The 57,671-nt window shown below is 72.1% G+C and carries 45 protein-coding genes and 3 pseudogenes (1 of these 48 running past the window's edge); 27 read left to right on the forward strand and 21 right to left on the reverse strand.

What is annotated here, in order from left to right; genetic code table 11:
* Together ACWGJY_RS24530 and ACWGJY_RS24535 are read left to right on the forward strand one after the other, a co-directional pair.
* Nucleotides 1-587: alpha/beta hydrolase (locus ACWGJY_RS24530; protein WP_453262986.1), on the forward strand; the 587-nt coding region annotated here is incomplete at its 5' end.
* Nucleotides 588-930: 343 nt separating this feature from the next.
* Nucleotides 931-1,877 (forward strand): annotated as a pseudogene (locus ACWGJY_RS24535) (IS481 family transposase); the annotation flags it as partial.
* A gap of 21 nt (nt 1,878-1,898) precedes the next feature.
* On the opposite strand, the gene ACWGJY_RS24540 reads toward ACWGJY_RS24535, so the two are convergent.
* Nucleotides 1,899-2,507: a TetR/AcrR family transcriptional regulator gene (locus tag ACWGJY_RS24540; RefSeq protein ID WP_453262987.1), complete on the reverse strand. Its 609-nt coding sequence runs from the start codon at nt 2,505-2,507 to the stop codon at nt 1,899-1,901.
* Between the two features lie 159 nt (nt 2,508-2,666).
* Between ACWGJY_RS24540 and ACWGJY_RS24545 the strand changes: the two genes are divergently transcribed.
* Nucleotides 2,667-3,380, forward strand: a complete 714-nt coding sequence (locus ACWGJY_RS24545) for an SDR family NAD(P)-dependent oxidoreductase (protein ID WP_453262988.1) — start codon at nt 2,667-2,669, stop codon at nt 3,378-3,380.
* Between the two features lie 127 nt (nt 3,381-3,507).
* Here ACWGJY_RS24545 and ACWGJY_RS24550 read toward each other — a convergent pair whose 3' ends face one another.
* The 3 genes from ACWGJY_RS24550 to ACWGJY_RS24560 form a co-directional block, all read right to left on the reverse strand.
* Complete coding sequence (locus tag ACWGJY_RS24550) at nt 3,508-4,839, reverse strand: DUF5685 family protein (protein ID WP_453262989.1); 1,332 nt, start codon at nt 4,837-4,839, stop codon at nt 3,508-3,510.
* Between the two features lie 463 nt (nt 4,840-5,302).
* On the reverse strand, nt 5,303-6,586 hold the full coding sequence (locus ACWGJY_RS24555; protein WP_453262990.1) for a PP2C family protein-serine/threonine phosphatase: 1,284 nt from the start codon (nt 6,584-6,586) through the stop codon (nt 5,303-5,305).
* 180 nt (nt 6,587-6,766) lie between these two features.
* Nucleotides 6,767-7,600: an undecaprenyl-diphosphate phosphatase gene (locus ACWGJY_RS24560; protein ID WP_453262991.1), complete on the reverse strand. Its 834-nt coding sequence runs from the start codon at nt 7,598-7,600 to the stop codon at nt 6,767-6,769.
* A gap of 740 nt (nt 7,601-8,340) precedes the next feature.
* Here ACWGJY_RS24560 and ACWGJY_RS24565 point away from each other — a divergent pair.
* The gene (locus ACWGJY_RS24565) at nt 8,341-9,507 is read left to right on the forward strand and encodes an acyltransferase family protein (protein ID WP_453262992.1); all 1,167 of its coding nucleotides are present in this window, start codon (nt 8,341-8,343) and stop codon (nt 9,505-9,507) included.
* 175 nt (nt 9,508-9,682) lie between these two features.
* Here the strand turns inward: ACWGJY_RS24565 and ACWGJY_RS24570 are convergent, their stop codons facing one another.
* Nucleotides 9,683-10,510 carry a COG4705 family protein gene (locus ACWGJY_RS24570; protein ID WP_453262993.1) on the reverse strand — a complete coding sequence of 276 codons (828 nt, stop codon included), beginning with the start codon at nt 10,508-10,510 and terminating at the stop codon, nt 9,683-9,685.
* Nucleotides 10,511-10,531: 21 nt separating this feature from the next.
* A complete protein-coding gene (locus ACWGJY_RS24575; RefSeq protein WP_453262994.1) occupies nt 10,532-11,641 on the reverse strand; it encodes a bile acid:sodium symporter in 1,110 nt (369 codons plus the stop codon).
* Between the two features lie 495 nt (nt 11,642-12,136).
* Here ACWGJY_RS24575 and ACWGJY_RS24580 point away from each other — a divergent pair, with 495 nt between their 5' ends.
* Nucleotides 12,137-13,768 (forward strand): helix-turn-helix domain-containing protein, encoded by a 1,632-nt coding sequence (locus ACWGJY_RS24580; protein ID WP_453262995.1) that lies wholly within the window; start codon nt 12,137-12,139, stop codon nt 13,766-13,768.
* 220 nt (nt 13,769-13,988) lie between these two features.
* A complete protein-coding gene (locus tag ACWGJY_RS24585; RefSeq protein ID WP_453262996.1) occupies nt 13,989-16,466 on the forward strand; it encodes a SpoIIE family protein phosphatase in 2,478 nt (825 codons plus the stop codon).
* A 137-nt stretch (nt 16,467-16,603) separates the two neighbouring features.
* On the opposite strand, the gene ACWGJY_RS24590 is transcribed toward ACWGJY_RS24585, so the two are convergent.
* Nucleotides 16,604-18,007: an NAD-binding protein gene (locus tag ACWGJY_RS24590; RefSeq protein ID WP_453262997.1), complete on the reverse strand. Its 1,404-nt coding sequence runs from the start codon at nt 18,005-18,007 to the stop codon at nt 16,604-16,606.
* Nucleotides 18,008-18,747: 740 nt separating this feature from the next.
* Between ACWGJY_RS24590 and ACWGJY_RS24595 the strand changes: the two genes are divergently transcribed.
* The 5 genes and pseudogenes from ACWGJY_RS24595 to ACWGJY_RS24615 form a co-directional block, all read left to right on the forward strand.
* Nucleotides 18,748-20,211, forward strand: a complete 1,464-nt coding sequence (locus ACWGJY_RS24595) for an amino acid permease (RefSeq protein ID WP_453262998.1) — start codon at nt 18,748-18,750, stop codon at nt 20,209-20,211.
* 154 nt (nt 20,212-20,365) lie between these two features.
* Entirely contained in the window at nt 20,366-21,361 is a 996-nt protein-coding gene (locus ACWGJY_RS24600; protein WP_453262999.1) for a hypothetical protein, read from the forward strand.
* A gap of 177 nt (nt 21,362-21,538) precedes the next feature.
* Nucleotides 21,539-21,979: a hypothetical protein gene (locus tag ACWGJY_RS24605; RefSeq protein WP_453263000.1), complete on the forward strand. Its 441-nt coding sequence runs from the start codon at nt 21,539-21,541 to the stop codon at nt 21,977-21,979.
* Nucleotides 21,980-22,082: 103 nt separating this feature from the next.
* On the forward strand, nt 22,083-22,319 hold the full coding sequence (locus tag ACWGJY_RS24610) for a hypothetical protein (RefSeq protein WP_453263001.1): 237 nt from the start codon (nt 22,083-22,085) through the stop codon (nt 22,317-22,319).
* Between the two features lie 77 nt (nt 22,320-22,396).
* A pseudogene (locus ACWGJY_RS24615) lies at nt 22,397-22,762 on the forward strand (transposase); the annotation flags it as partial.
* 257 nt (nt 22,763-23,019) lie between these two features.
* Here the strand turns inward: ACWGJY_RS24615 and ACWGJY_RS24620 are convergent.
* From ACWGJY_RS24620 to ACWGJY_RS24635, 4 genes and pseudogenes are all read right to left on the reverse strand, one after another.
* Entirely contained in the window at nt 23,020-23,754 is a 735-nt protein-coding gene (locus ACWGJY_RS24620) for an SDR family NAD(P)-dependent oxidoreductase (RefSeq protein WP_453263002.1), read from the reverse strand.
* Nucleotides 23,755-24,004: 250 nt separating this feature from the next.
* A complete protein-coding gene (locus ACWGJY_RS24625; protein ID WP_453263003.1) occupies nt 24,005-24,604 on the reverse strand; it encodes a TetR/AcrR family transcriptional regulator in 600 nt (199 codons plus the stop codon).
* A gap of 53 nt (nt 24,605-24,657) precedes the next feature.
* A pseudogene (locus ACWGJY_RS24630) lies at nt 24,658-24,789 on the reverse strand (IS5 family transposase); the annotation flags it as partial.
* A 366-nt stretch (nt 24,790-25,155) separates the two neighbouring features.
* Nucleotides 25,156-26,196, reverse strand: coding sequence for a hypothetical protein (locus ACWGJY_RS24635; protein ID WP_453263004.1), 1,041 nt, complete (start codon nt 26,194-26,196; stop codon nt 25,156-25,158).
* Nucleotides 26,197-26,495: 299 nt separating this feature from the next.
* Between ACWGJY_RS24635 and ACWGJY_RS24640 the strand changes: the two genes are divergently transcribed.
* The 10 genes from ACWGJY_RS24640 to ppk2 all read left to right on the forward strand — a co-directional run bounded on the left by ACWGJY_RS24640 (nt 26,496) and on the right by ppk2 (nt 38,563).
* The gene (locus ACWGJY_RS24640) at nt 26,496-27,524 is read left to right on the forward strand and encodes a zinc-dependent alcohol dehydrogenase family protein (protein ID WP_453263005.1); all 1,029 of its coding nucleotides are present in this window, start codon (nt 26,496-26,498) and stop codon (nt 27,522-27,524) included.
* A gap of 402 nt (nt 27,525-27,926) precedes the next feature.
* Nucleotides 27,927-30,332: a SpoIIE family protein phosphatase gene (locus ACWGJY_RS24645; protein WP_453263042.1), complete on the forward strand. Its 2,406-nt coding sequence runs from the start codon at nt 27,927-27,929 to the stop codon at nt 30,330-30,332.
* 1 nt (nt 30,333) lies between these two features.
* The gene (locus tag ACWGJY_RS24650; protein ID WP_453263006.1) at nt 30,334-31,434 is read left to right on the forward strand and encodes a substrate-binding domain-containing protein; all 1,101 of its coding nucleotides are present in this window, start codon (nt 30,334-30,336) and stop codon (nt 31,432-31,434) included.
* An 11-nt stretch (nt 31,435-31,445) separates the two neighbouring features.
* Complete coding sequence (locus ACWGJY_RS24655) at nt 31,446-32,255, forward strand: ATP-binding cassette domain-containing protein (protein WP_453263007.1); 810 nt, start codon at nt 31,446-31,448, stop codon at nt 32,253-32,255.
* Nucleotides 32,256-32,377: 122 nt separating this feature from the next.
* A complete protein-coding gene (locus ACWGJY_RS24660; protein ID WP_453263043.1) occupies nt 32,378-33,538 on the forward strand; it encodes a sugar ABC transporter permease in 1,161 nt (386 codons plus the stop codon).
* A gap of 108 nt (nt 33,539-33,646) precedes the next feature.
* On the forward strand, nt 33,647-34,831 hold the full coding sequence (locus ACWGJY_RS24665; RefSeq protein ID WP_453263008.1) for a permease: 1,185 nt from the start codon (nt 33,647-33,649) through the stop codon (nt 34,829-34,831).
* A gap of 110 nt (nt 34,832-34,941) precedes the next feature.
* On the forward strand, nt 34,942-35,811 hold the full coding sequence (locus tag ACWGJY_RS24670; RefSeq protein WP_453263009.1) for a universal stress protein: 870 nt from the start codon (nt 34,942-34,944) through the stop codon (nt 35,809-35,811).
* A 188-nt stretch (nt 35,812-35,999) separates the two neighbouring features.
* On the forward strand, nt 36,000-36,299 hold the full coding sequence (locus ACWGJY_RS24675) for a dsRBD fold-containing protein (protein WP_453263010.1): 300 nt from the start codon (nt 36,000-36,002) through the stop codon (nt 36,297-36,299).
* A 62-nt stretch (nt 36,300-36,361) separates the two neighbouring features.
* Nucleotides 36,362-37,708, forward strand: coding sequence for a nicotinate phosphoribosyltransferase (locus ACWGJY_RS24680; protein WP_453263011.1), 1,347 nt, complete (start codon nt 36,362-36,364; stop codon nt 37,706-37,708).
* Between the two features lie 33 nt (nt 37,709-37,741).
* Entirely contained in the window at nt 37,742-38,563 is an 822-nt protein-coding gene (gene ppk2 / locus ACWGJY_RS24685; RefSeq protein ID WP_453263012.1) for a polyphosphate kinase 2, read from the forward strand.
* Here the strand turns inward: ppk2 and ACWGJY_RS24690 are convergent.
* Nucleotides 38,539-39,456, reverse strand: a complete 918-nt coding sequence (locus ACWGJY_RS24690; protein WP_453263013.1) for a universal stress protein — start codon at nt 39,454-39,456, stop codon at nt 38,539-38,541. The two genes, ppk2 and ACWGJY_RS24690, sit on opposite strands and share 25 nt — an antisense overlap.
* Before the next feature lie 201 nt (nt 39,457-39,657).
* Between ACWGJY_RS24690 and ACWGJY_RS24695 the strand changes: the two genes are divergently transcribed.
* Nucleotides 39,658-41,382 carry a sensor histidine kinase gene (locus ACWGJY_RS24695; protein ID WP_453263014.1) on the forward strand — a complete coding sequence of 575 codons (1,725 nt, stop codon included), beginning with the start codon at nt 39,658-39,660 and terminating at the stop codon, nt 41,380-41,382.
* A gap of 24 nt (nt 41,383-41,406) precedes the next feature.
* Here ACWGJY_RS24695 and ACWGJY_RS24700 read toward each other — a convergent pair whose 3' ends face one another.
* On the reverse strand, nt 41,407-42,132 hold the full coding sequence (locus ACWGJY_RS24700; RefSeq protein ID WP_453263015.1) for a response regulator: 726 nt from the start codon (nt 42,130-42,132) through the stop codon (nt 41,407-41,409).
* A gap of 201 nt (nt 42,133-42,333) precedes the next feature.
* Here ACWGJY_RS24700 and ACWGJY_RS24705 point away from each other — a divergent pair, with 201 nt between their 5' ends.
* From ACWGJY_RS24705 to ACWGJY_RS24715, 3 genes are all read left to right on the forward strand, one after another.
* On the forward strand, nt 42,334-42,918 hold the full coding sequence (locus ACWGJY_RS24705; RefSeq protein ID WP_453263016.1) for an Rv1733c family protein: 585 nt from the start codon (nt 42,334-42,336) through the stop codon (nt 42,916-42,918).
* A gap of 117 nt (nt 42,919-43,035) precedes the next feature.
* Nucleotides 43,036-43,800: an HAD family hydrolase gene (locus tag ACWGJY_RS24710; protein ID WP_453263017.1), complete on the forward strand. Its 765-nt coding sequence runs from the start codon at nt 43,036-43,038 to the stop codon at nt 43,798-43,800.
* The gene (locus ACWGJY_RS24715) at nt 43,797-46,199 is read left to right on the forward strand and encodes a glycoside hydrolase family 65 protein (protein WP_453263018.1); all 2,403 of its coding nucleotides are present in this window, start codon (nt 43,797-43,799) and stop codon (nt 46,197-46,199) included. Before ACWGJY_RS24710 ends, ACWGJY_RS24715 begins: the two co-directional genes overlap by 4 nt.
* Nucleotides 46,200-46,343: 144 nt before the next feature.
* Here the strand turns inward: ACWGJY_RS24715 and ACWGJY_RS24720 are convergent, their stop codons facing one another.
* Entirely contained in the window at nt 46,344-48,689 is a 2,346-nt protein-coding gene (locus tag ACWGJY_RS24720) for a collagenase (RefSeq protein ID WP_453263019.1), read from the reverse strand.
* A gap of 138 nt (nt 48,690-48,827) precedes the next feature.
* Here ACWGJY_RS24720 and ACWGJY_RS24725 point away from each other — a divergent pair, with 138 nt between their 5' ends.
* Entirely contained in the window at nt 48,828-50,213 is a 1,386-nt protein-coding gene (locus tag ACWGJY_RS24725; protein WP_453263020.1) for an aminopeptidase P family protein, read from the forward strand.
* Between the two features lie 117 nt (nt 50,214-50,330).
* Here the strand turns inward: ACWGJY_RS24725 and ACWGJY_RS24730 are convergent, their stop codons facing one another.
* From ACWGJY_RS24730 to ACWGJY_RS24755, 6 genes are all read right to left on the reverse strand, one after another.
* Complete coding sequence (locus tag ACWGJY_RS24730; RefSeq protein ID WP_453263021.1) at nt 50,331-51,047, reverse strand: GntR family transcriptional regulator; 717 nt, start codon at nt 51,045-51,047, stop codon at nt 50,331-50,333.
* A 178-nt stretch (nt 51,048-51,225) separates the two neighbouring features.
* Complete coding sequence (locus tag ACWGJY_RS24735; RefSeq protein ID WP_453263044.1) at nt 51,226-52,227, reverse strand: proline racemase family protein; 1,002 nt, start codon at nt 52,225-52,227, stop codon at nt 51,226-51,228.
* A gap of 10 nt (nt 52,228-52,237) precedes the next feature.
* Nucleotides 52,238-53,134 (reverse strand): dihydrodipicolinate synthase family protein, encoded by an 897-nt coding sequence (locus tag ACWGJY_RS24740; protein WP_453263022.1) that lies wholly within the window; start codon nt 53,132-53,134, stop codon nt 52,238-52,240.
* A gap of 74 nt (nt 53,135-53,208) precedes the next feature.
* Nucleotides 53,209-54,603 (reverse strand): FAD/NAD(P)-dependent oxidoreductase, encoded by a 1,395-nt coding sequence (locus tag ACWGJY_RS24745; RefSeq protein ID WP_453263023.1) that lies wholly within the window; start codon nt 54,601-54,603, stop codon nt 53,209-53,211.
* On the reverse strand, nt 54,584-54,925 hold the full coding sequence (locus ACWGJY_RS24750; protein ID WP_453263024.1) for a (2Fe-2S)-binding protein: 342 nt from the start codon (nt 54,923-54,925) through the stop codon (nt 54,584-54,586). Before ACWGJY_RS24750 ends, ACWGJY_RS24745 begins: the two co-directional genes overlap by 20 nt.
* A gap of 188 nt (nt 54,926-55,113) precedes the next feature.
* Complete coding sequence (locus ACWGJY_RS24755) at nt 55,114-56,304, reverse strand: NAD(P)/FAD-dependent oxidoreductase (RefSeq protein WP_453263025.1); 1,191 nt, start codon at nt 56,302-56,304, stop codon at nt 55,114-55,116.
* Nucleotides 56,305-56,551: 247 nt separating this feature from the next.
* Here ACWGJY_RS24755 and ACWGJY_RS24760 point away from each other — a divergent pair, with 247 nt between their 5' ends.
* Nucleotides 56,552-57,343, forward strand: a complete 792-nt coding sequence (locus tag ACWGJY_RS24760) for a uracil-DNA glycosylase (RefSeq protein ID WP_453263026.1) — start codon at nt 56,552-56,554, stop codon at nt 57,341-57,343.
* Nucleotides 57,344-57,437: 94 nt separating this feature from the next.
* Here ACWGJY_RS24760 and ACWGJY_RS24765 read toward each other — a convergent pair whose 3' ends face one another.
* On the reverse strand, nt 57,438-57,671 hold the 3' portion of the coding sequence (locus ACWGJY_RS24765) for an SDR family oxidoreductase (RefSeq protein ID WP_453263027.1). Its footprint extends 684 nt past the window's final position; only the last 234 of its 918 coding nucleotides appear in the window; the start codon falls outside the window, past its right edge; it ends in the stop codon at nt 57,438-57,440.

Raw genomic sequence — 57,671 nt, forward strand, 5'->3', positions numbered from 1 at the left:
CCGTGGCCGTCGCCGAGTTGCACCGAGGCTCACTGGCGGGGGACGTTGCCGCCGCCGAAGCCGCACTGGACGACATCGCCGAGTCCGGTCCCGTCGTCGCCTGCGGCCACTCCTACGGCGGCGCCGTCATCAGCGGTCTCCCACCGCGGAAGGTGGCGCATCTCGTGTACCTGGCCGCGATGATGCCCGACGTCGGCGAGACCAGCTTCGGGCTGCTCGCCCAGGCACCGCCGAGCGACCTGGGCGCATGCATGATCGGTGACATCACCGGCACCACCACGATCGACCCGACCCGGGCCGGCGAGCTGTTCCACGGCCGGCTCGATACGGACCGGCAATTGCGTCACGTCACCGAGTTGGTCCCCCAGGTCATGGCAGCCGGCCACCAGGCGGCCGTGACCGCGGCCTGGCGCTCACGGCCCAGCACCTACGTCCGCTGCACCGACGACCGGGTCATCCACCCGGAACTGCAACGCCGCTTCACGCAGCGCGCCACCCACACAGTCACCTGGCACAGCGACCACGGCGCCTTCGCTTCCCACGAGTCGGACACCGTCGCCCTGCTGACCCTGCTCGCCCGGCTCTGAACCACAGCGCTCACCACCACACCGCTCGCTACGGGCACCGCACACACGACAAGAGGGAACCTTCGGCCCCGGCTCAGCGCTCCCCCATGGAGGGGAGCGAAGAACCACGGGCGGAATGGGCGACGTGCCGCTCCTCGGCAGCCGCCACCGGCTCGGCTCGATGCCATACATCAAAGACCTCGCCCCGGCCGCCTATTGATCACAACTCGATACGCGCCCTAGCTGTTCTGTCCTGGGAGGTTGTGGACGGGTGAGCGAGATCTCGGCTGAGGGATCTTGAACGGGTGAGGGCCTTCCGGGTTCGGTGTGGATTGCGACGTCTCCACCGACCAGAAAGGCCCTCGTGGTTCACCGTAATGCACCCCTGACCCAGACCGGCCGCCTGCGAGTTGCCCGTTGCGTTGTTGAGGACGGCTGGCACCTGCGCCGGGCCGCGGAGCGTTTCCAGGTCTCCCCGACGACGGCCCAGCGGTGGGCAGGCCGATACCGGGCCCTGGGCGAGGCCGGCATGAGCGACCGCTCCAGCCGCCCCCACCCCAGTCCTGGGCGGACACCGACCCGCACCGAACGCCGGATCATCAAGGTCCGCGTCCTTCGCCGGTGGGGACCGACCCGTATCGCCTACCTGCTCGGGCTGGTGCCCTCGACCGTCCACCGCGTACTCACCCGCTACGGTCTGGCCCGCCTGACCCACCTGGACCGCGCCACCGGCCGGAACATCCGCCGCTACGAACGTGACCGCCCGGGCGAACTGATGCACGTCGACATCAAGAAGCTCGGCAACACCCCCACGGCGGCGGCCACAAGACACTCGGCCGCCCAGCGGGCCGCAAGACCCGCTCAGGTGTCGGCTACAGCTATATCCACACCGCCGTCGACGACCACTCCCGCCTGGCCTACAGCGAGATCCTCACCAACGAGAAGAAGGAGACCGCCACCGGGTTCTGGACCCGGGCCCAGGAATTCTTCCTCTCCTGCGGGATCACCGTGGAACGCATCCTGACCGACAACGGCGCCTGCTACAAGTCCTACCTCTGGCGCGATGCCCTGACAGCGGCCGGGATCACCCACAAGCGAACCCGGCCCTACCGGCCCCAGACCAACGGCGAAGTCGAACGCCTCAACCGCACCCTGCTCGACGAATGGGCCTACGCAAAGCCCTACCACTCAGAACAGGAACGACGCGACGCCTACCCCGCCTGGCTCCACACCTACAATCACCACCGCGGACACACCGCCCTCAAAGGCCAACCACCCGCCAGCCGCGTCCCCAACCTCACAGGGCAATACAGGCTGGTTGGCCGCTGCGGGTCAGCCGCGCACCGCAGCCAGGCACTCGTCGTACAGGTCCATGATTTCGCCCTTGCCGTCGTTGGCGACCCACGTCGTCAATGCCGCGTCCAGGCACGCGAGCGCCGTCGCGATCACCGCGCGGGCCTTCGCGCCCTCGTTGCCGGTGGCTGCGTCCATTCGGGGCTCGATGAGCGGCAGCAGGTTCTCCTGGAACCGCAGTTGCTTTTCGAGCCAACCGGCGCGCAGCGAGGCGGTGTTGTGCAGGAGGCGGAACCGCTCCAGGGCCTGTTCTCGGCTGTCGTGCAGGGCCAGTACGGCAGCAAGTCCTGCGCGCAGGGCCTCCCAGGCACCGGCATTGGCGGGCTGTTCGCTGATCGTGTCCGCCAGGATCTGCCCGAACCGGTCCCGACTGCCGCCGAGCAGGTCCTCCTTGGTGCCGAAGTAGCGGAAGAGGGTGCGCTGGGAGACGCCGGCCTCCCGGGCGACCTGGGCGATGGTCGTCTCGTCGTAGCCCTGCTCGGTGAACAGGCGCAGCGCCGTCGCGAGGATCTCCTGGGAAGCCAGATGCCGCGTCCGGTCCCACAGTGTGGTTGGTGCGCCCGTCGCTGAGCCGGCTTGCTGCTTCATGCCGCCAGGCTAGCCCAGCGCTGTCAGGACGACAGTCATATGAAGCTTGGCAGTCACTGCCAAATTGTCGTACGCTGCCAGAATAGGGACGCGGTGCCACCCGCCAGTCACGGGCGGCGCTACTCAGCCTCCGCTCAGAAGCACGCGAAGGAGCGCATCATGCCTGCACACACAGCTTTGATCACCGGCGGAACCAGCGGCATCGGCAAGGCCACCGCCGAACTACTGCACTCCCGCGGCTATCGCGTCATGGTCACCGGCCTCGGCAGTGTCGCTGACGCCGGACTTCCCGAAGACGTCACGGTCGTCCGGGCCGACGCACGCTCCCTGCCGGACATCGACCACGCCATGGAGCAGGCGCGCCGGCAATTCGGCTCCCTCGACCTGCTCTTCCTCAACGCGGGCATCTTCCGGCCCGGCCCGATCGAGTCAACTGACGAAGCCGACTTCGACGCCCTGTTCGACGTCACCGTCAAAGGCAACTTCTTCACCCTGCAAAAGGCGCTCCCGCTCCTCAACGAGGGCGCCTCGGTCGTGTTCACCGTGGGCGCCGGCGAAGGGATCGGCCCCGCCATGACAGCCGCCAAGGGTGCTCTGCTGCCCCTCATGCGGTCCCTCGCGGTCGAACTCGCCCCCCGCCGCATCCGCGTCAACGCCGTCAGCCCAGGGCTGATCAACACCCCTGCCTACAGCAAGATGGGCGTCTCCCAGGAAATGATCGACACCTGGGCTCGGGACACCCCGCTCGGCCGCGCCGGTGCTCCTGCAGACATCGCCGAAGCCGTGGCCTTCCTCGCCTCGGACGCAGCTGGCTACATCACCGGTGACAACCTCGTCGTCTCCGGGGGCATCGGTGTTCACGCCCGCGCCTGACGAGTGAGCTGGCCCTGTCCTGGAAGGTCCACCGGGTCCGATGCTCAGGCTGCGGCCCTGGCGAGCCGACGGGCGGTGCGGCAAGCCGGCCGGCCGCCAGGCACCGGACGGAGTCCGGATCGCGCGATCAGCAGTCGCAGCAGCTGCAACAGTCACAGCAGTTGCAGCAATCACAACTGTCGCAGCAGTCGCAGTCCTGGCAGCATCCTTCGCGCTTCTTGCGCGACCACGGCCCCTCGTACTCCTCCGCACAGCAGAGCTTGCAAGTGCAGCACAGCCCGATGGCCACCGCACAGCCGGCGAGAAAGCCACGGGGCTTCTTCGGCTGGTGCGGGAACCGCGGCAGCCCGCCGTCGCCACCACCCGAGCCGCCCCCGTGGCCGCCACCCGGGCCTCCGGGGCCCATCGGACCGCCGTTGTAGGGGTTCTGTGGCCCGTTCAGGTGCTGCTGCCCGTGGGCGTACGGGCCGCCGGCCGGTGTTTGCCCGTACGGGGAGGGCTGACCGTATCCGTTCTGGTATGGGTTCCCGCCCTGGCCGTCGTACGGGTTCCCGCCCTGACCGTCGTACGGCCCCGGCGCTCCGTGTCCCTGGTGGGAGCAGGCGGCCGTACCGAAGGCGCGGTCCACCGACCGGCGCAGTTCGTGCACCAGGAGCACATGCACCAGGGCGGTGTCGGTGAACTCCGCCTCGCGCAGCGCGAGGCGGATGCCGTGCAGCGCGTCGTCGCACAGCCGGCGGGCCTGCGCGGTGGTGGCACCCGTGGCGGTGAGCGGGTTCCAGGCGCCCTCGGCGGCGTCCGCCGTACGGTCCTCCACTGCGTCGAGGAGATGGGCCAGCCGTCCGAAGAGACGGCCGGCCTCGGCCAGCGGCGCGGCGTTGCCCGGCCGGCCCGCCAGCACCGCGGTGTGGGCGAAGGCCGCGGCGGTCGCCGTCTCGGTCGGTTCGGTGATGAACGTCAGCGGTGTGCCGGGACCGGCCAACTCCTCGATGCCCAGCTGCCGGTCGACCGCGTCGACGAGTACGGCGGTGTCGAAGCCGAGGGTGGCGCCGGTGCGCGCCCCGGCCCGGTCCCATCCCGCGGCGACCTTGCGCGCCGCGGCGGCCACCGGGCGGCGGCGCAGCGCTCCGTTCCCGTCGGCGACATGGTCGCGTATCTTCGCCGAGGCGAGCACGAGGGACACCGATGCCGCGAGGCGCGCACCCTCCCCTTCTGCCACCGAAGCGGTGCGCATACCCCGCAGCGGGCAGGGGCCCGCGGTGCGGCGGCGGGCATCCACGGGGCCGCTCTGAGCGTCCGTCAGCACGGAAATGATCAGCCCGTCGTAATTCGTGACGACGCGGGCGAACTGCCCGTGATCGCCGCGCAGCGCGAGACAGAGACCGCACAGATGGGCCATCCACTCCGCCTTGAGCCCTTGCGACAGGCGATGAGTGCAGGGCCTGACAATTCCGAACATGAAACCCCCGTAAGACGTCGGCGCGGACCGGCCGGATCCGGCATGGGCCGGCAGCGGCAGGAATCGTACCGAGTGCGCTCTTGACCTGCACACATGCCCCTCGCGCGGGCCCAGGAGCGGCTGATGCGCCATCACATCGGCGGTGGCAGTCCGGGGCTTCACGGTGGACGGCATCGAGGCGGTGCCCGCCGGTGCCGCACGGGCCGGGTGGCAGCCCTCCGGGGAACTGATCCAGCCCGGCACCGCACGGCGGTGAAGGCGGCCGCTCCGCCGTGCCAGGGGAAGCTCCGGCGGAGCGGCCGCGGGGCCCGGGTCCACAGGTAGGCCGGGCCAGGCCGGGAATCGGGGAAATCCCGCGGCACACCCTTATGTACGGACCGCGCCCCGGGATGGTTCAGCCTGCTTCAGGAATTGTCGGGGCCCGGGGCTCGGACACGGGCACCGGGCGCGGGGCGCCGGTGCGTCAGATCGCCGCGGGCCCGGCCGGCCCCGCCCCTGGATGGTGGCGCAGGCGTGCGGCGAGGACGGCCACATCGTCCTCGGCGTGCAGGCCGTCGAGGTGGCGCAGGACCTCGTCGAGCACCTCCGTCACCCCCGCCCCGGCGGGCAGTTGCATCCCGGCGAGCCGGTTCAGGGAGACGTCGATGTCTTCGCCACGCCGCTCGACGAGGCCATCGGTGAACATCAGCAGGGTTTCCGCGGAAGTGAGGGTGCGGGTGACGAGTTCATAGCCCCCGGCCCCGGTGCCCAGGGGCGGGCCGACGGGGACATCGACAAGTCCGGCGACGCCCTCGCGGCTGAAGACCGCAGGAGGGAGATGACCGGCGCTGGCGAAGGCCGCGATCCCGCGAGCCGGATCAACCCGGGCCAGCAGACAGGTCGCCGGACGGCGGGCCTCGTCCCCGGCCACGGCGGCGTCGAGTTGGCGCAGGACACGGTGGGGCGGCAGATCGGTCGAGGCGACATAGCGGAGGTGGGAGCGGTAGGCATTCATGTCGACCGCCGCGTCGAGCCCGTGGCCCATGACGTCGCCCATGACGAGCAGGGTGCGCCCGTAGTGGAGCCGCACCGTCTCGAACCAGTCGCCGCCGACCAGGGCGCTGCTGCCGGACGGCAGATAGCGGGTGGCGAGCTCCAGGTTGGGGTGCGGCCGGCCGGGTTCCGCGAGGAGCGCCCGCTGCAGGTCCGTCGCCGTGCGCTGCACGACGGCATGCCGGCGGGCGTGGGCGAGCTGGACGGCGGCGAGACGTGCCAAGTACTGCGCGGTGGCGGTCTCGTGCGCGGTGAAGCTGCCGCCCGCGCGGAGGGCCAGCAGCACACCGTAGCGGCGGCCGTGCGCGAGGAGCGGCACCGACAGGGCCCCGGTGGAGCGGCCGCCCGGCAAGGTTGCCGTGGCGGTGACGGGGTGCCCCTCGGCCAGGGCCCGCAGCGCGGGTGATCCGCCCTCGGCCCCTCCCTGGCCCTCATCGGGGAACCGCGCTTCCAGCACCCTGACCAGGCCGGCCGTCGCCACGCGTCGCAGCGCCGCCGGGGAGCGCGGCACCGTCCCGGTGCTCTCGGTGAGCAGGTCCACCGCGGCGGCGTCACACAGGTGCCGGCACAGGAACCGGGAAAGCTCGGCACAGGTGGTCCGCTCGTCCAGGGTGGTGCCGATCCGCTCGGCGGCTTCTTCCACCGTGCGCAGCCGGGCCAGGGCGCCGGCCTGATCGGCGTCCCGGTCCGCTTGCGGGTCATCCTGGTTCGACACGGCCACCTCCAGGGCACTGCGGCCCGCTTCCGGCACGGCCCCGGCCATGATCCGCCGGACCGGCCCCGGGCGGCCGCACGGCCCGCCACGCCTGCGGTGCCGGTCCTCCGTGCGGCCGGGAGCCGTGGCCGTGGGTCCCGGCGGGAAGCGGCCGGCGCCCCGCCGGGCCCCCTCGGGGCGTCAGCTGAGTACGCCCATGCCCAGGAGGCCGAAGAGGAGCACACCGACGACGATCCGGTAGATCACGAAGGAGTTGAAGGAGTGCTTGGCCACGAACTTCAGCAGCCAGGAGATCGAGGCGTAGGCGACGCCGAAGGAGACGACGGTGCCGATGGCCAGCGGCGCGACCGCGGCGCCGCTGCCGATGGCGTCCTTCAGCTCGTAGATACCGGCTCCGGTGAGGGCCGGAATGCCAAGGAAGAAAGAGAGCCGGGTGGCCGCGACGCGCTCCAGGTCGAGGATGAGGGCCGTGGACATCGTCGCGCCGGAGCGGGAGAAGCCGGGGAAGAGGAGGGCGAGGATCTGGGAGCAGCCGACCCACATGGCGTCCTTGAGCGAGGTGTCGTCCTCACCGCGCTTGTGGCGGCCCATCTGGTCCGCCGCCCACATCACACCACTGCCGACGATCAGCGAGCCGGCCACCACCCAGAGGGAGGCGAGCGGGCCTTCGATCAGCGGCTTGGCGGCCAGGCCGACGACGACGATCGGGATGGTGGCGTAGATCACCCACCAGGCGAACTTGTAGTCGTGGTGGTAGCGCTCCTCGCGGTTGCGCAGCCCGCGAAACCACGCGCCCACGATGCGCACGATGTCCTTGAAGAAGTAGACCAGCGCCGCGGCGATCGCGCCGACCTGGATGACGGCGGAGAAACCGACGACGGCCGTGTCGTCGACGGGGATTCCCATCAGGCCTTCCGTGATCTTGAGATGGCCGGTGGAGGAGACCGGAAGGAATTCCGTCACCCCCTCGACGGCTCCGAGGACGACGGCTTGGCCGATGCTGATCGCGCTCATGGGATCCATTTCTGGGGATGGTGTGGGCGTGCGGCGCGGGTGCGCCGTGGTGCGGTGGGCGTCGGGATCCGCGGCCGGGCGTGCGGCAGGGGCCAGGAGGCATCGACGCCATCGGCGATGCTCCCGGGTCGGCCGGGGCGGGTCCCAGGGATGACTCCGGCGTCACCTGCACACACGTATGCCTCGGCACACAGGTCGGTGAGGCGACTGTACTGGTGATGGCACCGTCCGGCCGAAGGGAGCAGCCGCGCGGGCCGCCGCGGCACCGGCCCGGGTGGCGGAGGGCCGCCGGAATTCGGTACGGATGAAGGGGGCCCGTGACCGGCGGAGTGCCCGTGACCGGCGGCGGGCAGGGGGCGGACACCTGGGCGCCGAGCCATGTCGTCAGCCCTTCCCGTGATGGGCCGGGGTACGTCCCGCGTGCCCCGACGTCTACAGTGCCACAGACGGTCTACAACACTGTAGACGACCAGGGGGAGGAAACGTCCCATGGGCGAGGCACCGGCTCACCGCCGCTCCGCGGTCGGGCCGGCGGCGAGGGTCCACACAGCATTGTGGGCCACCGGCTCCCGCACGCTCGCACCAGGAGTACCGCCCAGCACCTTGTAGGGTCCTTCACCCGTCCCGCACCAGCCCACACGAGGAGCCAGGATGCCGCTTGCCAGGATCGTCACGGTTGCCGCCCCCGCCACCACGGAAAGAAGGACCCGGCGGCCCACCGACCACTGGGAGGCGGTGTCGTGACCCCGCTTCCCCGCCCCTCCCCCCTGCGGCACACCGGCCGGCCGCTCCCCGCCGAGCGGCCCGCCTCCGGCCGCTCCCCCGCCGGCACCCCGGACGCCCCGGACACCCCGGCATCCCCGGCCCCGGCCCCGGAGAAGCACCGCGACGCGTTCTTCGACAACGCCAAATACCTGGCGATCGTGCTGGTGGCGCTGGGCCACGCATGGGAGCCGCTCTATGCCGGCAGCCGGAGCGCGGCCGCGCTCTATATCTTTGTCTACGCGTTCCACATGCCCGCGTTCACCGTCATATCCGGCTATTTCTCCCGCAGTTTCGATATGCGGCGCGACCAGCTGCAGCGGCTGGTCACCGGCGTCGCCGTCCCGTACATCCTCTTCCAGACGGCGTACGCGCTGTTCCGGTACTGGGCCGGTGAAGCACCGGGCTTCTCGGTCGACCTGATGGACCCGTGGTTCCTCACCTGGTTCCTGGCCGCCCTGTTCATCTGGCGGCTCACCGCACCGCTGTGGCGGATCGTCCGGTGGCCGGTGCCCCTGGCCCTGGCGATCGCCCTGTCCGCTTCCGTGTCGCCGGACCTCGGCACCGACTTGGACCTGCAGCGGGTCCTGCAATTCCTGCCGTTCTTCGTCCTCGGCATGCGTCTGAAGGCAGAGCACTTCCAGCTCGTACGCCGCCGGCCGGTGCGCATGGCCGCGATACCCGTCCTGGTGGCCGCGGCGGCCTTCGCGTACTGGGCCGTGCCGCGGATGAACGACGCGTGGTTCTACCACACCGACAGCGCGCAGAATCTGGGCGTTCCGTGGTGGTGCGGTGTGCTGATGCAACTGGCCATGTTCGGCTGCTCGTTGGTCCTCACGGCCTGCTTCCTGGCCTGGGTGCCGGGCCGGCGGGCATGGTGCACCGCGCTGGGCGCCGGCACGCTCTACGGCTATCTGCTGCACGGCTTCGTCGCCAAGGCCTCCCGCTGGTGGGGCTGGTACGACGCCGGCTGGGTCCACACCCCGTGGGGCGCCATCGCCGTCACCTTCCTCGCCGCGGCCCTCGTGACGCTGCTGTGCACCCTGCCGGTCCAGCGCGCCCTGCGCTTTGCCATGGAGCCGAAGATGAACTGGGCGTTCAGATGGGAGCCCTCCCCCGGTGAGCCACGCGGCCGTACGACATGACGGCCGAGGAGGGGCGGGGCTGAATGGCGGTGACCGCTCCCCGCGTTCTGGTCGTCGAGGACGACCACGCCCCATGAGGCAGCCCCGGCACCTCCGTTGTAGCGGGGTGCCGGGGCTCCGGTGACCGGGGGCGTGCGGGCGGCGGCATCACCTCACCGCCGGCCGCGGAACGCCGTCACTCCTCCTGCAAGGCGGCCTCCCCGGCCGTCGCCACATCCCGCTTGGTGCGCGTCAGGTAGAGGACGAGCGCGAGGATGACGGCCAGGAACAGGACACTGGTGCCGACGGTGCCCAGGCCCAGCCCGCCGTCCGTGTGCGGCTGGGAGAGGTAGTCGCCCATCGAGGCACCGAGCGGCCGGGTCAGGACGTAGGCGATCCAGAACGACCAGATGGCGTTGAAGTCGAGGGTGAAGCGCGCCAGCGCCACCGCGCCGATCAGTACGGCGAAGACGACGGCGGAGAACCAGTACCCGAGGTTCAGGCGCTCGGCGGCCAGGTCGCCCGCCGAAGTACCGAGGGCGAAGGTGAAGAGGATCGCGAGCCAGTAGAACGATTCCCTGCGCCGGGTCCGGATGGTGTGGATCGACAGGGTCCGCTCGCTCAGGTACCAGGCGCCGAAGGCCAGGGCGAGGAGAACGGCGAAGACCGCCGTCGTCGTCTCCAGCGGGACTCCGAGGTTGTCGGTGAGGTTGTCGCTGATCAGCGTGCCGACGACGCTGATCAGGACCACGGACAGCCAGTACAGACCGGGGACGTAGCGGCGCGCGCGGAACTGGAAGACCAAGGTGACGACCAGCAGCGCGCTCATCAGGTACGAGGTGTTGGTCAGGCCCAGGCCGAGGTTGGCATTGAGCAGATCGGCCGCGGTCTCACCGACCGTGGTGCACAAGATCTTGATCACCCAGAAGTAGACGGTGACTTCGGGGACCTTGTTCAGCATCGGCTGCCTGTGCCGGGTGGGGGCCCCGGCGAGGTGCGTGGGTGAATCCGTTTCGGTGGTCATGATCCCGCACGCTGCCAGGGGTTACCTGAATGCATCCTGACTGTCGCGGGGGCGCACGGCCGTCACCCCGGTGCCGCCACGGGCGGCCAGGGCGTGGTCCGCCAGGCCGGCGACCAGTTTCTGCAGCACGCTGTAGGCCAGGATCGGCAGCAGCACATGCGGATGGTCGGCGAACCGGGTGGTGGCGAGGACCGCACCGGCGCTGCTGTTGTTCATCCCCGAGGTGAACGTGAGGGCGACGGTGTCCGGGTGGGCGGTCTTCAAGACGCGCGCCAGACACCAGCCGAGGACGAAGGATGCCGCGCACATGGCGGCCGCCGCCACCGTGGCAAGGACGAGCAGCGCCGGCCTGGGGTGGGCGATCAGATCGGTGAACGCGCCGGCGGCATTGAGGTAGGTCAGGGTCAGCGCGGCGGCCAGCGCGAGGAGCTTGAGCCAGGGCAGGGCCCCGGCGACGCGGCGCTCGGGCAGCGCACCGCGTACGGCCAGTCCCGCGAGGCACGGTGCCACCACGGCGGCCGCGGCGGACGCCCCGCCCGCCGGATGCGCCATACGGGCGAGCGCCAGGGAGTAGGCGCCGCTGGTCACCACGGAGGCGCCGGCCAGGGTGAGGGGGATGGTGAGCGGGCTGAGCAGGGTGGAGGACAGCACCAGCCCGACGACCAGGCTCTGGTTGCCGCCGGCCCGGCTCCCCCAGACCGTGGCGCCGCCGGCGACCGGCATCGCGGCGATCAGGGCCAGCCCGGTCAGGAGCCCGCTTCCGCCGTCGGCATCCGGCAGGAGCAGAAAGGTCCCGGCCAGCACGAGCAGGATCAGCAGGGGAAGCGCGGTGTTGGCCGCGGTGCCGGCCAGGAGTAACGCGGGGCGGCGCAGCAGCACCGTCAGCTCCCGGGCCCGTACCTGAACCGCCGCGGTGAACAGCACATAGGCCAGCAGCAGCATCTGCGGTGTCAGCGGCGCCGGGCCGCCCGGCAGCCACAGCGTGCCGCACGGCAGGTTACGTGCCCACCGGCCCGCCTGCGGCAGCAGCGCCGCGGCGCCGTAGGCGGCCGGCATCGCCCAGGCCAACTGCCGTTGCGCGCCGCCCAGCAGGCGCGCTCCCCTGCCCTGGCGGCATGAAGCGGTGGTCACTGACGGATCGTCCTCCGTGTCGTTCCTCGCGCGGGTGCGGCCGCGCCTGGCGGTGGCGGGCGGCGCGTATGGAGCACGACAGGAGGGCCGCGACGGCGGAGCGCGGCGGGCGGGCGCACGGGAGGTGCGCAGTGCGGGGTGCGGCGGCGAGCGGTGTGCGGCGGGCCATGAGGCTGCTCCCGTAGCGGTGGGCCGAATCGGAGCGACGGCGCGGTGCCGGCACCGCCGTCGAAGCCGGCAGCCAACCGTCTACATCACTGTAGACGAATGTGGCGGTCCCGCCCGCACCACGCGGTCCCGATTGCCCCGGCGAATAGCAGCGACCCCGAGTGCCCCGGCGGATAGCATCAGTACTGTGGACGTGGCTGATACATACGGTGGTGGCTTACCTTTGGGCCCGGTCCAAATGCGCGACATGACGTGATCGGAAGTGCCTGCGAGATGGCCAGCAGCCCTATGAGCCCAGGCCCCCCGGACCCGGCAGAGGCACCGATCATGGATTCAGCTGCGGCGGCATCGCCACCCCCGACCGGGATCAGCCTGCGCCAGCTGCTGATGTCACTGGGCGAGCCCCTGGTGGAACTGCACGCCGCGCCCGCCGGGCTGGACGTCGAAATCCGCAGCGTCGCCCTGCTGGACCCGGAGGACCCCCCGATCACCCACCCCGGCGAGCTGGTCCTCGCCATAGGCGCACGGGGCCGCGCCGCATTCCCCGCGCTACGGGCCGGCGGGCGCGACGGTGCCGCCGCCATCGCGGTCAAACTGGACACCCCGGCACAGGCCGCGGCGCTCAGCGCGACCGCCGTCGAGGCCGGCATCGCCCTGCTGTCCGTGCGGAGCGAGGCACGCTGGGAGCAGGTGGACGCGCTGGCCCGCACGGCGCTGGAGAGCGTGCCGCAGGGGCCGCCGGGCGAGGCGCCCGAGGAGGGCGACCTCTTCTCGCTCGCCCAGACCACCGCCATCCTCACCGGTGGCATCGTCAGCATCGAGGACACCGCCAACCGCGTGCTGGCCTACTCCCGTTCCACCGACTCCGACGAGGTCGACGATCTGCGGCGGCTGTCCATCCTCGGCTGGCAGGGCCCGGAGGCGTATCTGACGCGGCTGCGGAAGTGGGGCGTGTTCCAACGGCTGCGCGCCTCCGACGAGGTGATCCGCATCGACAGTCACCCGGAGCTGGGCATCCGCCGCCGGCTCGCGGTCGCCATCCGGTCCGGCGAACGGCAGCTGGGCACCATCTGGGTGCAGGAGGGCTCGACGCCGCTGACCGAGCAGTCGGACCAGGCGCTGCTGGGCGCGGCCCGGGTCGCCGCGCTGCACCTCGTACGCCGCCGCCGCGAGCTCTCCGCGGATCTGACGCTGACCCGTACGCTGGCCGCCGGGCTGATGGAGGGCAGCACCGGTCCCCAGCCGCTGGCGAGCCATCTGGCCCTGGACGCGGCCCGCCCGGCCGCTGTCCTGGGCTTCTCGTACGGCACCGTCGAGGCCGCCCTGCCGGAGCTGACCCGCGCCGAGCTCAGCAATCTGATCTCGGTGCACACCGCCGCCCGGCACCGCAGCGCCCTGGTCACCCAGGTCGATTCGCGGATCTATGTGCTGCTGCCGCAGCTGCCGCGCAGTATCGACAGCGGCACGCTGCGCGGCTGGGGGCAGGCGATCACCGAAGCCGCCCGCCGGCATCTGGGCCTGTCGTTGCGCGGTTCCGTCGGCTGCATCGTGCCGGGGCTCGGGGAGGTCCCCGAATCGCGCCGGGAGGCGGACCGGATCCTCGACGCCATGGTGAGCGTCGGCGTCACCACCACGGTCGCCGCGCTGCCGGACATCCAGGCGGAGGTGCTCGTCAGCGAGGTGCTGACGCTGCTGTCCGCCCACCCCGAGATGCGCGACCCCCGGCTGACCGCCCTGGTCACCCACGACAGCCGGAGCCAGGGGCAGTTGGCCGAGTCCGTCCTCGCCTATCTGAACGCCTTCGGCGATGTACGGGCCGCCGCCACCGAGCTGCATGTGCACCCCAACACACTGCGCTACCGGATCCGCAGGGCCGAGGAGTTGACCGGCCTCGACCTCGGCCGTCCGGATCAGCGGCTGCTGGCCATGCTCCAGCTGCGGCTGCCGCCCACGACCTGATCCGGGGCCCGGCGCAGCGCAGCGCCAAAAGGCCCGGCCGCCGTCCTCGTCCGAGGGCGCACGGGGCTCTGCGCCGTCTCCCCCGTCGAGCCGGCGCCCGTGCTGCCCGGTCCGTGCGGTCCGCGCGGACCGCACGGACCGCACGGACCGCACGGACCGCCGTTGCCCCACGATGCTCCTAAACTGGGCGATATTGCTCCATTGAGCTGACGGGCTGGCGATGATGACCTCGGAAAATGCCCTGCCGGGCGGGTCGGGCCGAGCATGGGACATGGCGAAGGCGGCCACGGCCGAGCTGGACGGACAGGGGCTGGTCGTGGCCTGGACCCGGGCGGCGGAGCGGCTGCTCGGCTATCCCGCCGGGGAGGTCCTCCGCCGGCCCGCGGCGAAGCTGCTGGCGATACCCGGCGACGAGGAGCGGGTGGCCGCGGTGGCCCGGTGGTGCCGGGCGGGCGACGGCTGGGGCGGATCGGTGGCGGCGCGCCACCGGGACGGCCGCGATCTGCAGCTGGCGGTGCAGGTCACGCCCCTGCTCGACGACGCCGGCCACGAACGGTGGTCCGTCCTCGCCCTGGAGGAGTGGCGGCTGCCCGGCGGCGGCGTGAACCAGCTGATGCTCGAACCGTTCCTGGCGCACGCGCCGGTCGGCATGGCGGTGCTGGACACGGGTCTGCGGTACGTCTGGGTGAACGACGTACTGGAGCGCCTGATCCCCCTCGACCGGCGGCTGGGGAGACGGGTGGCGGAGGTGTTGCCGAAGCTGGAGGCCCAGGCGTTCGAGGAGCGGATGCAGCGGGTCCTGAAGAACGGTGCGCCGGTGATGGACTACGAATTCCGCAGCCCCACCTATGCGGACCCCCACCAGGAGCGCGCCTACTCGGCGTCCTTCTTCGGGCTGGAGGACCCCCAGGGCCGGCGCATCGGCCTGTGGTACATGGTCATCGACGTCACCGAACGCTGGCGGGCCCAGGAACGCCTGGCCCTGCTGAACGACGCCAGCGTGCGGATCGGCAGCACGCTGGATGTCACCCGCACCGCACAGGAACTGGCCGATGTCGCGGTGCCGGCGCTCGCCGACTTCGTCGCCGTCGACCTGCTGGATTCGGTTCTGAGGGGCGCGGAGCCGGTCCCCGGGCCGGTCGACAGCACCCCCACCATGCGCCGCTCCGGTCAGCAGTCGGTCCACGAGGGCTGCCCGGAGGCCGGCCTGGCCGTGGGAGAGGCCGTCCAGCGTTCCCCGTCATCACCCGTCGCCCGCTGTCTGCTCGACGGCGAGTCCCTGGTGGAGCCGGTGCTGGACCTCGCCACCAGCTCCTGGGTCACCGAGGACCCGGTCCGGGCCGCCGTGATCCGCGCATTCGGATTCCGTTCGGTGATGGTGGCACCGGTACAGGCCCGGGGCATCACCCTGGGCGCGGCCACCTTCTTCCGCTCCCGCCGTCTGGGGCCCTTCGTGGCGGACGATGTCCGGCTCGCCGAGGAACTGGTCGCCCGTGCCGCGGTGTGCGTCGACAATGCGCGCCGTTTCACCCGCGAGCGCACCGCGGCCCGGGTGATGCAGCAGAACCTGCTGCCGCACGAGCTGACCGGCGGGTCCGCGCTGGAGGTGGCGTCGTGGTACTTCCCGGCGGATGCCCCGAGCGGGGTGGGCGGCGACTGGTTCGATGTGATTCCGCTGTCCGGGGCGCGGGTCGCCCTGGTCGTCGGGGATGTGGTCGGACACGGCATCAACGCCGCGGCCACCATGGGGCGGCTGCGTACCGCCGTCCGCACGCTGGCCAACCTGGATCTGCCGCCCGATGAGCTGCTGGCCCGCCTGGACGACCTGGTCATCGGCCTGGTGAAGACGCACGGCAGCGATCCGGCGACGGACGTCGGGAACCCGAGCGTGGCCTCGACGTTCATGGGCGCCACCTGTCTGTACGCCGTGTACGACCCGGTCAGCAGGCGGTGCAGCCTGGCGCGGGCGAGTCACCTGCCACCGCTGATCGTCGCTCCCGACGGCGCCGTGGACTGCCCCGACCTGCCCGCCGGTCCGCCGCTCGGCCTGGGCACGCTGCCCTTTGAATCCGTCGAACTGGAACTGGCCGAGGGCAGTCTGATCGCGCTCTACACCAACGGGCTGATCGAGACCTGTGACCGGGACATCGGCGTCGGGCTGTCCCGGCTGAGCAACGCCCTCGCGGTGCCCGGACAGACGCTCAAGGACATCGGCGGGAATGTGGTCAAGGCGCTGATGACCGGGCCGCCGTCCGACGACGCCGCGCTGCTCCTCGCCCGGACGCACGCCCTGGACGCGCACCAGGTCGCCTCCTGGGACCTGCCCGCCGACCCGGCCGTGGTCGGCAACGCCCGTGCGCTGGCCGGCCGGCAGCTGTCGGCGTGGGGCATGGACGAGCTGCTGTTCACCACAGAGCTGATCGTCAGCGAACTGGTCACCAACGCCATCCGGCACGGCACCGGACCGATCACCCTGCGTCTGATCCGGCAGGACGCCCTGATCTGCGAGGTCTCCGACGCCAGCAGCACATCGCCGCGGCTGCGGCACGCCCGGACCACCGACGAGGGCGGGCGCGGGCTGTTCATCGTCGCGCAGCTGACCCAGCGGTGGGGCACCCGCTACACCCCGACCGGAAAGATCATCTGGACCGAGCTGAGCGGGCCGGCCGAGAGCGGCTCCGCCGGCGGGGCGGACTGAGCCGGGTGGTACGAGAACCGCCCGGGGCGCCGTCGGGGGCGCCGTCGGGGGCGCCGTCGGGGGCGCCGTCGGGGGCGCCGCGCCAGACCTGCCGGCTGCGCCCGCTGCCTTGCGGTGCGCGCCGCCGCGCACCGTGCTCACCCCGCCCCGGACACACTCCGGACGTGGTCGCCCTCGCTCCCGCCGGGCAGGTGTCCGCAGTCGTCCCCGGCCGCGACGGGCCGCCGGACGAGACCGCGTCCCGGCAGATCGACGTAGTCGCAGCCGGCATCGGCCACGACCCGCCGGGGCGACGTCCCGGAAGGGCAGTCCGTCAGATGGGCGGTCACATAGGCCGCGCTGGTCCGGGTGATGTCGCGGGTCAGCCCCAGCGGAAGCAGCGCACGGGTCTCGGCGATCGCTTCGTCCTCACCGGCCCGCAGCACCACCCGGACGTCCGGCGCCACACCATGGGCGGCGACCGCGACGGCGATGTTGTCCAGTTCACGGGAGCCGACGGCAGCGAGCGCCCGCGCCCGGCGAAGTCCGAGCCTCGCGAGCACCGCACGGTCCTCGCCGTGCGCCAGCACCACGGGGATGCCCATCGACCGCGCGAGGCGCAGATTCGGGGCGGTGGGCTCCCGCTCCACGCCGACGACCGGGACCCCCAGCTGACGCAGCGTCTGGCACAGCCGCAGCCCCACCTGCCCCAGCCCCACCACGATGACATGACCGGCACGGGGAAGCACCCGCGGCCCCAGGACGCCGACCAGCCGGGGGCCGAACAGCCGGTCGACGATGCCCGCGGTCAGCAGCGCGGTGAATCCCACCGTCACCAACATCGCCACCGCTGAGGCGACTTCATACCCGGGATGGCCGGGGTGCGGCACGGCCGGGCCCACTCCGGCGACGACCCGGGCGGCTTCCAGGAAGGCCGTGCTGACCGGCTCGTGGAACACTGCGGCCAACCACACCCAGTCCAGGGCCAGTACGGCCACGATGCCCAGCAGCCCGATGAGCAGCAGGCGGGCGTCCGCGTCGTGCGGCTGCAACTGCCCCCGCAGCCGCCCCAGCAGTGCGCGCCGCCGGGCGCCCGCACTCGCCCGCCACGTCGTCTCCTCCAGCCGTTCCCCCGGCTGTTCCCCCGGCCGCCGGACCGCCACCGCGCCGTGCCCGTCGTCCCATACGGCCAGCGCGTCGGGGTCCACACACAGGCCTGCCAGCGTCGGGGCGAGGAGGTCGGCGGGTGAGACGGGCACGCAGTGCCGCAGCAGCAGCCCCAGCTGCTGGGCCACGGTGCGGTCGAAGACGGTGACGACGATCCGCACGGTGTCGCAGACATGGCGTACCGCGAGGGCATGGCGCAGGGCGGACGGATCGTCGCCGACCAGGACGGCCACACCGGCCGGCCGCGCGGCGAGGGCCCGGCGCAGGTCCTGGTCGTCGGGTGCGGCGAGATGGGTGACCGGGTGCCCGCTCTGCGCCAGGGAGGCACATACCCGGCGGGCCAGCGTCGTCGCCCCGATCACCAGGGTTCCGGCCTCCTGGCGCATCGGGCCCATGGCCGGATTCACCCCGGTCGCTTCGGCGTCGCCGGCCGGTCGCCCCGGCGGATCCGCCGCCGGCGCGTCACCGCAGGCTTCACCCGCTGTTACCTCCCGCGACCCGCTGCCGTCGCTCACGACTGGTGGTGTGGAGGGCGGAGCGGGGCGCGGGACGGTGGGTGTCTGTCGGGCGGAGGGAGGCGTGGCCATGGAGTTCCCTTGCTCGTCGGCCGGCGAAAGGGCCCAACTCACGCTAGGGCGCACACGGTCCGGGGCATCTGTGCCGGCGGCCAAGGGTTGGCCGGCGACGTTGTCCGACCGCACCAGCAGCCTGCCCGCCGCCCGCCGGAACGGTCCCGGGTAGCCATCGCCGGACCCCCCGCCACCTCGCCTTCCCCGGAACGCGAGCCCTTTTTCCGCCCTTCTTCATTAGCCGGTCTTACAGCTCTCGTGGCGGAATTTGTCCTCTCTCACAAATACGCCGCCGCGCACCGCCACATACGCTTACGCAAATCCCAATCCGGACGTGATGCGGCTCACCTCCCACAAGGAGTGCAGGCCACAGCATGGAGGGGCGATCAACGCTCCCTCACCCGTGCAAGGCATCCGAAGGCAACGGCCCGCTCGCCGCGCCTTCGCACTTCGTCAGGGCCATGACCGCCGCCTGCCGGCACCCGGCCCTGACGTACGTCCGGCAACCGAGGCGATCCCAGCGGTCACCACGTGTATGACCCCTCCAACCCGCAATGGATGTCGAGATGACTACACCTCCCCCCAGCCCCGTAGCCGCTCCGCCCGCTCCGCCCGGGAACGGTCAGGCTCCGGCGCAGTCAGGGCTGCAGTCGGGCCTCAAGAACCGCCATCTGTCCATGATCGCCGTGGGTGGGGTCATCGGCGCCGGTCTCTTCGTGGGCTCCGGCTCCGGCATCGCCGCGGCCGGCCCCGGCATCCTGCTGTCGTACGCCCTGGTGGGCGCGCTGGTCGTCTTCGTGATGCGGATGCTCGGTGAGATGGCGGCGGCCAACCCGACCTCCGGCTCGTTCTCCGCCTACGCGGACCGGGCGCTCGGCCGCTGGGCCGGATTCTCCATCGGCTGGCTGTACTGGTTCTTCTGGGTCGTGGTGCTCGCCGTGGAGGCGACCGCCGGTGCGGCGATCCTCACCAGCTGGGTCCCGGCCGTCCCGCAGTGGGCCTGGGCGCTGATCGTGATGGTCTTCCTCACCGCCACCAACCTCATCTCGGTCGCCTCGTTCGGCGAGTTCGAGTTCTGGTTCGCCGGCATCAAGGTCGTCGCCATCGTGGCCTTCATCGCCCTCGGCGGGATGGCGATCTTCGGTGTGCTGCCCGGCTCCCACAACGCGGCGACCGGCTTCAGCAACCTCACCTCGCACGGCGGCTTCCTGCCGCACGGGCCCAGCGCGATCCTCACCGGTGTGCTGATGGTCGTCTTCTCCTTCATGGGCAGCGAGATCGTCACCCTCGCCGCCGGTGAGTCCGAGAACCCGCAGCGCGCGGTCACCAAGGCCACCAAGAGCGTGATCTGGCGGGTCGGCATCTTCTACCTCGGCTCGATCCTCGTCGTGGTCTCCCTCCTGCCCTGGAACGACCCCTCGATCACCAAGAAGGGCTCGTACGTCGCGGCCCTCGACTCCATCGGCATCCCGCACGCCGGCCAGGTCATGAACGTCATCGTGCTGACCGCCGTGCTCTCCTGTCTGAACTCCGGCCTCTACACCGCCTCCCGGATGGCCTTCTCCCTCGGCCAGCGCGGCGACGCCCCGAAGGCCTTCGCCCGGACGAACTCCCGTGGCGTCCCGCAGACCGCGATCCTGGCCTCGGTCCTCTTCGGCTTCATCGCGGTCGGCTTCAACTACCTGTGGCCGGACACGGTCTTCCAGTTCCTGCTGAACTCCTCGGGTGCGGTCGCGCTCTTCGTCTGGCTGGCCATCTGCTTCTCGCAGCTGCGGATGCGCGGGATCATCCTGCGTGAGAACCCCGACAAGCTCATCGTCCGGATGTGGCTCTTCCCCTACCTGACCTGGACGACGATCGCGATGATCTCGTTCGTCCTGGTCTACATGCTCACCGACGACAGCCCCGGCGGCGGCCGGATCCAGGTGCTGCTGTCGGTGCTCCTGGCCGTGCTGGTGGTCGGGGTTGCCCTGGTCCGCGACCGGCTCCGCCGCGGCGCCGCCGAGAAGGCGGCCGTCACCTCCCGCTAGCCGGAGGGTCTGCCGCACGTCCCCCGAACGGTGTGCCGTACGGTCATGGGTGTCCCCCGCACCCGCTGACCGTACGGCACACCAGCAGCATTACCGCCGCCGGATTCCCCCCACTCCCCAGCTCCCCCCGAGTACCACCGGAAGGCCGCCGAACATGCCCGCGTTCAGACGCCGCAAAGGCAGCCTTCCCCGCCTGGTCCCCGAGCTCGATGACGTCACCCTGGGCCGGGTGCGGCGGCGCGTCGAGACCTGCTGGTCCCGTGGTTCACTCGACACCGCTGTCATGGCCCTGATGGCGGAGGTGATCGACGAGGCCGGCCAGGACTGGGACCGCAAGGCCCATCGCCTGGCGGTGCTCGCCTGGTCCGCGGGGCGGTCGCTGCCCGGTATCTGGCGGCAGCACAGCCCCACGAACCACGGCGCGCTGCTGCTCCACGCCTGGTCGGACGTGCTCCAGGCCCGGCAGCAGGACTCCGCCGTCGACCTGCACGCCACCCGCGAGACCTGCCGGCTCGCCGCCGAGCTGCTCCCCGCCGACCCCACGCCGTGGACCCTGCACCTGGCCACACTCCGCCTGGAGCGGCGCCCCTCCACGGAGCTGGCGGCGATCTGGCGCGAGATCAAGGCCCGCGATCCGTGGAACCGCGAGGCGCATCTGCAGGCCCTGGGCTATCTGTCGCCGGACGAGTGCGGCTCCAGCGCCCTGGTGCTGGATCTGCTCGACGGTGTCCGCTCCCTGATGCCGCCCGACGCACCCGCCGCCGGCCTGGAGCTCACCGCGGTGATCCACAGCCACCGGCGGGCGGTCGCCGGCGGCGGTATGGCGTCCCTGGGCGCCGGAGAATTCTGGCGGCGCCCCGACGCCGCCAGGGCACTCGACCACGCCGCCCACTACTGGCCGGGGCCGGGATTCCTCTGCCATGCGAAGGCCCTGGCCGATCTCAATCTGCTGGCCTACGCGCTGGTCAAAGCCGGCCGGACGGCCGACGCCGGGACCGTACTGCGGGCCACCGGAGGCGTGGCGACGGTCTGGCCGTGGAACATGGACGGCGACTCTCTGGAGCGGTTCACACACTTCCACGGCCGCTACGCGAGCGGTGACCCCGACGACGGCCGTTCCACGGGACGTGCCACGTCCTGGGGCCGTTGACGGCCGGGTCCCCGGCCGGGCCGGGGGCCGCGCCCCTGAGGGGCGGGTGGGCGAGGGCGGGAGCACACGTGCGATGACATAGCCGGATCGGGTGGTTTTGTCGCCGCTTGCGGCGTATCGGGAGTGTCCCGTTCCCTTCCCGGGGATTTCCTCCCCGAAGAGGGTTGGGAGATCCGCATGCGCGACACCGTCGGCACAGGCCGCTGTGCGGCAACGGGCGGCTGGCGCGTGCTGGTGTGCGTCGCGCTGCTGGCCTTGCTGCACGCCGCGCTCTGCATCGGCTCCCCCCATGAGCCGGGCCCCGCGGCCCCTGGCTGCCCGCCGCACGCCGACGCACCCGCCGTGCCGGGTCCGGCCGCGCGGCCCTGTTTGTCAGCGGGGCCGGTGGCGGCAGCGACCGCCGACGGCGGAAAGCACCCGGGCAGCGGCTTCCGTCGCCTGTGCGAGGGTTCCGCCTGTCATCTGCGTCATCAGGTCCCCACGGGATCCGGCGGCAAGGCGCTCGGGGACTCCTCCGCCGGGCAGACCGTCACCGCGTCGAAGGACGCTTCTTCCGGGGCTGCCGCCGCAGCCGCCGCCCCCGCATCGCCACCACGCGTGGCCGTTCTGCGCTGCTGAGCCGACCCGGCCGCTTTCGCCTGCCCCACCCCGCGACGGGGCCCTGGGGCGATCGCGGCCTGCCGTCCTCAGCTTCCGGAACGTCCACCGCAGGAGATCTGGCATGCCCCTCGACGTCTTTGCCGCTCTTGGCGCGCTCGTCCGCGCCGAGGCCGTACGCACCCGGCCGCAGCCCGCACCGGCCCACGCCGACGAGACCGCGCCACAGCAGCCGGGCATTCCGGCGCCCACGCCGGCCGAGCCGCGGACGGGCGCCGCGGCGCCGCCGGCGGCGCCGCCCCCCGCCCGGAAGGGTCCGCTCTCCCGGCTGGTCCGGAAGCTGACCGCGCTCTTCGGCTAGGGTCTGTGTGACGTCGTGATCAATCTTGCCGATCCGGATCCGCCTGGAAGGCGGATCCGGTAGGAAGACAAGCGTGACGCAGACAACTCGCCGATGAGCAATGGAAGTTGATCGAGCCGTTCCTGCCGATAGGCGAGTACGGCCCGTACCCCGAGCGGCTCCGAGATCAGTTCGAGGGCGTGATCTGGCGGTTCAAGACAGGCGCGCAGTGGCGGGAGATGCCGGAAAAGTTCGGGCCCTGGTCGACCGTCTACGGACGTTTCCGGGTCTAGCGGAACGCCGGTGTCTTCACCGCCCTGCTGGAGGGCCAGATCACCGAAGCCGCCCGCCAGGGCGAGACAGACTTATCCCTGGTCAGCGTGGACTCCACAACCACCCGTACCCACCACGACGCCGCCGGGATGATCGTCGGCAAAGACGTCATGGAGGCTCTGGAGGAGAGCCCGAGCGGACCGAACGCCGACCAGCAGCACGTGGTGCACGTCGCCACCACTAACGGCATGCGCGGAGAGGTCCACGCCGCTGTCCACTTCGGCTTCGACGACGCCGGACAGATCAAGCGCATCGAGGGATACGCCAACTTCATCCCCGTCCCCGACGGTCAGAACCACTGACACGCCCCTGCGCACCCCGGGACGGGCCGGCTTGAAGGGGACGGTCCGCCCCGGGCTTTCACCTGGCCCGGCGCCTGCTGAGGCACTTACGTCTGCGCGTATCCACCGTCGGCGAAGAACTCTGCACCGTTGACGTAACTAGACGCGTCCGAGGCGAGGAACGTCGTCACCGCGGCGATCTCCTTGGGCTCGGCGAGGCGGCCCAGGGGGACGCCCTCTTCGGCCTGCTTGAGCACTTCGGCCGGGATCAGCTCCAGCAGACCCGGGGTGCGCGTACCGCCCGGCGATACGACGTTGACCCGAAAGCCGCGTGCGCGCGAGCTGAGGGCCCAACCGCGGGCAAGGCTGCGCACGGCAGCCTTCGACGCCGCATAGACCTCAAGCCCGGGGTCGGGCCGCGTCGCGGCGGTCGAGCCGGTCAGGATCACCGAAGCACCGGCATTCAGATGCGGCAGCGCCTGCTGGAAAGTGAAGATCGTTCCCTTGATGTTGGTGGCGAACACGGAGTCGATCACCTCCTCCGTCACCTCGCCGAGCGGAGCTGCGGTGCCGATGCCAGCATTCGCGACCAACACGTCGATACCACCGGCCTGTTCACGTACGGCCTGGTAGAACGCGTCGAGCTCTGCGGGCACCGAGACATCGCACACCACGCCGGTCACGCCGCTGCCGAGTTCGGCGACCGCGGCGTCCAGCGCGTCTTTGCGGCGACCGGTGATGAACACCTGGGCGCCTTCATCACGAAACGCGCGTGCCGTTGCGAAACCAATACCGGCACTGCCTCCGGTGATCACAGCGATCTTGCCTGCCAAGACAGCCATGCCGCCCTCCTCAAGAATTATGGACCGTTGAGTCAATAACCATCCTAGATATGGACCGCCCAGTCAAGAACGGGGCCGGGAGGGGCGGCTCCGCAGCCTGAGCCGAGTACGCTGCAGCGCAGACGGGAGCGCGGTCGGCGGGCTCCTTGCGCGAGAGGCGTGGCGTGTGGCGCGCAGCATGAAGGTGCACCTGACAGGACTCAGGCCCGTAGGGGCTTACCGCGGCTCCAGGTCGGCCGGCGGGTGGCTGCTACTGCGGCGTGAGGGCGGGCAGGAGTCGCGCCAGAGCGGACCGTGCTGCCGCGGTGAGGGTGTCGATGTCCATGCCGGTGCGCCCGAGGGCGATGAGGCCGAGCTGGGCGACGAGAACGGTGCGGGCGGTCTCGGCGGGGTCCGCATCGGGGGCTAGGTCGCCTTCGCGCCGGGCCCGCTCCAGCGCCTCGGTGAGGATGGCGGTGATCGCGTCGTAGCTGCGGCGGGCCTCGGCGGCCACTTCCGGAGTGCTGGTGGCGAGTTCGGCGTTGCTGTTGGCCAGCAGGCACCCTCGACGCGCAACTGCCCCGATGAGGTCGGCGGCCGGGCTGAGCACGAATTCGCGCACCAGGTCGATCCCTCGCGTCGCGGACTCCAGGCGCTCGCGCAGCATCAGCAGGTTCGCATTGTCGTAGTCGCGCAGCACCCGCAGGAACAGGTTGCGCTTGTCTCCGAACGCGCCGTACAGGCTGCCCTTGCCGAGCCCGCTGACGCGCAGCAGGTCCTCCAGGGACGTCGCCGCGTAGCCCTTGTCCCAAAACTCATCGCGGACAGCGAGAAGCACACGATCTTCGTCGAACTTGCGAGGCCGGGCCATGTCCTCATCGTATTAGTTCTGGACTGTACCGGCCATAACGGGTTCGCCCCAGCGGACCCCTTGAACCGCCAGATCACGCCCTCGAACTGATCTCGGAGCCGCTCGGGGTACGGGCCGTACTCGCCTATCGGCAGGAACGGCTCGATCAACTTCCATTGCTCATCGGCGAGTTGTCTGCGCGTCACGCTTGTCTTCCTACCGGATCCGCCTTCCAGGCGGATCCGGATCGGCAAGATTGATCACGACGTCACACAGACCCTAGCCGCGCGGCTCAGCGCACTGGGGGATCTGGGTGCGGATGCGACGGCGTCTGCGAGCCTCCACCGCCTCCCGGACCTGGCGTTTCCGACGTGTGCGGTGACCGCGGCGAGGTCGTCGTCCGTGCGGTCGCGGTCCCCCACCTCGGCCGGGGGAGGTGTGCCACTCCCCGAGGGGGTTCCGCCCGCATGCTCGGCGGATTCCGGAACCTGAGGTCGCAGGGTGATCGGTCGGGTCAGGAGCGCGGCAGCTGCAGAGCTGGCGGCCGCCTCGGCGCCGAGCAGTGCACGGACTCAGAACGACACGGTGAGGGAGATGGCGACGATGTTGACGATGAGGTACAAGCCCGTCGCGAGGGCGAAAATGCGGTTGTTGAAGCGCCGCGCCGCCGGTCGGTTCATGGGATCGGTCAACAGCTTCATGATGTAGGTGGTGTTGGCGACACCGATCAGTACGTAGAGCAGGCTCATGAAGTGGATTTCTTCGACCAGCGTCACGTTCAGGAAGGTGCCCATCGCCTCGTCGACTGCCCGCAAGTTGAGCATGATCGTGAAGAGCGCGGCACCGAGAATCCCGAGCCGTGCGCCCATGGCGACCTCGTTGTCCTGCGACCAGATCAGAAACGAGATCAGGGCGACCAGGAAAGCCACATATACCGGCAGGATCTGCTTGCCGAAACTCGTGAGGTCCTCTCGGGTGAGCTGGAACTTGATCACCAGCTGGGAGTAGCGACTGCTGCCTCCTTGCTCGAGCCGGGGATCGCCGAAGTTCGTCCTGTAGGGCGCGCCCACGACACCGATCCGGAATTGCGTGATCTTGAAGTCGCCGGGATGGATCCTGGGGTTGTACGTGGAGTTCTTCACATCCGCCCGGTAGACGAACCGCGACTCGTCCAGCTTGTTTTCCTCAACCTGGATCCGGACGACCTGTTTGTCGAACGGAAAGTCCGTCAGGTCCAAGGTCTGCCGGAAGGTCCCGGACACTTTGACCTGCGTCCAGTACTCGTTGCCCACCTTCTCGCTGGAAGGCGCGGTCAGCATCGTCCTCGTCGCGTTGGTGAACTCGAGACGCTGGACAGCGGCAAGATCCTTGCGTGGGCATACGCTCCACAGCCACAGGTCCGCGTTCACGGTGCGCCTGACCGGATCCACCGCGTAGAGGTCGGTGACGTAAGCCCCGACGCTGCAACTGGGCACGGCCGCAGCGGCGGGCGTGGCGATGATCAGCGTGCTCAGCACTGCAGCGGCCGCTGCGAGCAGGGCACCCGCTCCCGACCGGAGCCCGGCCAGGAAGCCACGTCGGCCGTCCGCTGGCCCGCCATACGAATGGGGCATACCCGCGAGCCTCCAAGAACACCAGCGGGAGCAGCAGGAACTGCCCCAGGGGAGCGTTTCCACGCGGGACCATAACTCGGCGGACGAGGCAAGATCGCGATCACAGCGGCCCACCCCCGCAGACCGGCTCAGGATGCACCCGTTCGGCCCATACCCAGGGCCGCGGCGCGACGCGGCTGCCGACCGGCGCCGCCACCGGCTCCTGTGGGCCACGCCCGCGCGGCGTGGCCCACAGGAGCGCCAACGGCTCCCGCGGCGCACCATTTGTCCGGCTCTCCAGTGGGCGCCATCCTGGGGACATGGCCCCCGTTGCAGGCCCGGAAACGGTGTCCGGCTGGGTCGTGGAGCGTCCCGGCCCGATGGACTCCGGGCCGCTGGTGTGCGTCCGCCGCCCCGTTCCCGAGCCGGGCCCCGGTGACCTGCTGCTCACGGTGGAGGCCTGCGGGGTCTGCCGTACGGATCTGCACCTGGCGGAGGGCGATCTGCCTCCGCACCGGCCGTCGACCGTGCCGGGCCATGAAATCGTCGGCCGGGTGGCCGCCACCGGTGAGGCGGTGACGGCGTTCCGCGTGGGCGACCGGGCCGGCGGGGCCTGGCTGCGCAGTACCTGCGGTGTCTGCCGGTACTGCCGCGCGGGCCACGAGAACCTGTGTCCGGCATCCCTGTACACCGGCTGGGACGCCGACGGCGGCTTCGCCGATGCCGCGCTGGTCCCCGCGGACTACGCCTACCCGCTCCCGGAGGACCAGGAGGCCACCCTGCTGGCGCCGCTGCTGTGCGCCGGAATCATCGGCTACCGCGCGCTGCGCCGCAGTGCGCTGCCCCCCGGCGGCCGGCTCGGCATCTACGGTTTCGGCGCCTCGGCGCATCTGGCCGCGCAGGTCGCCCTGGCCGAAGGCGCGACCGTCCATGTGCTGACCCGGTCCGCGCAGGCCCGTCAACTCGCCCTCGATCTGGGCGTGTCGTCGGCCGGCGACGCCTACGACAGCCCTCCCGAACCGCTGGACTCGGCGATTCTCTTCGCGCCGGTGGGCGATCTGGTGCCGGTGGCGCTGGCGGCCCTCGACCGTTCGGGCACGCTCGCCGTTGCCGGGATCCATCTCAGCGACATCCCTCCGCTCACCTATCAGCGCCATCTCTTCCTCGAACGGAACCTGCGCAGCGTGACCGCCAACACCCGGCAGGACGGCCGCGAGTTCCTGGCGGCCGCGGCACGGATCGGCATCCGGGTCACCGTCAGCCCCTACCCGTTGAGCCGGGCCCCGCAGGCACTCGCGGACCTGGCCGCCGACCGGGTCCGGGGCGCCGCCGTGCTGACGCCCGGCTGACCGGTGCGACAGCGGCCGCCGACGCCGTCACCCAGGGGCAGGAAGTGCGTAAGCCGAGCCCGGTGCACGGGAGGTGGCTCCCTGCAGGCACTCGCAGCGTTCGCCGTCGTCGTGGGCGACTCCCCCGGTCACGCTCCGTGACGCTCGCGCCGAGTCGCTCGCGCCTCCCTGCGTGCCGCACCATGGAGAGGAGGCCGTGGATGACGACTATCCGGTGAGGCGGTGGCGGGGTGGACGCTCTGGCCCCCGAGGGCGGACACGGCGACCGTGGCTTACGACGACGGCTTCCGGCATACGGAGGCGGTGCAGGCAGTGACCGCACGGGTCCTCGGGGCCACCGGGGCTGAGCTGACCGCCGTCTATGTGCCTGCCGAAGGGGGCGGCGATCTTCAGCTGGCCGAGATGACCGGTGGCTCCGGCGCTCTCTACGGGCTGCCGACGAGCTTCCCGTCGGCGGGCAACTCTCCGGTCGCCGCGTCCTTCCGCACCGGCCTTCCGCTGTGGCTGAGCCCGGCGGAGCTGGCGCAGTACGGCGTCACCGGTCCTCCGGGCAGTCCTGGTGCGGATCCCTGGGACGGTGCCGGTGCGCTGCCGGCCGATGTCTCGCTGGGCGTGCTGCCGCTGGGCGGGGACGCCAAGCGGCTGGGGTGCCTGGTCGTCCTGGACAAGGCCGCCGACGCCTTCGACGCCGACCGCCGCCATCTGCTGGAGCTGCACGCCGACCAGGTGGCCGCGGGGCTGGAGGCCGTCGCGGCCCGGGTCATGGCGCGGACGGAGCGGCGGTCGCTGCTGGGGCCGGGGCTGGACACCCTCCGGGGCGGCGCGTTCACGCTGACGCTGAGTACGGGACGGATCGACGCGGACGCCCAGGTGCTGGAGCTGTTCGGTATCGCTCCGGAGCAGTTCGACCGGCGGGTGGAGACGCTGCTGGCGCGCACCGCACCGGACGACGTTCCGGCGCTGATGTCGATCGTGGAGCCGGGGCGGCTGCCCGGCCCCGGCCAGCAGTTGTCGATCCGTATCCGCCGGCCCAACGGCGAACTGCGGTGGCTGAGCGTGCGCAGCCGGGTGCTGGTCGATGCCGACGGCACCCCGGAGCGCATGCTGGGGGTGGTCGCCGACGCGTCCTATCTGCGCCCCAGTGCGGACGAAGTCTCCATCGTGCAGCGGCTGTCCGCCGCGCTGGCCGGCGCCACGACCATCCGGGACGTCAGCCGGGTGGTGGTCTCCGCCCTGCGGATGCCGCTGGCGGCCACCCGGGTGGCGGTGGCCGAGCTGGACGGCGACCGGTTCGTGGTGTCCGTCCTCGACCCCCCGGAACCCGATGCCTGGCCGGCGGCATGGCGGTCCGAGTGGCGGTCCGAGTGGCCTGACACCTCGTGCCATTCCATGCCCACGCTGGAGAGCGTGCTGCGGGGCGGACATGTGGCCCTGTGGCCTCCGGGCGCCGCACTCGAACCCGATCTGGCGGGCATCGGGCCCGGCGGTCTCGCCGTTCTGCCGCTGCCCGCCGACGGCCGGATCGTCGGGGTGTGCCTGGTCGGATGGGACGAGGAGCACCCGTTCGGGCCGGAGGAGCGGTCCTTGCTCACCGCGACCGCGGGTCTGGTGGGCCAGGCCCTCGTCCGCGCCCATGCGCTGGACGCCGGGCATGAGCTCGCCACGATGCTCCAGCGCAGTCTGCTGCCCCGCAAGCTGCCGTCGTTGCCCGGCGGAGTGGCCGTCGCCCGTTATCTGCCCGCCACGATGGGGCTCGAAGTGGGCGGCGACTGGTACGACGTCATTCCGCTCTCCGACGGCCATGTCGCGCTGGTCATCGGCGATGTGGAGGGCCACAGCGCGGGCGCCGCCACGATCATGGGCCAGATGCGCACGGCCATCCGGGCCTACGCGGTCGAGGGCCATCCGCCCGATGTGGTGGTCTCCCATGCCAACCGGCTGCTGCTCGGTATGGAGACCGATCTCTTCGCGACCTGCTGTTATGTGGATCTGGACATGGAGGAGGGCATCGCCTGGTTCGTCCGGGCCGGACATCTGCCGCCGCTCCTGCGGTTCCCCGACGGCACCACCGAGGAACTGCCGGTCGAGGGCGGGCCTCCGCTGGGGGTGGCCGCGGACGGTGAGTTCCCGCTGACCGAGGTGGGCCTGGTCCCCGGCACTGTGCTGGCGCTGCTCACGGACGGGCTGGCGGAGTCGGCCGCGCTCCCTCTGGAGGACGGTCTGCGCCGGGTGCGCGAGCTGCTCGCCGCGGCCGACCCGGCCGATGCCGGGCAGCTGGCCGATGAGCTGCTCGGGGAAGCGAAGCGGCGCGATGACGATGTGGCGGTGCTGGTGCTGCGTTACGACGGGATGCGCGTCCGGCCGGTCCGGGTGCGCTGGACGGTGTGGCGGCTGCCCGACGCCGTCCTGCACGCCCGCCGCTTCACCGCGCGCACCCTGCGCTCCTGGCAGGTGACCGAGGAGGTGGACGTGGCCCTGCTGGTGGTGTCCGAGCTGGTCACCAACGCCATTGCGCATACGCAGGGGGAGGTGCGGCTGGATCTGACGCTGGCCGCGGACCGGCTGCGGATCGCGGTGAACGACGGCTCGCCCCGCGCGCCTGTCAAACCGGCCAGCGTGGACTGGGAGGCGACCGGCGGCCGGGGGCTGCTGCTCGTTGAGGCGATGTCGGCGTCCTGGGGCTCGGTGCCGCTCAGCGGCGGCAAGCAGGTGTGGAGCGAGATCACCCTGCAGCCGGGCGAGCAGCTGTCCACGGCGGCGGCACCGGCCGCGGCGGACGGCCGGCCAGAGGGTGAGGAGGTGCCCTGACATGCGTGCGCGTCGGCGTGGAGCTGCCGTTGTCCTGGCCGGGCTGTGCCTGGTGGCCGGGCCGGCCGCCTGTGGGGAGGCCGGCGGAGTGCATGCGCCGGGCGGGCCGGCCTCCGGGGGCGCGGTGAAGATCGGTGTGCTGCTCCCGGACAACACCTCGCGCTTCTACAAGTTCGACAAGCCCCTGATCGAGAAGCGGATCCATCAGCTGTGCGCGGAGTGCACGGTGGAGACCGTCAGCGCGCAGCACGATGTGGCCACCCAGCAGCAGCAGATGGACGCGATGATCACCAAGCGGGCCCGTGTGCTGATCCTGGACGCGGTCGACTCCAAGTCGCTGCGGGCGTCGGTCGACACCGCGCGGGAGGCGGGCATCCCTGTCGTGGCCTACGACCGTCTCGTGGAGGGGCCGGTCTCCTCGTATGTCTCGTTCGACGGCGCGCAGGTCGGCAGGCTGCAGGGCGAGGCGTTGCTGAAGGCGCTGGGCGGCAAGGCGCGCAGCAGCCAGATCGTCATGATGAACGGCGCTTCGACGGACCCCAACTCCGCCTGGTTCAAGCGGGGCGCGCTGGACGCGCTCCAGGGCAAGGTGAAGATCGGGAAGGCCTACGACACCGCGGGCTGGCGCCCGGAGAACGCCAACCTCGACATGTCCGCCGCCATCTCGGCCCTCGGCGCCGGTCACATCGACGGCGTCTACTCCGCGAATGACGGTCTCGCCGCCGGCGTCATCGCCGCCCTGCGGGCCGCCAAGATCGATCCGCTGCCGCCCGTCACCGGCCAGGACGCCGAACTCGCCGCCATCCAGCGCATCGTCAAGGGCGATCAGTACATGACCGTCTACAAACCCTTCGTGCCCGAGGCCGACACCGCCGCCGCCATGGCCGTCGCGCTGGGCCGCGGCAAGAAGCTGGACGGCATCGCGACGCACCGGATCGACAGCCCCACCAACCGCGGCATCCCGGCCGTTTTTCTCACCCCGGTCTCCGTGACGGTGCACCACATCAAGAACACCGTGGTCAAGGACGGGATGTACACGATCGATCAGATCTGCACCCCCAAGTTCGAGTCCGCCTGCAAGAAGGCGGGGCTCACCGGATAAGGCAGGTACTCATGGAGTCCGGCGCAACTCTGCGGCGACCGGTGCCGGCACCGCCCCTGCTGGCGCTGCGCGGAATCTTCAAGCGGTACGGCGCCGTGCAGGCACTGGCGGATGTCGCGCTGGAGATACGTGCCGGCCAGGTCGTCGCGCTGGTGGGCGACAACGGCGCGGGCAAGTCCACGCTGATCAAGGTGATCGCGGGTGTCGACCCCGCCGACGAGGGCGTGGTCGAGTGGGACGGCCGGCCCGTCCAGATCACCCGCCCCCACGAAGCCCAGCACCTGGGCATCGCCACCGTGTACCAGGATCTCGCGCTGTGCGACAACCTCGATGTGGTCGGCAATCTCTTTCTCGGCCGCGAGATCCACCGGTCCGGTGTCCTGGACGAGGTGGAGATGGAGCGCCTCACCCTGGAGCTGCTCGACACCCTGTCCATCCGGATGCCGAATGTGCGCCTGCCGGTCGCCTCGCTCTCCGGAGGCCAGCGGCAGACCGTCGCGATCTCCCGCTCGCTCCTCGGGGCGCCCCGGCTCGTCCTGCTCGACGAGCCCACCGCGGCCCTGGGCATCGAACAGACCGCCCAGGTCCTCGATCTGGTGGAGCGGCTGCGCGAACGCGGTCTCGGCGTGCTGCTGATCAGCCACAACATGGGCGACGTCAAGGCTGTCGCGGACTGGATCGCCGTCCTGCGACTCGGCCGGAACAACGGGTTCTTCGATGTGACGACCACGTCCCACGAACAGATCATCTCCTCGATCACCGGCGCCACGGACAATGCCGTGACCCGCCGCGCGGCACCCGGGTGGGAGGGGGAGCCGTGAGCAGGACATGGGCGTTCGGACGGCACAAGCCGGCCGGCGCGGACGGTGGCACCGCCGGGGCCGTGACGGCCGCCGACCGCCGCCGGCTCACATCCGAGCTCGGCGCGCAGAACCCGCTCGACATGCTCAGGCGCAGATTCCACAACGGCGAGCTCGGCTCGGTCCCGGTCGCCCTCGGCCTGATCGTGGTGTGGATCATCTTCGAGAGCCTCAACAACGCCTTCCTCTCGCCGCGCAATCTGTCCAATCTGAGCGTGGACATCGTCGGTACCGGCATGATCGCGGTGGGCGTCGTCTTCGTGCTGCTGCTGGGCGAGATCGACCTCTCGGTCGGCTCGGTGAGCGGTCTGGCGGCGGCCGTCTTCGCGGTGCTGAGCGTGAACCACGGGGTGCCGGAGGGGCTCGCGCTGCTGCTCGCGGTGCTCGGGGGCACGCTGATCGGGGCCGTACAGGGATTCTTCCTCGCCAAGGTCGGGGTACCGGCCTTCGTGGTCACGCTGGCGGGCCTGCTGGGCTGGAACGGCCTGATGCTCTACATCCTGGGCGCCAGCGGCACGGTCAACATCGACGAAAAGGGCCTGGTCGCGATGCTGACCGGCTTCTACTTCAGCCATGTGGCCGCCGCGTACGGCCTGGCGGCGCTCGGTAGTGCCGGGTACTTCCTCGCCTCGTACCACGATGTGCGGCGGCGCCGGGCCGCCGGAGTGCCCTGCCGGCCGCTGAGCGAGATCCTCCTGCGCACGGGCGTGCTGGCGGTGATCGCCCTGGCCGCGGCCTATGTGCTCAACCAGTTCCTGGGGCTCCCCCTGGCTCTGCTGATCTTCCTCGTCGTGCTCGTGGGCCTCGACTTCGTTCTGCGCCGTACGCGCTACGGACGCATGATCTTCGCCCTCGGCGGCAGCGTCGAGGCCGCCCGCCGTACCGGAGTCAATGTGGATCTGGTCCGGATCTCGGTCTTCATGATCTCCGGGACGATGGCCGCGATCGGCGGCCTGTTCCTGGCCTCGCGCGTCACCTCGGCCAGTCAGACATCGGGGTCGGGCAATCTGCTGATGGATGCCATCGCCGCCGCGGTCATCGGCGGCACCAGTCTGTTCGGCGGGCGGGGCCGGACCTGGTCGGCCCTGCTCGGTGTCCTGGTGATCCAGTCGATCGCCTCGGGGGTGGCCCTCATGGGCATCCAGACAGCCGTGCAGTTCATGATCACGGGCGGTGTGCTGCTCGTCGCCGTGGTCATCGACTCGCTGTCGAGGCGGGCGCAGAAGGCACATGGACGGGTCTGACCGGCGGGCGGACCGGCGGGCGGCCCGACGGCCGGTCCGACGGGCGGTCCGACGCACGGCGGCCGGGCGGGCGTTTGGGCCGCGGTACGTCACGGAACACCTGAGCCGATGTCCGCGATCCTGCACGCCCTGTCCATCGCCGGAGCCATGACCTGGGAGATCACCTGGGCACTGGTCCTGGGGTTCGCGCTGTCCGCGGTCGTCCGGGCCGTGGTGCGCAAGTCCACGGTCGCCGGCCTGCTCGGCGACGGCCGTCCCCGCACCCTGGCCATGGCTTCCGCGCTGGGCGCCGCGTCCTCCTCCTGCTCGTATGCCGCGGTCGCCCTGGCCCGGTCCCTGTTCCGCAAGGGGGCGGACTTCACGGCCGCGATGGCGTTCGAGATCGCCTCCACCAACCTGGTGGTGGAACTCGGCGTCATCCTGGCCCTGTTGATGGGGTGGCAGTTCACGGCCGCCGAGTTCCTCGGCGGACCGGTCATGATCGTGGTACTGGCCGTGCTGTTCCGCCTCTTCCTGCGTGACCAGCTGCTGCGCGAGGCCCGCGAGCAGGCCGAACGGGGCCTGGCCGGCTCCATGGAGGGCCATGCCGCGATGGATATGTCCGTTCATCGCGAGGGGTCCTTCGCCCGGCGGTTGTTTTCCGCCGAGGGCTACACCGCGACCTCGCACGTCTTCGTCATGGAGTGGGCCGCGATCATCAAGGACCTGGTGACCGGCCTGCTGATCGCCGGGGCCATCGCCGCCTGGGTCCCCGACAGCTTCTGGCAGGCCTTCTTCTTCGACGGACACCCGCTGGCCGCGAAGCTGTGGGGGCCGCTGATCGGACCGCTGGTGGCGATCGCCTCGTTCGTCTGCTCCCTCGGCAATGTGCCGCTGGCGGTGGTCCTGTGGAAGGGCGGTATCAGCTTCGGCGGGGTCGTCGCCTTCCTCTTCTCCGACCTGCTGATCCTGCCGATCCTGAACATCTACCGGAAGTACTACGGCGCCAGGATGGCCCTGTTCCTGCTGGTCACCTTCTACACAGCAGTCGTCGTCGCGGGCTGTGCCGTCGAATTCGCCTTCGGCCGACTGGGGCTGATCCCCCGCCAGGCCGACGCGAAGATCCCCATGTCCGGGGTCTCCTGGGACTACACCACCTGGCTCAACATCGTCTTCCTCCTCCTTGCCGCCGCGCTGGTCCACCGTTTCCTGCGCACCGGGGGCCGGGCCATGCTCCGCATGATGGGCGGCGCCCCGCACGAGGGGCCGGGCACGCGCACCGCGCACGACGGCAGCGGGCACGCCCCGCACTGACCCGGCGTCGGCGGGTTGGGGCCGAGTGGCTCATGCCGGAGCGGGCGAGGTCGAGCACCCTTGAGGTGTGGGCGCGAAGGTGCCGAGCGCGCCAGGAACGGAGCGAGGCCATGAAGGATCTCATCACGGCCGGTGTGGACGGTACGCCCGAGTCCTTGTCCGCGGTCCTGTGGGCGGCGCAGGAAGCGCGGCTGCGCCGTGCGCGCCTGCGGCTGCTGCACGCCTGGGTGCTGCTTGCGCCGGAGCCGGAGCCGCATCCCCTCGCGGACGGGGACCAGAACTACTGGCCCCACTGGATGTTGGACGAGGCCGCCACAGCGGTGCGCACCCGCTTCCCGGACCTTCCGGTGGACGAGGCCCTGGTGTCCAAAGATCCGCTGGACGCCCTGCAGGAAGCCGCGGGAGAGTCGGATCTGCTGGTCCTGGGCTCACGGGACCTGGGCCCGGTGGCCCGTTTCGCCCTCGGCGAGCTCGGTCTGAAGCTGGTGGCGCACACCGCCTCTCCCACGGTTTTGGTGCGCGCCCGGCAGGATGCCTCGGCGGTCGAGAAGGACGGGGAGGTGATGGTGGCGCTGAGCCTGCACGAGCCGTGCGAGGCACTGCTCGCCTTCGCCTTCGACAGCGCCGCACGGCGGGGTGTCACCCTGCGTGCCGTGCACGGCAGGCACCTGCCCTCGTACGCGTACAACCGGGGCGGTGGTGTGGAGCCGGTCGCCGCCGAGGAAGCGGAGCGGGACGCGCGGCAGGAGCTGGCCGCGGCCCTGCAGCCGTGGCGGGAGAAGCATCCGGACGTGCAGGTGGACGAGCGGGTGGTGATGGAGAGTCCGGCACCGGCCCTGTTGCACAGCGCGGCGGACGCGGGGCTGCTCATCGTCGGCCGACGGCACCGGCACCGGTTGCCGGCGCCGCGTATCGGCCATGTCGTCCAGGCGGTCGTCCACCACGCTCCGTGTCCGGTGGCCGTGGTGCCGCACGAGTGACCACGGGGACGGGCCGGACAGCGGGCGCCCGTGGTCCGCGAGGACGTCCGGCCGGCGCCCAGGACGTCCCGCGGGAGAAGGCGGATGATGACGGTGAGGGCCCGTCCGGCGGGGACCGGCCGGCGCGGGGGACGACGGGCCGTTCGCGGTCCGGGGCGGCAGTCCCGGCAGGAAGGCAGTGGTGAGCCATGGCAACGACAGTCGAATGGCCCGTGCGTCTGTACCTCTTCGAGGAGGACGGCACGACCAGGGCACGTGTGGTGCTCCGGACCGGAACCACCACCCTCACCGGGCACGGCACGGCCCGGTGCAGCCCCGAGGACAGGGACGTACCGGAGATCGGGGACGAGATCGCGGCCGGGCGGGCGATGAAGGATCTCGCCGGGCAATTGCAGCGGGTGGCGGACGGTGACCTCCAAGGCGTCGGCGCCGCGCCGCCCCGGCACGAGCATCGCGCCGCCTACGGCTGGACGAGTGCGATGGCGTGAATCCGGTGCGGGCGCCGGCCCCGGCCGGCCGGCGGTACGGCCGCCCGCGGAAGGAGCCGGTCATGTCGGATGCGACAACCACCGACCTGTACGAAGTGACCATGGCCCTCTCGTACCTCCGCGAGGGCATGACCCGGCCGGCGACGTTCAGCTGCTTCGTCCGGGATCTGCCGCCGGACCGGGGATTTCTGATCGCCGCCGGCGCCGAAACGGTGCTCGAATTCCTCTCCCGCTTCACGGTCGGACGCGAGGATGTCGAGGTGTTCGCACAGACGCTGCAACGGCCGGCCCGGGAGCTGGCTCCGCTGCTGGGCATGCGCTTCACCGGCGAGGTCCGGGCCGTGCCGGAGGGGCGGGTGGTACTGGCCGGTGAACCGTTGCTGGAGGTCACCGCCCCGCTGCCGCAGGCGCAGCTCGTGGAGTCGTATGTGCTCAACCACCTCAGCCATCAGACGACCATCGCGTCCAAATGCGTCCGCTGTGTCCTCGCCGCACGGGGACGCTCCGTCGTGGACTTCTCGCTGCGGCGTACCCAGGGGACCGCCGCCGCCTTCCAGGTGGCGCGGCTGGGTGCGATGACCGGTTTCACGGGCACCAGCAATGTGGCGGCGGCCCACGCCGAGGATCTGACGGCGGTCGGCACGCTGGCGCACTCGTACGTCGAGGCGTTCGGGGACGAGGAGGCGGCGTTCACCGCGTTCGCGCTGTGCCACCCCGGACCGGTGACCTTTCCGGTGGACACCTACGACACCGAATCGGGCGTCGCGGCGGCGGCCCGGGTGCTCAACGCGCTGGGCCGCGGTGACGGCTCGGCCGTCCGGCTGGACAGCGGGGACCTCGCGGAACTGGCCTTCCGCGCCCGTACGATCCTGGACAACGCGGGGCTGCCGCAGGTGCGCATCGTCGCCGGCGGCGGGCTCGACGAGTTCGCCGTGCACGATCTGACGCGTGCGGGGGCACCGATCGACGTCTACGCCGTGGGCAGCCGCGTCGGGGTGAGCGCCGACGCCCCCGCGCTGGACTCGGCGTACAAGCTCGTCGCCTACGACGGCCGCCCCGTGATGAGGCTGTCGTCGGCGAAGGCGACCGCCCCCGGCCGTAAGCAGGTCTTCCGCCGGCCCGGGTGCGTCGATGTGCTCGGCCTGGCCGACGAGCCGCTCCCCGCGGGCGCCGCGCCGCTGCTGGAGACGCTGATGCGCGGGGGCCGGCGCAGCACACCGCGCGGCCGGCTGGACGAGGCCCGGCGGCGGGTCGCGGCGGATGTGGCGGAGCTGCCCGCCACGGCCCGGTACATCCGGTCGCCGCACGCCGTGCGGGCGCAGGTCTCGAAGCGGCTCTCCGCCCTGACCGCGCACGTCCGGCGGCGGATCGAGCGGGAGGTGCTGGCCCCGTTCGGCTCGCATGCCTGAGCCTGCCGGGGCTTTTCTCCGTACCGTCGTCGTATGGCGCACACGCAGGACGGCAACGGCCCCGCGAAGCTGTCACGGCCGCGGTACGAGCGGGAGCTGTACCGGCTGCAGACGGAGCTGGTGAAGCTCCAGGAGTGGGTGCGTGCCGAGGGTGCCCGGCTCGTCGTGGTCTTCGAGGGCCGGGACGCGGCCGGCAAGGGCGGCACGATCAAGCGCGTCACCCAGCACCTCAATCCCCGGGTGGCGCGGATCGTGGCGCTGCCCCGGCCCACGGAGCGCGAGCGCGGCCAGTGGTACTTCCAGCGCTATGCGGAGCACCTTCCCGCGGCGGGCGAGCTGGTGCTGTTCGATCGCAGTTGGTACAACCGGGCCGGGGTCGAGCGGGTCATGGGGTTCTGCACGCCGGCCGAGCACCAGCGGTTTCTGCGGCAGTGCCCGGTCTTCGAGCGGATGCTGGTGGAGGACGGGATCCTGTTGCGCAAGTACTGGTTCTCGGTGAGCGACGAGATGCAGGAGCAGCGGTTCCGGCGCCGGCTGACGGATCCGACGCGGCGCTGGAAGCTCTCCCCGATGGATCTGGAGTCGCTGACCCGCTGGGAGGAGTATTCGCGGGCCAAGGACGAGATGTTCGTCCACACGGACATCACGGAGGCACCGTGGTACGTCGTCGGGAGCGACGACAAGCGCCGGGCCCGGCTGAACATGATCGCCCATCTGCTGTCGACCGTGCCCTACCGCGACATCACCCCGCCGGAGCTCACCCTGCCGCCGCGCCCGTCGGCCACCGGCTACCAGCGGCCGCCCCGGGATCTGCAGACCTACGTCCCCGATCACGCGGCGGACCTGGAAGGGTAGGCCGGGCCCGGGGCACCTGCCGAGGCGTGCTGCGGCACCACCGCCACGGGGCAGGCGGCATGGCACAGCGCGGTGTGCGCCACCCGGCCGGGCTGCAGGCCGAAGTGGCCGTGGCGGCGCTGGCCTTGGACCACCAGGAGATCCGCGGCGGCGGCACGGTGCACCAGCACCTTGTGTGCCGGTCCCTCGACCATGGCGCGGTGCACCCGCACCGCCGGATGTTCACCGGACGCCTCCGCCAGGGCGTCGTCCAGCAGCGCCGTGGCCCGCTGCTCGTGGTAGCGGTGGGCCTCGGCGGGGAGCGCCGGGGTATCGGCCGGCTCGTGGGCGGGGTGGCGCCAGGCACAGACCGCCTCCAGGGTGCAACGGCGGGCCTCGGCCTCGCGGAAGGCGAAGCGGACGGCCGTCATGTCGCCGGCCGGGTCGGCGACGCCGAGGAGGATGCGTCCATGGGTGCCCGCGAGGCCGGCCGGGTCGCCGCGCACCACGATCACCGGGCACCGGGCGCGGGCCGCCACCGTCAGACCGACCGACCCCAGCAGCAGGCCGGTGAACTCCCCGAGTCCCCGTGAGCCCAGGACCAGCAGCGCCGCATGGAGGCCCTCGTTCAGCAGGGCGGTGACCGCGTCGTCGGCCAGTACTTCCGCCGAGACCGTGACGTCCGGGTGCCGGCGGCGGGCGTGTTCGGCGGCGGACGCCACGATGTCGTCCGCGAGCACCTGCTCACCGGGGCGGTCCTGGCCCTGCGGGGACGTTCCCTCGTAACGCTCCCACCGGGAGGCGTGCACGATCCGCAGCGGGAGCCCGTGGCGGGCCGCCTCGTCCACCGCCCAGTCCAGCGAGCGGAATGCGGAGTCCGACCCGTCGGTCCCCACGGTCAGCGGATGCTCCATCGCCCCCACGTCCTTCCGCTCCTCGGCGACAAGGTCCTACTGCCACCGTCGCACCGCGGTCCGGTGCGCGCAGCGGAGGCGCGGGCACAGCGGCCGGCCGGAGGCGCCTCGCGGTGGCCGGCGGCGCGGGGCGCCCCGGAATCCCACCGCGGCTACCGTGGAGCTGTGGCCCGCCACCGTGCGGGGCCACACCGCGGAGGCATGGTGGGCGACGAGGGAAGCGACCGGCGTTCTGCCGCCCGGCGGCGGCTGGATGCGCTGCCGGACGATCTGCACCGGCGCCTGGACGCCCTGCGGCAGGGCCCCGGTGACCCGGCCGGTCTGCTGCTGGAGGCCGTGCTGTCGGTGGGCCGGGGGCTGGATCTGCCGCAGGTGCTGCGCCGCATCGTGGAGGCGGCGGTGGTGGTCGTGGACGCGGAGTACGGGGCGCTGGGCGTGGTCTCCGAGGGCACCCGGCTCTCCCAGTTCCTGCCGGTCGGGGTCACCGAGGAGCAGCAGGCCGCCATCGGCCGGCTGCCCGCCGGACACGGCATTCTGGGCGAGCTGATCCGCCATCCCCGGCCGCTGCGGCTCTCCGAGCTGTCCGGCCACCCGTCGTCGTACGGCTTTCCGCCGCACCACCCGCCGATGCACTCCTTCCTCGGGGTGCCGATCCGGGTGCGCGACGAGGTGTTCGGGAACCTCTATCTCACCGAGAAGCGCGGCGGCGGTGCCTTCGACGCCGAGGACGAGACCGTGCTCTCGACGCTCGCGGTGGCGGCGGGGGTGGCCATCGAGAACGCGCGGCTGTACGAGGAGGCCCGCTACCGCGAGCGGTGGCTGGAGGCCAACGGGGAGATCGTCGCCAGTCTGCTGCTGCCGGGGTCGGACGAGATGCGGGCCCTCGGGCTGATCGTGGACCATGCGCTGGAGATCCTCACCGCGGACCTCGGGGTGGTCGCGGTGCCCGAGCAGGGCGGTGCGGCGCTGCAGGTGGCCCTGGCGTCGGGGGTCGACGCCGAGGCGCACCGCGGGCTGCTCCTCCCCCGGCGGGGATCGTTCATGGGCGCCGCGCTCGACGCGGGGGAGCCGTTGATCAGTCTCGATGTCGAGCGGGATCCGAGGATCACCGCGGGGCCGCCGCGCTGGACGGGGCTGGGTCCCGCGGTCGCCGTACCGATGATCACCGGTGGGCGGACCCGGGGAGTGCTGCTGGTGGCCCGCGTACACCAAAGCGCCCCGTTCACCGAGCCGGAGACCGGACCGCTGCTGACCTTCGCGGGGCAGGCGGCCCTGGCCATGGAGCTGGCCGACCAGCGCCGGGCGGCCGAGCAGCTCACCCTGCTCAAGGACCGCGACCGGATCGCCCGCGACCTGCACGATCTGGCGATCCAGCGGCTCTTCGCCACCGGGATGACGCTGCAGAGCGCGGTCCGGTTCGTGGACCACCCGGAGGCGAACGAGCGGCTGCTGCGGGCGGTGGACGATCTGGACGAGACGATCAAGATCATCAGGTCGACGATCTTCGGGCTCCGCGCCCGTGCGCCGGGCCGGGCGGGCCGCGGGCTGCGGGCCCGGACGGTCACCGCGGTGGAGGAGGCCACTCGTGCCCTGGGCTTCACCCCGTCGCTCCGTATGCAGGGGCTCATCGACACCGATGTGCCGGCCGAGATCGCGGAACATGTGGTGGCGGTGCTGGGTGAGGCACTGAGCAATGCCGCACGGCATGCACACGCCACCTCGGTCGAGGTTGCGCTGCTGGTCGGCGGCGGCTCCCTGGAACTGCGCGTCACGGACAACGGTGTGGGCCTGCCGCGGCACGGCCGCCGGAGCGGGCTGAGCAATCTCGCCAAGCGGGCGGAGAGCATGGGCGGTGAGATGACGCTGGAGACGCCGGCCCGGGGCGGCACCCAGCTGGTGTGGCGCGCACCGCTGCCCTCGCCCTGAGGTGGGCCGGGGTGCGGCCGGGGGTCAGGGGCGGTGCGGTCCGGCGTCGCCGGGGGCGGGCCCCGGCCCGGCGGCGGGCCCCGGTCCGTGGGCGGCGAGGACGGCTGCCTGGATGCGGCGTTCCACGCCGAGTTTGGCCAGCAGCCGCGAGATGTGATTCTTGACCGTCTTCTCGGAAAGGTAGAGCCGCTGCCCGATCTGACGGTTCGTCAATCCCGTGCCGATCAGGCCGAGAATCTCCCGTTCCCGCGGCGACAGTGCGGACAGCGCGTCGGTCCCGGGCGCATCGTTCGGCCCCTCGCCCCGCAGACTGTTCATCAGCCGCCGGGTGGTCGCCGGATCCAGCATCGAACGGCCGGCGGCGACCGTGCGGACGGCCGCGACCAGATCCGAGCCCTTGATCTCCTTCAGGACGTAGCCCGCCGCGCCCGCCATGATCGCGTCGAGCAGCGCCTCGTCGTCGTCGAACGAGGTGAGCATCAGACAGGCCAGCCCGGACAGCCGCGAGCGCAGCTCCCGGCAGACGCTGATCCCGTCACCGTCGGGCAGCCGTACGTCGAGCACGGCGACATCCGGGCCCAGCGCCGGACCGCGGGCCAGCGCACGGGCGGCGGTCCCGGCGTCGCCGACCACCTCGATATCGGGTTCCGCGTCGAGCAGGTCGCGGACACCACGGCGGACCACTTCATGGTCGTCGAGCAGGAACACCCGGATCGGCCGCTGCGCTGAGAATTCGCCTACGTCGCCCATGGTGTCCTCCGCGCTCTCGGTCGTCCGGCATCGGGAGGTGCCTCCCATCGTCACCCCGCCCCGGTGAGCACACCAGGGCCGAACGGGCCCCCGGCCCCTCGTGGGCCGCACCCCGGACGGCCCCCCGTGAGGGCCGTCCGGCCCCTGCTGCCGGCTTCCCGCCGCATGCGACGGTCGGGGCGAAGGTGCAGGGGGTGCGTCATGGACGCGATGACTCGTAGCAAGATCCTCTGGCCGTGGCGGCGCAATCCGCTCCGACGGCGTTCGGATGTGGTCCAGGCCTGGCTGGTGCTGGTCACCGGCGTACTGCTCGTCCTCGGCGCGCCGGCCGCGGGGCTGGCGGCCGCCCGCGCGGTGGACGCCGGGGGCGGTCAGCAACAGCACGGCAGTCACACCGTCTCGGCCGTCCTCACCGAGAACCCCCCGGCCCGCATCGGGGTGGACATCTCGGGTGGCGCCGGCCCGCGGGTCCACGCAACGGTGCGATGGACCGCTGCCGATGGCGCGGTCCGCACCGGCGAGACGGCCGTGGCACCGGGCCTGAGGGCCGGTGACCGGACCTCCGCCCGGCTCGACGCCCACGGGGCACTGATCCGTGATCCCGTCACGCCCGCACAGGCACGGGGCGAGAGCATCGCGGTCGGCATCGTGGCCGCGAGCACGAGCGGTCTGCTGCTGCTCGGCGCCGAGCGGACCGGCCGCGCCCTCCTGAACCGCCGCCGCTACGCCCAGTGGGAGCGGGAGTGGGCAGCGGAAGATCCCCGGTGGGGGCAGCGCGCGGCGTGATGCGGCGGCCGGCCCGCGCGTACCGCCGCCGGCCGGGCCGCGCTCACCTCGGTGGGCGCGCCCCCGGCCCCCGGCCGTGGTGCCATGGAAGGGAGACACCGACGAACGGACCGTCCCATGACCGGCGCGCCGCCCCTGGCCGCTTGCCTGCAGTCCCTGCGGGCCGTGGTCTTCGACACCGACGGGGTCATCACCGACTCCGCCCGGACGCATGCCGCGGCCTGGCAGAGCGCCTTCGACGCGTGTCTGACGGCCGCGGGCGGACAGCGCCCCTTCGACCCGGTGGACGACTATCTGCGCTATGTCGACGGCCGCTCCCGGCAGGACGGGGCCGCCGCGTTCCTCCGCTCGCGGGGCCTGGAGCTGCCGCCCGGCACCCCCGATGACGCGCCGGGCACGGACACCGTCGGCGCCGTCGCGGCCCGCAAGGACGAGTTGTTCACCGCGAGTCTGCGGGCCGGTGCCGTCACCACCTGGCCCGGCACCGTGCGCCTGTTGCGGACCCTGCAGGACCACGGGGTGCCGTGCGCCGCCGTCTCCGCGTCCCGCCATGCGACCGAGCTGCTGTCCGCGGCCGAGGTGCTCGGGCTGTTCCGGGCCGTGGTGGACGGGAACGAGGCACACCGGCTGCACCTGCCGGGAAAACCCGACCCGGCGCTCTTCGTGGAAGCGGCGCGGCGGCTCGGTGTCCCGGCCCGGGACACCGCCGTGGTGGAAGACTCACTCGCCGGTGTCGAGGCCGGCCGCCGCGGCGGATTCGGCCTGGTGGTGGGCGTGGACCGGACGGCCGGCCCGTACAGCGCCGCCGCGCTGCGCCGCCGTGGCGCCGATGTGGTCGTGGCCGACCCGGGCGAGCTGCTGATGTCCGGGGAGGGGGCATGACGCGCGCCTGGACCTGGTCGTACGAGGGGTACGACCCGGACACCGAACGGCTGCGCGAGACGCTGTGCGCGCTCGGCAACGGCTACTTCGTCACCCGTGGCGCGGCGTCCGAGGTGCCGGCCGGGCCGGCGCACTACCCGGGCACCTACGCCGCCGGCTGCTACAACCGGCTCATCTCCACCGTGGCGGGCCGCCCCGTCGAGAACGAGGACATGGTCAACCTGCCCAACTGGCTCCCGCTGCGCTACCGGATCTGCCCCGCCGACGCGGCTCCCGGCCCCTGGCTCTCCCCCGACCACACGCAGCTGACGGAGCACCGCCAGGCCCTGGACCTGCGGCACGGCACGCTGACCCGCCGGTCGGTCTACGAGGACGAGGCCGGCCGGCGCCTGAGCGTGGAGCAGTGCCGCCTGGTCCACATGGGAGAACCCCATCTGGCCGCGCTGCGCACCTGCTTCACGTCGTACGGGTGGGCGGGCACGGTGGAGGTGGAGTCCGGGATCGACGGTGCGGTGCGCAATGCCGGGGTCGCGCGCTACCGCGAGCTGGCGGACCAGCATCTGACGGGGTGGGAGACCGGTACCGAGCAGCCGGACACGGTGTGGCTGAGCTGCCGCACCCTCGACTCGGACATCCGGATCGCGCTGGCCGCGCGGACCCGCGCCACCTCCGGCCGGGGCGTGGTGCCCCGCCCGCAGCTCACCGCACTGCAGGCCTCCCAGACCCTGGTGCTGCCCGTCGGCCCCGGCTCCCCCGCGGTCGTCGACAAGACGGTGGCGCTGTACACCTCCCGCGACCCGGCGATCGAGAGTCCGCGGCATGCGGCGGTGGACTGTGTGGCGCTGGCCCCGCACTTCCGGCAGCTGCGGGCCTCGCACCGCCGTGCCTGGGAGAACCTGTGGCGGCAGGCCAAGCTGGAGGTGCCCGGCGAGGCGGGCGGGATCCTGCGGCTGCACCTCTTCCACCTGCTGCAGACCCTGTCGCCGCACACCGCCGAGCTGGACGTCGGGGTGCCGGCGAGGGGCCTGCACGGCGAGGCCTACCGCGGGCATGTCTTCTGGGACGAGCTGTTCGTGCTGCCGTTCCTGAATCTGCACCTGCCACAGGTCTCCCGGGCCCTGCTCGACTACCGCTACCGGCGGCTGCCCGCCGCCTGCCACGCGGCGCGGGAAGCGGGCCGCACCGGGGCGATGTTCCCGTGGCAGAGCGCCGGGGACGGCCGCGAGGAGACCCAGCAACTCCATCTCAATCCGCGCTCGGGGCGCTGGCTGCCCGACTACTCCCGGCTGCAGCACCATGTCGGTTCGGCGGTCGCCTACAACGTGTGGCAGTACGGACAGGCCAGCGGCGACACCGAGTTCCTGCACACCAGGGGCGCCGAGATGCTGCTGCAGATCGCCCGCTTCTGGGCCTCGGCCGCGGTCTGGGACTCCACTCTGGGCCGGTACCGCATCCGCGGCGTCGTCGGCCCCGACGAGTACCACGACGGCTATCCGGGGGCCGCCGCACCGGGGGTGGACGACAACGCCTACACCAACGTCACGGCGGCCTGGGTGCTGGCGCGTGCCCTCGAACTCTGCCGCACGCTCCCCGAGGCCCACCACCGCCAGCTGTGCGAACGGATCCAGCTCTGCCCGGACGAGCCCGAGCGCTGGGAGGACATCGCCCACCGGCTCCATGTGCCCTACCACCGCGGCGTGATCAGCCAGTTCGCCGGATACGGGGACCTCACCGAACTCGACTGGCACGGCTACCGGCAGCGCTACGGCGACATCCGCCGGCTGGACCGGATCCTGGAGGCGGAGGGCGATACGGTCAACCGCTACCAGGCCTCCAAACAGGCCGATGTGCTGATGCTGGGCTATCTCTTCTCGCCGTCGGAACTCGCCTCGGTGTTCCGCCGGCTCGGCTGCCCCCTGGACGACGACATCTGGCACGCCACCGTCGACTACTACCTGCACCGCACCAGCCACGGGTCCACCCTCAGCGCCCTGGTCCACGCCTGGGTGCTGGCCCGGGTGCACCGCCCCGACGCCTGGACGTACTGCGAGGAGGCACTGACCGGGGATGTGGCAGACGTCCAGGGCGGCACCACCGCGGAGGGCATCCATCTGGGGGCGATGGCCGGCACCCTGGACTTCGTCCAGCGGGGCATGACCGGTCTGGAAACCCGCGACCAGGCGCTGTGGCTCGACCCGGCGCCACTGCCCGAACTCTCGAAATTCGGGGTCCGCATCCGCTTCCGGCGCCACTGGGACATCGATCTGCGAATCCGTGCCGAGCAGGTACGGATCGCGGTACCGGCCTCCCAGAACGCCGCGGTGCGGGTGCAGCTGCGCGACCGCGCGTTCACCCTCGCACCCGGTACGTCCCGCCGGCTCGACCTGCCCGACGGCTGACGGCTGACGGCTGACGGGCCGTGCCCGGCATGGCACGGCCCGAGCGGCCCTACCGGGCACGGCCCGAACCCCGGCGGGCCGCTCCGGTGGCACGGCCCGTCCGCCGGACGACGGGCCGTGCCACCGCTGGGGGCGACGGCGCTCTCACCGCCGCAACGGGCCCTCGCAGCTGAAGTCCGCGGTGCCGGCCCGTCCCGAGGACCAGATCTCGGTGGGGCCGAAGGAGCAGTTCATGTCGGTGAAGTTGTTCGCGGCCGGGCTGGTGCGGTCGAGGATGAAGTAGTCGACGGTCTCGGACATGTCCTTGAAGATCAGGTCGGCGCTGCCGGAGTTGCCGAGATTGGCCGTGATCCGGCCGGTGCAGGTGAACCGGCCGTAGCCCGGGTCACCGTCGTCCTTGCAGGTGGGCGTATTGGCGGTGGCGGCGGCGAAGGCGCTCTGGACCTCGGCGGGGGTGGCGAACTTCAGGGCACTGTTGGGCGTGAACGTGGTGTTCGGTACGAAGAGGTCGTCGACGTGGGCGATCTGCGCGTCGAGGAAGGCGTTGTACTCCTGCTGCAGCCCCGTGTCGGAGCCCATACGGTTGCGCCAGGAGTCGAAAGCGGCGACGTCGTCGGCGCGCAGATGCCGGTACATCTCCTGGAGCTGCGCCGGGTGGTCGCGCCACAGGAACTCGAAGAACGTCCCGGCGTAGGAGTAGAAGCGGAACCCGTCGTGGTCGTACGTCGCGTGCAGGAACTCGTTGATGGTCATCCGCGGTTTGCCGCCTGCGGTGTCCGCGATGATGTCGCGGACCAGTGACCGGCGGACGGCGATGCCGTTGTCGCGGGTCGAGCCGTCGAAGAACTCGGCGCTGCCCTCGTCCATGGCGGTGGTGCGGTCACCCTCGTACCAGGGGCCTTCACCGAAGACGCCGGGGACGGCGAAGCGGCCGTTGAGATAGTGGACGTACTCGTGCCGGAAGAGCTCTTCGAGGGTGAGGGTGGAGTCCTGCGGGACGCGCCGCTGGTAGGTGTAGAAGGTCGCGCCCTGCTCGATGTAGACGCCGCCGTTGTTGGTGCCCATGCCGGTGAGCAGCGGGTGGTAGACCTCGTAGCCGGCGCGCGAGGCGTACAGGACGATGGTGAGCGTGGTGTTGGGGTCGCCGGCCAGCGGTTCGCTGGTGCCGAGCACCCGGTGGAACTGGGCCCTGACCTGCTTGGACGCATAGTAGAGCTGGTCGACGACGGCGCGGTCGAGGGCGGTGCGGACCTTGATGGCGCCGTTGTCGTAGGTGTAGGTGCGCGGGAAGATCCGCTTTTCGATGTCCTCCTTGCACACCCCGTACGGCGCGCAGGCGTCGAAGAAGATGAGCCAGCCGGCGACCTTGGCCCAGGGCTCGCTGCCCTCGCCGAAGTTGCCCACGAGGGTGGGCAGGAGAGCGCCGAGGTCGGCGACGATCGCCGTCTTGAGGGAGGCGATCTGGGCGAAGCGGCCGTACTCCCCGAGCGCATCGCGGACCACCCATGCGTTGGGCGTGCCCTTGAGGTGGGTGTATCCGGCGAAGGCCTTGAAGGCGGCGCGGTAGCCGGGGTCCGTGGCGGCCGCGTACTGGAAGGCGGTGTCCTTGTTGCCGGGGTAGACGCCCAGGTAGTTGACGGAGAGCGCGGCGAGGGCGGCGTTGCCCCATGCCGGGTCCTGGTCGGTGGCGGGGTGGGCCGCGTCCATGGTGGCCAGGACCTTCTGAATCAGGTCGAGTTGATGCTGACGCAGCCCCGGGGCGCTGGCGGCGTCGAGGGCTTCGCGCAGGGTGTCGGCATTGGTCCGGGTGACGTCGAAGGTGTGGGCCGCGGTGCCGAAGGCCTCGACGGCGCGGCGCACGGCGTCGACGGTGGGGGCGTCGGTGGTGTCGATCTCGTCGTGCGAGAAGTCCTGGTAGGCCACCGCGTGCAAGTACGTGAACATCTCGTACAGATGGCTGGTGTTCTTGCCGTCGTGGGTGGCGGCGAGGCCGGTGATACGGCGGGCCACGGCCTGGACGTGTGCGTCGGACATCACGGGGATGAGCCGGGGGTCCCATGTCCAGAGGAGGTTGCGCAGACAGTCGTCCGCCGTGACGGCCGGGTCGGCGAGGAAGTCCGCGAACTGTTCGGGGTTCAGGCCGGTGATGCCGTCGAGGGTGCAGGGCGCGACGGCGGGCTCGGGACCGTGCGGCACGGAGGAGGGCTTGGTCTGCGGGCCCGGCAGGCGGCCGCTCTCGACGAGGTTGCGTGGTGCCGGCGCCGGGGCGGCGTCCGACTTCGGGGCTCTGGCCAGGCGTTGAACCTGGTCGAAGGGGTTGGCCGTGGGGGCGGCGGCGGGCCGGTGCCCGGACCGCTGCGACTGGGCCCGCGGCACGGGGGCGGCCGACGTGCGGGGCACCGCCTGGGCCGCCTGGACGGCCGGCAGGGCGAGGGTGGTGGCGAGGGTCGCGGCCAGCAGGATCCGGCGCGGCGTACGCGGATGTGTCACCTGAACCTCCGGGAGGGGGTGGGGGGTTGTGTGGGGGCTGAGGCATGGGCCTTCACTCCGCGAGGTGTGACCCGTAACATAGTAATGTGAAATTGCACTGACAAGACTTCGGGTAACTTTCTTTCCGGGAGATGTCGAATGACCTCACGCGACTCCCAACTCCACACCGGGAGCCATGACTTGCCGGTGTCGAACGCCCTCGCCGACTTCATGACCGGCCGGTGGGCCGCCACTCCGCTCCCCGCCGGGACCCGGGTGCCGGGTTTCGCGCAGTTCAGCGGGCGCCGGGCCCGGCTCGCCGCGCGCTTCCCCGGCGAACGACTGGTCATCCCCGCCGGTGAGTTGAAGGTCCGCTCCCACGACTGCGATCACCGCTTCCGCCCGCACAGCGCCTACGCCTGGCTGACCGGGCTGACCGGCGAGGACCAGTCGGGGCATGTCCTGGTGCTGGAGCCGGACGGGGAGGCGGTGCTCCATCTACGGCCGCGGTCGCCGCGGGACAGCGGCGGCGCGTTCTACCGGGACCGCCGCCACGGCGAGTTCTGGGTGGGCCGGCGCCCCGATCTGGCCGAGGCCGAGCGGCTCACCGGCATCCGCTGCGCGCACCTGGACGACCTCGTCCGCCACCGGGCCGGGCGGGACGCCGCCCGTGATGCCGAACTCGCCTCCGTACTCAGCGAGTTGCGGTTGGTGAAGGACACCTGGGAGGTGGCGCAGCTGCAACAGGCCGTCGACCACACCACCACCGGCTTCGAGGACGTCGTACGGTCCCTCCCCGCCGCACTGCGCCTCCCGCGCGGCGAGCGCTGGATCGAAGGCGTCTTCCAGCTGCGTGCCCGCGCCGAGGGCAACGGCACCGGGTACGAGACCATCGCCGCGGCCGGCGCTCATGCCTGTGTGCTCCACTGGACCCGCAACGACGGCCCGCTCGATCCCGGCCAGTTGCTGCTGCTGGACGCGGGCGTGGAGACCGACTCGCTGTACACCGCCGACGTCACCCGCACCCTGCCGCTGTCCGGGCGCTTCTCCCCCGTCCAGCGCCGGGTCTACGAACTGGTGCTCGCCGCGCAGGACGCGGGCATCGCCGCCCTCGGGCCGGGAGCGAGCTTCCGCGACTTCCACCGGGCCTGTACGGGCGTCCTGGCCGAGGGGCTGGCCGACTGGGGCGTACTGCCCGTGCCCGCGGCGCAGGCGCTCGCCCCCGACAGCGGCCTGTACCGGCGTTACACGCTGTGCAGTTCGGGCCATATGCTCGGCCTCGATGTGCATGACTGCGCCCGTGCCCGCGCGGAACAGTATCTGGACGGCGTTCTGACGGAGGGTCAGGTCCTCACCGTCGAACCGGGGCTCTACCTCCAGCCCGACGACGAGACACTGCCACGGGAGCTGCGCGGCATCGGTGTCCGTATCGAGGACGATCTGGTGATCACCGCGGACGGCGCCCGGCTGATGTCGGCGGCGCTGCCGCGCACCGCCGACGGGGTGGAGGAGTGGATGGACGGGCTCCTCGCCGGTCGGGCCTGACCTGCGGTTCCGGCCTGCGGGCCTTACGTGCGGGCCTGACGCGCGGGGCCTGACCTGCGGTTCTGACGTGCGGGCCTGGCCTGCGGTTCTGACGTGCGGGCCCGGCCTGCGGGCCGGTCAGGCCCGGCGGACGCCCGGCGCGCGCAGGGGGCGCGGCATCAGCGGTTCGTCGCGGCCCCGGGCCCACAGCGAGCGGACATGGCCGAGGTGACGGGCCATACAGGACTCGGCCGCCTCGGCATCGCCCGTCAGCATCACGTCCAGCAGTTCCCTGTGCTCCTCGGCGGAGGGCAGCAGTTGGTTGCGCTCATCGAGACGGGTGAGGCCGTAGAGGCGGGAGCGCTTGCGCAGTTCGCCGACCGTCTCGACCAGGCGGTCATTGCCGCTCAGGCCGAGCAGTTCGAGATGGAAGCGGCGGTCGGCCTCCAGATAGCCGATGAGGTCGTGCGCGCGGGCGGCGGCGATGATCTCCAGGGCGGTCGGCCGGAGCGCCTCCAACTGCGCCCGGTCCGCGGTACGGGTGACCTGGCCGATGACCGGGACCTCGATCAGGGCACGGATCTCGGTGTACTGGTCGAGATCGCGCTCGCTCACCTCGGTGATCCGGAAGCCCTTGTTGCGGACCGGTTCGACCAGTCCCTCCCGGGCCAGGTCGAGCATCGCCTCACGCACCGGGGTGGCGGAGACACCGAAGTCGGCGGCGAGGCCCGGGGCCGAGTAGACCGACCCCGGGCGGAGTTCCCCGGCGATCAGGGCCGCGCGCAGCTGATGGGCGACCTGGTCGCGGAGCCGCTCCTGAGCGGTGATCAGGCTGCGGTGCTTGAGTTCACCCATCGTGGTCCTCCGAGTTGACGCGGAGTGCCAGCGTACAATGTCACGTTACGCAGACTCCCTGGTGGCGCCCACCGGACGGGAGCGCGCCCGGTGGTCACGGCACCACCCCGGGGGCACGGCCGGTCGTCACGGCACCACCCCGCGGGTCGTCACGGCACCACCCCGCAGGCACGGCCGGTCACAGCAGAAACCCCGCGGGGAACGGGTCGGACGGGTCGAGGAAGTACTGCGCGGTGCCGGTCACCCAGGCCCGGCCGGTGACGGTGGGGACGACGGCCGGGAGCGAGCCGACCGTGGTCTTGGCGACGAGGCGGCCGGTGAACTCCGTGCCGATGAACGACTCGTTGACGAAGTCCTGGTGGAGGGGCAGTTCGCCGCGTGCATGCAGCTGCGCCATCCGCGCGGAGGTGCCCGTGCCGCACGGCGAGCGGTCGAACCATCCGGGGTGGATGGCCATCGCATGCCGGGAGCGGGTGGCGTTGGACCCCGGGGCGGCGAAGTAGACGTGCTTGAGTCCGCCGATCCGCTCGTCCTCGGGATGGACCGGCCGGTCGGTGGCGTTCACCGCGTCGATGAGGGCGAGGCCGGCGGCGAGGATGTCGTCCTTACGGGCCCGGTCGAAGGGGAGTCCGACGCTGTCCAGCGGCAGGATCGCGTAGAAGTTGCCGCCGTAGGCGAGGTCGTAGCCGAGGGTGCCGTAGCCCGGGACGGTGACCTTGCGGTCGAGTCCGGCGCAGAAGGCGGGCACATTGGTGAGGGTGACGGCCGTGGCCGCCCCGTCCTTCACCGCCACCTCGGCGGTGACCAGCCCGGCGGGGGTGTCGAGCCGGACCGTGGTCACGGGTTCGTGCACCTCCACCATGCCGGTCTCGACGAGGACGGTGGCCACCCCGATGGTTCCGTGCCCGCACATCGGGAGGAGGCCGGAGACCTCGATGAAGAGGACCCCGTAGTCCGCGTCGGGCCGGGTCGGCGGCTGGAGTACCGCGCCGCTCATGGCGGCGTGGCCACGCGGCTCGTACATCAGGAGCGTACGGAGGGCGTCGCGGTGCTCGGCGAAGTACCGGCGGCGTTCGGCCATGGTGGCGCCGGGGAGGGTGCCGACGCCGCCGGTGATCACGCGGGTGGGCATGCCCTCGGTGTGGGAGTCGACGGCATGGAAGACATGGCGGGTGCGCATCGCGGTCCTCTCAGTGGTGGTCACCGGCGAGGAGCTTGCCGGTGACGGCGCGCAGCGCGGCCGACTGGTCGGCGGCGAGCGGGGAGCGGGGCGGGCGGGCCGGGCCGCCGTGGTGCCCGGCGAGGTCCATGGCGAGCTTGATCGCCTGCACGAAGGCGGGCTTGGAGTCCCAGCGCAGCAGCGGGTGCAGGGCGCGGTAGAGGGGCACCGCGGTGTCGAGGTCGCCGGCCATCGCGGACCGGTAGAGAGCGCCGCAGGCCTCGGGCAGTGCGTTCGGGAAGCCGGCGATCCAGCCGACGGCGCCGGCCAGGGCGAGTTCGAGCAGCACATCGTCGGCGCCGATCAACAGGTCCAGTTCCGGGGCGACTTCGGCGATCTCGTAGGCCCTGCGGACATCGCCGCTGAACTCCTTGACGGCGACGATGCTGCCGTCGTCGTGCAGCTCGGCCAGCAGGCCGGGGGTGAGGTCGACCTTGGTGTCGAAGGGGTTGTTGTAGGCGACGACGGGCAGGCCGACCGCGGCCACCTCGGCGAAGTGGGCACGGACCGCGGACGGTTCGGCGCGGTAGCCGTTGGGCGGCAGCAGCAGGACGGAACCGGCGCCCGCCTCGGCCGCCCGCTCGGCCCAGTGGCGCGACGCGGCGCTGCCGTAGGCGGAGACACCGGCCATCACCCGGTCCCCGTCACCGGCGGCTTCCACGGCGGTGCGCACGACTTCGGCCCGCTCGTCGTCGGTGAGCGTCTGGTACTCGCCCAGGGAGCCGTTGGGGACGACACCGTCGCAGCCGGCGGCGATGAGGCGGGCGACCTGGGCGGCGTAGGCGTCGTGGTCGATGGAGAGGTCGTCGCGGAAGGGGAGGGTGGTGGCGACCATGATGCCGTGCCAGGGACGGGTGCGCGTGACCATACGGAGTCTCCTTCTATGAGGTGTGACATTTTATTGAGCGTCGTAGCGGCTTGCCAAGACCCGCAGAAGAGGAACTACCCCCGCTCGCGGGCGAGTTCGCCCAGTACGACGGGACAGGCGAGGGGCCGGCGGTCGGCCGCGGGCCCGGCCTCCCCCGCCAGCCGGGCCACGGCCGGGCCGCACATCCGCCCCTGGCACCAGCCCATTCCGGCCCGGGTGAGGAGTTTGACGGTGCGGGTGTCGCGGGCGCCGAGGACGGCGACGGCTTCCCCGATCCGGCCGGCCGTGACCTCCTCGCAGCGGCAGACGTCGGTGTCCTCGCGCAGCCAGCCGGTCCAGCCGGGGCGCGGCGCATGGGCGGCGGCCATGGTCCGGGCGAACCGGCGCAACCGGCCCCGGCGACGCCGCAGCGCTCCGCCGGGCGCCTTGCGCGCGATGCTGTACGCCGCCAACTCACCTTCGGTGAAGGCGAGTTCCGCGCCCCCGATACCCCCGGTCTCACCGGCCGCCCAGACCCCCTCGACCGTGGTCCGCTGCTGCTCGTCGAGGACCAGCGCACAGCTGCCGTCCGGGGTGCGGCGGGTGGCACAGCCCAGGCCGGTGGCCAGCTCCAGTTGCGGTACGAGCCCATGGCCGACGGCGAGCGCGTCGCACGGGATGCGCAGTCCGGTCCCGGGCAGCGGCCGCCAGTCCCGGTCGAGCCGGGTCAGGGTGACGGCCTCGACCCGGTGGGTGCCGTGCACGGCGGTGACCGCACTGCGGGAACGCAGACGTATGCCGTGGCGGAGCAGAGTGGCCGCGTGCGCCGCCCCTTCGGCGAGCTTGCGGGGGTTGGCGGCCAGCGCGCGCGGGGCGCGGGCATATCCGGCGTAACCGCTCGCCTCGGCGACGACCGGCACCGTGGCGCCGGCCGTGGCGAGCGTTCCGGCCACCGCGAGCAGCAGGGGCCCGCTGCCCGCGACCACGATCCGCCGCCCCGGCAGCACCAGCCCCGCCTTGAGCATGGCCTGCACGCCGCCCGCACCCACGACACCGGGCACGGTCCAGCCGGGGAAGGGCAGTTGACGCTCATGGGCACCGGTGGCGAGGAGCACCGTCCGCGCGGCCACCTCGGCGCGCCCCTGCGCTCCGTCGGGCCCGGTCACCGCGTGCACGGTCCAGTGCGCCGCATCCCGGGTCACGGCCCAGACATGGTGTGCGGCGAAGTGCCGGACCCGGCCGGCGGCGAGCTGCTCGTCCAGCCGGGCGAGGCGCCGGGCGAAGGCGCGCCAGGAGTGATGCAGGGCCTCGGGGCGGGCGGCGCCCAGTCCGGGAGCGGGCCGGCGGTAGAACTGTCCGCCGGGCCGGGCTGCCGCATCGACGAGCGCCACGCTGAGCCCGAGGCCGGCCGCGGTGACGGCGGCGGCGAGTCCGGCCGGTCCCGCGCCGATGACGGCGAGGTCGTGGGTGTCAGACGGTGAGATCGGCACGCCCGTGTCCCTCCTGGGTGGTGATCGCGTCCCCGGGCCGGGCGGGCACCAGGCAGGCCCGTTGGTTGGGCCGGCCGTTGACGGTGGCCAGACAGTCGAAGCAGGAGCCGATTCCGCAGAAGGCCCCGCGCGGGCGCCCGCCGCGCCGGGTGGTCCGCCAGGAGAGCACACCGGCCGCCCAGAGTGCGGCGGCGATGCTCTGTCCGGGCAGCGCGGACAGCGGCCGCCCGTCGAGGCTGATCTCGAACGCCGGTCCCGGCGCGGCCCGTACGAGGTCTGCGAGGTTCCGGACGAGGCCGGCGGGGGTGCGGCCAGGGGTCATACCCGGGCTCCTTCCGCTGCGTGGTGGGTGCGGGTGGTGAGGCGGTGACGGGGCCGGAAAGACGGCCGGTCGGCCGTTGCGGCCCTGGCGCGCCGGCCGGCCGGGGTCCCTCCGGCTCGGCCCCGTCCCTCCCCGGCCCCGCCCCCCGTCCGGGCCCCGGCTCCGGCCCGTCCCCGGCTCCGGCCCGCTCATCCCGGGCCGGCCTCTCCCCGCAGCCCCGCCCCTTCGGGGAAACGGTCCGGGCGGAACGGCTGCGCATCCAGCGGGCCGGGCGTCCCCGTCAGCGCGGCGGCGATCAGCCGGCCCGTGGCCGGGGCCAAGCCGACGCCCGCGCCCTCGTGGCCACAGGCGTGCAGCAGCCCGGAGAGGCGTGGGTCGGGGCCGATGGCCGGGAGATGGTCGGGAAGGTAGGGGCGAAAGCCCTGGTAGGTGCGGATCACCCGGACGCCCGCCAATACGGGGAACAGGGCCGCCGCCTGGGCGGCGAGCCGGCGCAGTACCTCAACCGACAGCGTGCGGTCGAAGCCGATGCGTTCCCGGCTGGCACCGATCAGGACCGGGCCCGCCGCGGTGCCCTCGACGACGGCGGAGGTCTGGAGCGCGGCCGAACCGCTGGCCACATCGGCGACATAGTCCGCGGCATAGACCTTGCGGCGTACGACACATGGCAGCGGCTCGGTGACCAGCACATATCCCCGGCGGGGCAGAACGGGGACACGCACTCCCGCGAGCGAGGCCAGCCGGCCGGCCCAGGTGCCGGTGGCGTTGACGACCGCGGGGGCGAGGAGGTCGCCCCGCGGGGTACGGACACCCCGTACCGCTCCCCCGGGCCCCCGCAGCACGGCCGTGACCTCCGCACCCAGATGCAGCCGGGCTCCGGAGGCGCGCAGCAGATGGGCGGCGGCCAGGGCGGGTTGGACCTGGGCGTCCTGCGGATAGAGCACGCCCCCGGCGAGGCCGGGCGCCAGATGCGGTTCGGCGTCCCGCAGCCGGCCGGCCGCCAGACAGGTGCTCCGCACGCCCGCCCGGCCCTGGGCCGCGCGGAACGAGTTCAGGGCCGCCATACCCGCCTCGTCGGCGGCGACGACCAGTCCGCCCTTCGTCTCGTACTCGATCTCCGGCGGGAGTTCCGCGGCGAGTTCGCGCCACAGCCGGAGGGAGAGCAGCGCGAGATCGAGTTCGGGGCCCGGTTCCTTGTCGGAGACGAGCAGATTCCCCTCACCGGCGCCGGTGGTGCCGCCCGCGACGGGTCCGCGGTCGACGACGGCGACGGAGAGGCCGGACCGGCCGGCGTAGTAGGCACAGGCGGCACCGACCACTCCGGCGCCGACGATCACCACATCCGGAGCGTCCAGGGGCTGTCCGTGTCTCGTGGGCACGTCAGTAATATGTCACACAACACAGAGCCGGGAAAGGGGACTTGGCGGATCTCGGCTCCCGCGCACCCCTGACGGCCCCGAGGCGCCGGATGGCGAGCAAGGCCGCGCGGCAGCGTGGCGGACGTCCTCCACGGTGACCGCCCTCCGGGCCGGGAGCTGTCGGCGCCGTTGTTCTCCCCGGCCGGACGGCACGGCACACCACCTCGCCACGTCCAGGGAGTGTGCCGGCACCCCTTAGCGTGGAGGGATGAACGAAACCGGCGCGGCGGGGTCGCCGCCGGGCAGTGACGAGGCGGCCTTCCCCGGCTATCACGCGAAGCGGTGCGACGGGCTCATGGACCTCGACGCGCAGCTGGTCCGCTGCCGCGCCTGTCCCCGGCTGGTGGAATGGCGCGAGGAGGCCGCGGCACATCCGCGGGCGGCGTTCCGGGACCAGGAGTACTGGGCGCGGCCCGTGCCGGGATTCGGGCCGCCCGATGCGGCGCTGGCCCTCGTGGGGCTCGCGCCGGCCGCGCACGGCGGCAATCGCACCGGCCGGATGTTCACCGGCGACGCCTCCGGTGACTTCCTGTTCGCCGCACTCCATGCGGTCGGTCTGGCCTCCCGGCCCACCGCGACGCACCGGGGCGACGGACTGGAGCTGTACGGAGTGCGGGTCACCGGGCCGGTCCACTGTGCTCCGCCGGACAACAAGCCGACGCCCGCCGAGCGGCGCACCTGCCGGCCGTGGCTGTCGGCGGAGCTGGAACTCCTCAGCCCCCACCTGCGTGCGGTCGTGGTGCTGGGTGCCTTCGGCTGGCAGGCGCTGCTGCCCGTACTGGGGGATGCGGGGTGGCCGCTCCCGCGGCCCCGCCCCGGGTTCGGGCACGGGGTGCAGCTGGCCCTGCCCGCCACCGGCCGGCGGCGGGAACTCCAGGTGCTCGGGAGCTACCACCCCAGCCGCCGCAATACGTTCACCGGCCGGCTCACCTTCGACATGCTCGTCGATCTGCTCGCCCGCGCCGCGGGACTCGCGGGGCTGGGGTCCCCGGAGGACTGACGCCGGACTGACGCCCCGTCCGCGGCAGGTGCGGGGCTGCCGGTCACCGGCCGGGGACAGCTGAGGGACCGAGGGCGGCCCGCGGCGTCGCGCGTCACCGCGCGCCGTACACCGGCTGCGGATCCGGCGCGGCAGCCAGCAGCTCGCGGGCCGTCCTGCCCGCCGCGGCCGGTGTCCAGCGGCTCTTTCCGTCCGCGGTGGGGCCGGGGCGCCAGCCCTCCATCACGGTGATCCGGCCGGCCTCGGCCTCGAAGACCCGGCCGGTGATCCCGGCGCTGTCGGCCGAGGCCAGCCAGACCACCAGCGGGGAGACATTCTCCGGGGCCAT

It is taken from the genome of Streptomyces sp. NPDC054765, from assembly GCF_053612065.1.

Bases quoted from the DNA above. Each gene is read 5' to 3' on its own strand.
- ACWGJY_RS24590 (WP_453262997.1), bottom strand. From the start codon at position 18,007: ATGGGCCCGATGCGCCAGGAGGCCGGAACCCTGGTGATCGGGGCGACG.
- ACWGJY_RS24710 (WP_453263017.1), top strand. From the start codon at position 43,036: ATGACCGGCGCGCCGCCCCTGGCCGCTTGCCTGCAGTCCCTGCGGGCC.
- ppk2 (WP_453263012.1), top strand. From the start codon at position 37,742: ATGGCGCACACGCAGGACGGCAACGGCCCCGCGAAGCTGTCACGGCCG.
- ACWGJY_RS24570 (WP_453262993.1), bottom strand. From the start codon at position 10,510: ATGACCACCGAAACGGATTCACCCACGCACCTCGCCGGGGCCCCCACC.
- ACWGJY_RS24705 (WP_453263016.1), top strand. From the start codon at position 42,334: ATGGACGCGATGACTCGTAGCAAGATCCTCTGGCCGTGGCGGCGCAAT.
- ACWGJY_RS24600 (WP_453262999.1), top strand. From the start codon at position 20,366: ATGCCCGCGTTCAGACGCCGCAAAGGCAGCCTTCCCCGCCTGGTCCCC.
- ACWGJY_RS24605 (WP_453263000.1), top strand. From the start codon at position 21,539: ATGCGCGACACCGTCGGCACAGGCCGCTGTGCGGCAACGGGCGGCTGG.
- ACWGJY_RS24740 (WP_453263022.1), bottom strand. From the start codon at position 53,134: ATGGTCACGCGCACCCGTCCCTGGCACGGCATCATGGTCGCCACCACC.
- ACWGJY_RS24550 (WP_453262989.1), bottom strand. From the start codon at position 4,839: ATGTTCGGAATTGTCAGGCCCTGCACTCATCGCCTGTCGCAAGGGCTC.
- ACWGJY_RS24660 (WP_453263043.1), top strand. From the start codon at position 32,378: ATGCTCAGGCGCAGATTCCACAACGGCGAGCTCGGCTCGGTCCCGGTC.
- ACWGJY_RS24580 (WP_453262995.1), top strand. From the start codon at position 12,137: ATGGATTCAGCTGCGGCGGCATCGCCACCCCCGACCGGGATCAGCCTG.
- ACWGJY_RS24655 (WP_453263007.1), top strand. From the start codon at position 31,446: ATGGAGTCCGGCGCAACTCTGCGGCGACCGGTGCCGGCACCGCCCCTG.
- ACWGJY_RS24665 (WP_453263008.1), top strand. From the start codon at position 33,647: ATGTCCGCGATCCTGCACGCCCTGTCCATCGCCGGAGCCATGACCTGG.
- ACWGJY_RS24645 (WP_453263042.1), top strand. From the start codon at position 27,927: ATGACCGGTGGCTCCGGCGCTCTCTACGGGCTGCCGACGAGCTTCCCG.
- ACWGJY_RS24640 (WP_453263005.1), top strand. From the start codon at position 26,496: ATGGCCCCCGTTGCAGGCCCGGAAACGGTGTCCGGCTGGGTCGTGGAG.
- ACWGJY_RS24560 (WP_453262991.1), bottom strand. From the start codon at position 7,600: ATGAGCGCGATCAGCATCGGCCAAGCCGTCGTCCTCGGAGCCGTCGAG.
- ACWGJY_RS24680 (WP_453263011.1), top strand. From the start codon at position 36,362: ATGTCGGATGCGACAACCACCGACCTGTACGAAGTGACCATGGCCCTC.
- ACWGJY_RS24730 (WP_453263021.1), bottom strand. From the start codon at position 51,047: ATGGGTGAACTCAAGCACCGCAGCCTGATCACCGCTCAGGAGCGGCTC.
- ACWGJY_RS24610 (WP_453263001.1), top strand. From the start codon at position 22,083: ATGCCCCTCGACGTCTTTGCCGCTCTTGGCGCGCTCGTCCGCGCCGAG.
- ACWGJY_RS24540 (WP_453262987.1), bottom strand. From the start codon at position 2,507: ATGAAGCAGCAAGCCGGCTCAGCGACGGGCGCACCAACCACACTGTGG.
- ACWGJY_RS24595 (WP_453262998.1), top strand. From the start codon at position 18,748: ATGACTACACCTCCCCCCAGCCCCGTAGCCGCTCCGCCCGCTCCGCCC.
- ACWGJY_RS24620 (WP_453263002.1), bottom strand. From the start codon at position 23,754: ATGGCTGTCTTGGCAGGCAAGATCGCTGTGATCACCGGAGGCAGTGCC.
- ACWGJY_RS24585 (WP_453262996.1), top strand. From the start codon at position 13,989: ATGATGACCTCGGAAAATGCCCTGCCGGGCGGGTCGGGCCGAGCATGG.
- ACWGJY_RS24725 (WP_453263020.1), top strand. From the start codon at position 48,828: ATGACCTCACGCGACTCCCAACTCCACACCGGGAGCCATGACTTGCCG.
- ACWGJY_RS24650 (WP_453263006.1), top strand. From the start codon at position 30,334: ATGCGTGCGCGTCGGCGTGGAGCTGCCGTTGTCCTGGCCGGGCTGTGC.
- ACWGJY_RS24675 (WP_453263010.1), top strand. From the start codon at position 36,000: ATGGCAACGACAGTCGAATGGCCCGTGCGTCTGTACCTCTTCGAGGAG.
- ACWGJY_RS24735 (WP_453263044.1), bottom strand. From the start codon at position 52,227: ATGCGCACCCGCCATGTCTTCCATGCCGTCGACTCCCACACCGAGGGC.
- ACWGJY_RS24670 (WP_453263009.1), top strand. From the start codon at position 34,942: ATGAAGGATCTCATCACGGCCGGTGTGGACGGTACGCCCGAGTCCTTG.
- ACWGJY_RS24695 (WP_453263014.1), top strand. From the start codon at position 39,658: ATGGTGGGCGACGAGGGAAGCGACCGGCGTTCTGCCGCCCGGCGGCGG.
- ACWGJY_RS24700 (WP_453263015.1), bottom strand. From the start codon at position 42,132: ATGGGCGACGTAGGCGAATTCTCAGCGCAGCGGCCGATCCGGGTGTTC.
- ACWGJY_RS24625 (WP_453263003.1), bottom strand. From the start codon at position 24,604: ATGGCCCGGCCTCGCAAGTTCGACGAAGATCGTGTGCTTCTCGCTGTC.
- ACWGJY_RS24750 (WP_453263024.1), bottom strand. From the start codon at position 54,925: ATGACCCCTGGCCGCACCCCCGCCGGCCTCGTCCGGAACCTCGCAGAC.
- ACWGJY_RS24760 (WP_453263026.1), top strand. From the start codon at position 56,552: ATGAACGAAACCGGCGCGGCGGGGTCGCCGCCGGGCAGTGACGAGGCG.
- ACWGJY_RS24545 (WP_453262988.1), top strand. From the start codon at position 2,667: ATGCCTGCACACACAGCTTTGATCACCGGCGGAACCAGCGGCATCGGC.
- ACWGJY_RS24690 (WP_453263013.1), bottom strand. From the start codon at position 39,456: ATGGAGCATCCGCTGACCGTGGGGACCGACGGGTCGGACTCCGCATTC.
- ACWGJY_RS24715 (WP_453263018.1), top strand. From the start codon at position 43,797: ATGACGCGCGCCTGGACCTGGTCGTACGAGGGGTACGACCCGGACACC.
- ACWGJY_RS24635 (WP_453263004.1), bottom strand. From the start codon at position 26,196: ATGCCCCATTCGTATGGCGGGCCAGCGGACGGCCGACGTGGCTTCCTG.